We start from the raw sequence: 57,671 nt of genomic DNA on the forward strand, positions 1-57,671 counted from the left end.
AGCAGTCACAGAACTAATTGATGTTACAATAATTGTAGCTAAAGATGTTCCCACTGCTATATGCATGATTACATTCGGGTCATAATGCATTTGAGTAAAGACAATATATAAAATTGGTACAATAATTAATCCACCGCCAACGCCAAACAAACCTGCAGTAAATCCAGCAATTGCGCCAATCAGCAAATATATGATTAACTCCATAAACACATGACCACTCTACTTATAAAACAATGGAAGATTTAGCAACTCGCCAGCTTCAGCAATTACTTAATGCAAAAAATCAATTTCCTGAAATAGTCTTGCTTAAAACGACGACAACATCGACAAATGATGATATGCGTGAAATTGCAGAAAAAGGCATTAGCTCAGGATTGGTTTGCAGTGCACAGCAAACACAAGGTCGAGGTCAGCACCAACGGCAATGGTCTTCTCCTGAAGGTAATATTTATTTAAGCACACTGATTCAAACCACAACAGCTTTAGATGGTCGTCTTGCACTGGAAGTTGCTTTAAATATCCTACAAATGCCAAGCTTACAAGGTCTAAGTTTACAAATTAAATGGCCAAATGATTTATATAGTGCTCAAGGAAAATGGGGAGGTATTCTTGTTGAACCACTTTCCCCTCATCAAGCGATTGTTGGCGTAGGCATTAACTTAAATACGCCCCCTGTAGAAAATGCGGATCAGCCAATTACCTCTCTGGCGATGCTCGGTTTAGCTCATACTGATCGTTTAATGCTGATTGCTGAACTGTACACTGCGATTCAACAGGCTTCTCAATGGTTTGAACATGGCAGTTATAATTTAGTTGAACGCTTTAACCATCATGCAATATGGCTCAATCAACAAGTTGAGTTTGAACATGCACAAGGTAAACTTCAAGGAAGCTTTCAAGGCATCTCCAATGATGGTGCTGTACTAATTAAAACCGATCATGTTCAACCCTTCTATCAAGGCCGTTTACGCCTCGCACCAATTTAAGGAATGATCATTTTATGAAAAGTCTATGGTTGGATATTGGTAATACCCGTTTAAAATATTGGATTACCGAAAATGATCAAGTGCTTGAGCATGCTGCAGAATTACACTTACAATCACCTGCCGATTTACTGTTAGGCTTAATTCAACATTTTAGACATCAAAATTTAAGTCAGGTTGGGATTTCGTCTGTTTTAGATACAGAAAATAATCAACGTATTCAAATGATCCTCGATATTTTGGAAATTCCAATTATCTTCGCTCAGGTACATGCTAATTATGCAGGGCTTCGTTGTGGTTATGATGTCCCAAGTCAACTCGGGATTGATCGTTGGTTACAGGTCTTAGCAATTTCAAAACCTGATCAAAACTTTTGTGTGATTGGCTGTGGTACAGCACTGACCATCGATTTAGTAGAAGGGTTACAACATTTAGGCGGTTATATTCTGCCAAATTTATATTTGCAACGAGATTCACTCATTCAAAATACCAAAGGTATTAAAATTCCTGACTCTGCATTCGATAATCTGAAACCAGGACACAACACCGTTGATGCTGTGCATCACGGTATCTTGCTAGGTCTAATTAGTACCATTGATCAAATTATGCAACAATCACCTAAACACCTGATTTTAACAGGTGGAGATGCCGATATATTCGCCAAATTTCTGCAACATCATCAGCCTTTGATTGAATCTGATCTCTTACTTAAAGGACTAAAAAATTACGTTCAACTTAAGTCAGCATTAACCAATGTTTGAAGTATCTGGAACAACTGAGGAAACATTGAATATCCATCTTCAGTACGGAAATGCCCTGCCTGAACAGCTTCAATCAGTTGGGCATTCAGTAAATTTGAAAATTTAAAAGTCAAAGGCACTGGGACAATAGGATCATTCGTAGAAAAGAAAACAAGGCGTCTTTTAACATTGGCTCGGATTACGCCACTGGTAAAATTTGAATGCTTGATGAATTCATCATATTCAGGAAATTTGGGTATAGGCTCATTAAAAGCAGCAATAAATAGGCATGCTTTCAACTGAGTTTGTTGCAGACGCTTTGCTAGAAAGTGAGCCACGGCAATACAAGACAATCCATGGGCAACAACAATACTCTGTTCATTTAAATCTTGTAGTTGTGTTTCTAAACAAGTTTGCCAAATTTCAGCTTCTGGGTGATTCGAATCCGCAAGGAATATTCGTTCAGCGGCAATTCCTTCAGATTTTAATTGTTGTTCTAACCATAAATACCAATGCTGCTCTGGATTTGCATTTTCACAATGTAATATAAATACCTTACCGTTCGAATTATGTGACATATATAACACTTTATAAATATAAAACAAATACTTAAAATTATTGTGTCCCTTATTCGTTTATTTTCATATTGATTTTCTGTATTAAATTGATACTTAGATGCACAAATAAGATTTAACAAAAAAGGCGCAATTTGCGCCTTTTCTAGATAGCTTTAGGTTATTTTTTTGGTTCATTACTACCAAATAAAGGTCCCATGTTACCGCCACCAAATTGTTTTTGCATATTACCTAATGACTTCAACATTTTGCTCATTCCTGACGGATTCGCAAATTTCTTCATCATTTTCGCCATTTGAGCTTGTTGCTTAATTAATTTATTCACTTCAGCAACATCCATACCACAACCCGCAGCAATACGTTTTTTACGGCTTGGATTCATCAAATCTGGGTTACGGCGTTCTTTAATGGTCATCGATTGAATAATCGCTTCCATTTTTTTCACTTGCTTTTCAGGATTTGCTTGTGCAATCGCATCTTGAATACCAGAGTTACTCATGCCAGGCAACTTATCCAAGAAGCCCATCATACCGCCCATCTTGCTCATTTGCTCAAATTGCATCAGCATATCTTCAAAGTTGAAGGTTCCGCCTTTCTGCAATTTCTTCGCCATTTTTTCGGCTTTTTCTTTGTCGATTTTGCGTTCAACTTCTTCGACTAAAGAAAGTACGTCACCCATACCTAAGATACGTTGTGCAACACGATCTGGATGGAATGGCTCAAGTGCATCTAGTTTTTCACCGATACCCAAGAACTTGATCGGTTTACCTGTAATCGCACGAACAGAAAGTGCAGCACCACCACGTGCATCACCATCAGTTTTAGTGAGAATAACACCAGTCAAAGCCAGAGCATCGTTAAACGCTTTTGCTGTATTAGCAGCATCCTGACCTGTCATCGCATCGACAACAAACAGAGTCTCTGTTGGCTTAACTGCAGCGTGTAATTCTTTAATCTCATCCATCATGTCTTCATCGACATGCAGACGTCCTGCGGTATCAACAATTAAAACATCAGCAAACTGGATTTTAGCTTGTTCAATCGCACGATTAACAATATCAATTGGCTTTTCAGATGCTTCTGATGGAATGAAACCCACGCCAACTTCATTCGATACTGTTTCTAACTGCTTAATTGCGGCTGGACGATAGACGTCAGCAGAAACAGTCATTACTTTTTTCTTTTGGCGCTCTTTCAGAAAACGCGCTAATTTTGCGGCAGTTGTTGTTTTACCCGCACCTTGCAAACCTGCAAGTAAAACCACGACAGGTGGCTTTGCGCTTAAATCTAGAGTCTCATTTGCCTCACCCATCATTTTGGTGAGTTCATCATAGACAATTTTTACAAATGCCTGACCTGGAGAAAGCTGAGTCATGACTTCTTGACCGAGAGCCTCTTCCTTAACCTTCGCGATAAATTCACGAGTTACAGGTAATGCCACATCGGCTTCAAGAAGTGCCATACGTACTTCACGTAAGGTATCTTTAATATTGTCTTCGGTCAGCTGCCCTGAGCCAGTAACATTTCTTAAACTCTGTGTGAGTCGTTCTGTTAAGGTATCAAACATTGCGAAATCCGCTTAAAATGGCTAGTTGCAAAAAAATCTTTCTTAAAATAGAAAATTTATGCGTAAGATGCTATAGGATACTGTAGTTCGAAGCGAATTTACATCTTATATAGTGAATATTATTCAACCCCCTGAAAAAGGTTTGACATGATCAGTCTCCCCTTGGTTTACACAATTTTGGCACTTGTAGCCTATACCAGTTCTTTTTGGTATTTGTTTATACGTTTGATGTCAAAACGTACTCCAAATCTTTGGTGTTATTCGATTATGATTGGTCTAGGGCTACTACTGCATAGTACTGTGCTCTATCAAGATATGATGACACCAATTGGCGTGAATTATGATGTATTTAACCTGATGTCATTCACTTCGGGGCTGATGTTAGCACTCAGTTTAATTTTAAGTTTAATTCGACCAATCTTGCCATTAAATTTAATCGGCACTCCTGTTGCCGCAATTGGTTTAATTTTAGGATATGCTTTTAGTCAACCGAACCAAGTGATTGAACAACATAGCTTAGGTTTAGATCTTCATATCATCCTCTCTTTATCAGCTTATGCTGTTTTACTGATGGCAACTATTCATTCAGTATTACTTTGGTTTCAAGATAGAGAACTTAAGAAGAAACAAAAAAGACGAATTTGGGTTAACTTACTTCCACCATTCCAAGTGATGGAATCAGTACTCTTTGATTTAATTATCACAGGTTTTGGCTTACTCACTGCTGCACTTCTCTTTGGCTTTTTTACAATTGATAATTTCTTTGCTCAGCATCTTGCTCATAAAACCGCTTTTAGTATTATTTCATGGTTTTTATATGGTGCGCTTTTAATTGGGCATTACAAATTTGGTTGGCGCGGACGTAAAGCGATTCGCTTTACCATTACAGGTTTTATCTTACTTGCAATTGGTTTTATCGGCAGTAAGTTTGTTTTAGAAATGATTTTGGGACGTTAATTTCTAGCTTCATAATAAACTAGACAGCCTATCTGAAAATGCGTATAACGCTGTATTCTTTTAATTAGGTAATAATAATCGTGAAACTTGTGCTCGCTCCAATGGAAGGTCTAACTGATCCGATCATGCGTGATGTACTCACTCATGTTGGCAGTTTTGATTGGTGCGTAACCGAGTTTATTCGTATTACCGATAGTATTCTTCCAGATCATATTTATTATAGTTTTTGTCCTGAACTCAAAAACTCAGGTAAAACTGCGGCTGGTACACCAGTTCATGTTCAATTTCTTGGCAATAATCCAGAAATGTTAGCAGCAAACGCAGCGAAAGTTGTTGAACTCGGTGCTCCAGCAATTGATCTTAACTTTGGTTGTCCCGCTAAAACTGTTAATCGTCATCGTGGCGGTTCTGTTCTATTGGATGAACCTGAAACCGTACACCTCTTAGTTAAAGCAGTTCGTGATGCTGTACCTGCACATATACCCGTTTCAGCTAAAATGCGTCTGGGCTATCTAGATGAAAACCACACTTTAGATAATGCACATGCGATAGAAGATGCTGGCGCAAATTGGCTTACCGTACATGCACGTACTAAAGCAGATGGCTATACCCCACCTGCCTATTGGGAAAAAATTCAGCCAATCGTCGAAGCTTTAGACATCAATGTGATTGCGAACGGTGAGATTTGGAATAATACTGATGCCAAAGCTTGTATAGCGCAGTCAGATTGCCATGATATTATGATTGGTCGAGGTGCTGTGACTACACCGGATTTAACCTTATGTATTCGAGAGAATAGTGATCAAGCTATCCTTTCTTGGCCAGAGTTAGTGCAACTCCAACAACGTTTTTTAAGTGGCCAGTACAAAACTGAAATTGGAATGATCGGACGTTATAAGCAATGGTTAGGTATGATGACGAAAGCCTATCCTGAAGCTCAAGAGCTTTGGGCTAAAGTAAAAAAAGAGAAACAACTGGAATTAATTCTTAATCATATAAAATAAAAAAACAGGGAATTTACATCCCTGTTTTTATTTTATAATCAATAAATTACATTCCACTAATTTTCATTTTTAAATTAGTGATTGATGCACCAGTCATTCCAATATTACCAATTGAATTATTTTGCAATCCATTAAATACATTAGGATCAGGGGTTGCGATCGTATTTCCTAATTTGATGTTATTTAAGCTTAAATTAAAGTCATCCGTTTTATTTGGATTACCAAAAACAATGCCACCAACTTCAGTACTTGTAGGCCCTTCAATTCCAGCATAAAAACCATTTAAACGGAAACCAGTAACACTATTCGTTGCTTTAAACTGAAAATCAAAACTAGCACCAATTGGTGTCGTTGTTGGATCACCTGAGGTCGTATAATCAGAAACAAGCATCATATTACAACCTGTGCCTGTACCACAAATTGAATCGATAGCACCACCGAAAAGAATCATTTTACCTTGAGGCGATGCGCCTAACTGAATATTCATTGTTGGTTTATTAGATGCTAGAAATTTAATATCAAAATTATCTTTTACACGTAATAATTCTTTTACACCTGACTGAAGCTTAATAGCTGTAGTTACATCAAAAATTGATTTTCTCGTATACGTACTACCACTAATACTTGATAAATTGTTGGCATCAGCTGTGTAGATAGAAAAAGGTTTTATACGAAACCCTGTGTAGTTTCCACTAAAAGATAAGCCAATATTTGCGAAAGCACCTTTAGTACCAACCCCTTTATCCGTATCCATAACAACATTTATTGTTGGAAGAGCAGTATCAGCATTACTAGCATCAATACCTACGATTGCAACTGGATTAGGTTTAGATGCAGTAAGTGGTGTTTGTCCTGCTACTCCAGCAATCACTAAACCTGCACGATTTACATAATCTGGAGAAGTATAAGAACCATTAGATAAACCATCAGTATCAATAATACCTATTTGATTGAATTCAACTTTAGAATTATTGATTGAAATATTAATACCATCTTGCCCAACCGCAGATGCAAGACTTTGATCATCCATAGGCTGCATAGCCATTGCATAAGGGCTTAATAACAACAAGCATCCTATAAATTTTTTTTTCTTCATTGTCCTAATCCTTAAGACAAGTGGCTAATTTATGCTCACAATTCTAGCACAATATTATTCAAGTACAATATTTTAAGCGATGTAGTTAAATAATATACCCAAATACATTAGTTTCTTGGAATAATACCTAGCTGGCTACTTAAACGCCCGCCCGTTAGTACCATTTCTCCAAGTCGAGCACCAGCACCGCTTGTAGGCGGATACAAGTTGATATCTCTTGCTCTAAATACACCTGCAATTTTATCAGCATCAGTGCCAATCCCATTTGTACCAGACGGGTTAAAAGTTAAACCTGTGTTGAATCCAACCATTCCTTCTCCAGAACTATCTCGACCAACAACAATTGCATTATTAAAAGACATTTTACCTGTCAAATTATCTAATCCTAAAGTTGAACCATCTACCGGATCGCTAATTTGAATTGTGTTATTTGAACCTGTTAATTCAAAATCACCTACGATATTTAAACTATTCCCACTACCATCACTTTTATATTCATTATTAGGAATAAGAGAAAAATCCATATTCCCCCCTACTCTTAATTTTAGCCCTAGCAAGACATCATCTTTTAAAGCAAAGTTATTGGTTGGAGCTGAACTACCACTTGCACAACCAACAGCACCCGCATTTTGAGCACATGTTTTATATGTTGAACCAGGTAAATACCCAGCAGCAAGTTCTGCTGACATAACAATTAACATATCTTTAAGGCTAACGTTAAAACTACCTTTTTCAACACCAATCGTTCCAGCCCCTTTTAGAAGCATATCAACGTTTCTTAATCCCATATAATAGTTAGCTGGCTGAATACCATTACCAGCGTTATTATCATTATCACCACCATCAATAACTAAAATTGATGTTGTTTTATTTCCTTGAGCAACGAAACTACCATTCCGATCAATACCATCTGTACTCATTGCAAGAGAAAAACCTAATCGAGGTGTTTGCCCAGTACCTACAGCAGTTTTAGTACCATTCAAAGCATAGCTATAAACAGTTGAGGCATCTGTTTTAGTACCATACAACGCCATATTTGCATTTAAATTATAAAAAGGTAATGCCAAGCCCCAAGAGTTTAGTTGGTTGGTTGTAGAATTTGAACCATCATGCTCTGTAATAGCTTGATAACCAGATGCGGGATTATAGGTTGCACTATTTGTAAAACGACCACGGCGTGAAATTGCTTGGAATTCTGCGCCACGTATAGCAAGTAATATACTGTATGGGTTAGTATTTCCAGTACCAGTATGAATATTCTGGGTATAATCAGCTGCATTGGTTAAAAAGTTACCGCTTGTACCGCCAAAACGACTGGTTTGGAAGGTATAGTTAGCAGGTAAGACAACTGATTTTGAATCTACAAGATTTATATATATATTACCGCTGTCAAATGATCCGCGAGACCCAGACTGAAGTCCTGTCAAATTACCAAATTCAAAGCCGTATGTATTTAAACCCGCACCACCAATTTCCAAAGTTGTTGCATTTGACTTTTCAGCACTACTCAACGTTCCGTCCATGTTAGTGTCTAACATCATATCGGTATCAGTAGTGAAGTCGGCTTTCATGCGAAATGCTATGCCTGAGTTACCCATAATGTTACCACCTAAGGCACTTGCTCCGGCGCCATTATTAGCTGTACCCAGAATATTTGTATTATTGGGGTTACCATATTGACCAGCTGCGATTGTCGGATTTGAGCGTCCTGCACTTTCAAGACCCCGAACTTGCAATGATCCATTAACCATACGACCACTAGCACCAACTCGAATTAAACCGACTGCACCTGTTGGGCTTTTTGTATCTGACGTTACAGCGTACCGTGTATTATTATCCGTATTTGTTACGTTTTTATTGGTCATAAACTCTAAGTTCAAACCAGCATTTGTCGCCTTATTTGAGCTATTTTTATATGACTGTGCTGTGATTGCAGCACTACCACTATCTTCGACTCTCGTAAAATCAACATAACCTAAAGTTGAACTCGGTTTATCTGTTGTTAAGGCATTAGCTGTACCAACAGAATTGGTTTGGATTCTTAAACCTTCTTTATCGTCAACATACATAACCCCTTTACCTAAAAAGTTAAAATTAAGGTTCTTAAGTATTAGTTGGTTGAGTTGATTATTGACATCTACCTGACCTAAATAAAGGTTAATATTTTTTAAACCTAAAACTAAACTAGATTGACTTGTTTTACTAAATAAACCATCTCTAGTTTTAAAATTAAGACCGATTGCAGAACTTGTTTGAATACCTAGAGTTCCTACTGGTTCACTACAACGAGCAGTAGCTTCAGTATCACAAATCTTAAAAGCATCAACAGTAATTAGAGAAGGGTTACTCGATAAATCTAAATCAAGACCTGACTTTCCAGCATCACTACCAATATTAATTTTATAATTTGTACCAAGAGCTAAGGCAGAAGCGTTACTTTGTCTAATTTTAAAACCTTCGGCTATCGCTCTTAACTTTGTATTGGTCGCACCATTACTGCCTCGACCTGCATCATCTTCCCAGTAAAATTGTTGAACATCGACAGCATCATAAGTCGTTGCTATCTGCACACCATCTTGACCATTTACATTACGTAAATCACTATCATTCAAGCTTTGTAAAGCAAATGCAGAGTGACTAACCAACATTAAACTCATCGCTAATGTTGTCATTGTAAAACAAGTTGTTTTGTGACTTTGGTTATTTTTTTTCATCACTTAAATCCTTGTGAATCAATAGAGTAATGATATTAGCAACGAGGGTGGCTGCCATCACAACCAAACATCATAACTTTACCTTGCAATGCAAGATTTCCATTCATCTGCATACCCATAAAACCAGTTTCTCGACCCGTATCATAGTTGTTTGCAGTCGTAGCACCACTAGCAACCGTACCCGTACTTTGTGCTTTAGCAGCATAAGTAGAGGTTTTTAAATATCCATAATCACTTGCAGTCGTGCTTGTTTCTTCAATTAAGTTACCAGTATTATCGTAATATGAGAGTACTTTATCTTGTTCAATAGATAATGCGTTAAAACCAAAGTTACGAATCTGGATCGGTTTAGAAGCATCAAAACTCAACTGAATAGCAGGTTTAATTTTATCGACACCACTGTCATTTTTATAAACTAGATCGACACCATCCAATCCTAGCTTTTGAATATTTACAGTCCCTTGAATGCCTTTCATGACCAACCACAATTTTCTACCTTTGGCTGTACTATTAGGATCACTTGCTGCTTTTGTCCATAAATCTACAGTATCACCTACATTTTGTTGTACAAAACGCTTATTAAATGAAATCGCCAAACGACAATATTCCAAATTCGTACAGTTAAATGTCGGTGATTTCGTTGAATCCTGTAAATCAGCATTCGACATGACATTTTGATTTAAAGATAACTTTAAAGATAAATCAGCTCCAGCTTGCCCTTCTACTGCTTGTAAAGCTTGATTATCTAAAACTTGTAATTCTGCATGAGATAAACTAGCTGCTGCAAGCAATAAAAATAAACTCATTTTTTTCATGGCGAAGCTCCTGCTTATAGTCCAGCTGTTGTTATTTTCATATGCTGGATCAGTAAACCATCAATTACGGCTGATCCCATATTATTTAAACCGACATTTGGCGTCGAGGGTGCAGGATTAGAAGTCCACTTCGTACCACTATAATTCGCCCCAGTTCCCTGATTAGCATTCCATGTTGGTAAAGCTGCCCAAGCAGGTATGGTAATCTGACGGGCGGTGTTTGTACCTGCTGTGTAGGCTGTGTGTGCGGTAGTTGGATTATATCCAGCAGCAATTTCAGCTACATCAAAACTTTTTACATCAATCCATCCCGCTTCACCACTACCATTCGAAGCACCACCGGTCATTGCGAAATCGAAACAAGTATTCGATGTTCCCGTTCCATTGGTACAACGACCACCGTCTGTAGCCCAATCAAAATACGCTCTGAATGATGTAAAATTTCGCCAACTACTTGAGTTAATATTCACACCATAAGGATTTGCAGCTACACCAGTACTATTCAAGCCCGTTGCATAGGTCCATCGGTTTTGTTGGTTCGCTGTTGTACTCGTCGTATTGTTTGTACAATCAGGAGTTCCTGATCCGCCAGCTACACATCCAATTGGGGTATAATAAGTACGAAGACGTGCCTCAAGTTGATAATATGTATTTGTTTTAGCAGCAATATTTGTCGTTCCTGTTGGTATTAAACCAAATGAGATACCAATTGCATCTTGAGTGGCTGTACCTTTAAAAGCCTGAAGTGTCTTTCCACTATCAGGAGTTTCGACTGTTCCAATACTGATACTACTATGAGTCGCTAATTTTTTATTTGTTAATGCTGTCGCTGAATAATCATCACGAGGAGATCCCCCTTGATAACCTGTTAATTCACTTGTACCACATTGATAAACGTTACATGTTGAGCCTAAATAACTTGCATCTAACCCAGTGTAATCTGTATAAATTTTCTTATAAATTTCTTCTTTATTTGGAATTCTGGTAATTTCCAAACTAAAGTTTTTACCATCAGAGCCTAAAATAACTGGCTGATATAAAGAGCCTAGAACTAAGTTAATATTAGGATTGTACATAAACAATCCTTCATTTGGTGAAAAGTTCGGCGCTGTTGTTGTACCACTTCCGCTAATACCAGGACTAGCCAATAAACCTTGTGCCGTACCCGTCGTGCAGCCATTTAGATTACCAGAACCACATTCTTGTGTACTAAAACGCAGTACACTATTGACTGTTGGCATGGTAAAGCTCCAAGCACCAATCGAATCAGTCGTATCTTTAGTTCTTAATTGATAAATTCGACCATTAAATGTTGCATCAGTAGGTTCAGTACCTGAGTCAACGTAATTCAAATCCTGAGTAGAGTAACGCAATGTTGTCGTCTGTGACCGACTAACGGTAGGTCTTGTAATGCCCGCTCTTAGACCACTTGCATCACCACTATTAAAACGCAAAATACCAGACATACCAAAGGTATTGTTATAAAAATAACTCAAACCACCTGCATCTGTCGCACCTTTCAATGTCTGAAACATTTGCAAATTGCTACCATTGATACTAAAACCATTCCAAACACCTTGAAGTCGAAGTCTATTGGCTCTTTCAGCTTCTTCTGTTCTTGGTGTATGTGTTGTGCTAAATAACTCACCCAGCTTAAATTGATCAGCATTCCCTTCAGCTTTACTCTGATCACGAATAAAAGCATCCGCCCATAATGCCAACTTTAAGTTATAAGCATCTAATCCATTCGCAGCTGTCGTTGGCCGTGTAGTTTCATATAATGGTGCTTCTAAATTAAGATAGGTAATTTGGCAAGATAAGTCGCTTACACCTGAGCAAGTACTTGCACTAAAATTGGGAACATTTTTTGCTGTAGTTGCTTTAAACAACCAAGGGTTAGTCGCTGTGCCCCAACTTCTAATCGCAGCATTTGCAATACCACTGGTTAGTCCTGAATCCAGACGGCTATTTGAATCATTATTTGCATTTCTAGAAATTGCTAAACCATACAAATAAAGATCTGCTTTACCCACCGAGTGATCAGCAGAATTTACATTTCCATCTTTGTTCGTATCTTGAACGGTAGAGGTAAGACCACCTACAGGCAGATAGTGAATATATCCTGTATCATTTATACGTTTTGTAGGATCTAGGATATCAGCCTGAGTTTCATTAGCACCAGCACCACGGAACACAAAATAAGAATCTTGTGGTAGTAATGCAATTCCCTCACCCGTAGTTTGACTTAAACCATCATCTGAAAGTTCTTGTAATGCAAAAGCAGATTGGCTTATGCAAAAACCAATTAGACTCGCTAAAACAGTTTTTTGAAATGATACCGTACGAACTGTAGTCATCTTGACCTTCCTGTTAACGATGCTCCGCACCACATTATTTTTATCCTATACAAGTGATTTAAATCTCTTAAACGAGAGAAGTGCTTCCAAGCATCACTCAAATCATAGGTCGACCTATGTTATTTCACATTCCATTATGCCGATTAATTACACAAATGCAAAACAAACTGGCTAAATGTTACATTTTTCCGATAAATGAAAATAAAAAAAGCAGCCGAAGCTGCTTATTAAATTTTTTGGGCTTAGCAAAATTTCAACGTCCCATAACAGTTCGGGGTGAAATCTTGTTTCGCCAATTGCAAATCAATCAATGTCATACTTGCATGTGCAGCATTTACCAAATCTACTGTTCCCACAGGAATTGCACTACCTAAAAGACATTGTGATGCAATAACTGAACCACACTGAATTGGATTATCCGTCAAATATTGACTTACTTGAGCAAGTGTATCATTTAAAGTAGCTTTAGGAATATCTACTTTCAGAGTTGGATCAATCTTTCCAATATCAATCGGATTTGAGAACTCTAACCACCAGCCTTTTTGCGAAACTGAAACATTATTTGTCCATTGAATATCTTGAGATTGAAGAGACAATGATGCCGCTGTTCCATTTAAACTTGCTTTATGGAAAAAACCCAAACCTTCTTGAATTGCCACATCAACCGTTAAATTTTTAATCATACCTGATGTACTTTTATTATTTAGGTTAATTAAGCCACCTGCGTTTGCACTCAAAGTACCACTAAGGTCAATATCACGAACCAACGCTGTTGCAGTTAAAGGTGCCGTACTAATTCGTTTACCTGTAATTACTTGTTGAGGTAGTACTAAATCACCTTTTAGAATATTACTCCCTGTCGCTTTATCACGAAGATTAAGGTTGTAAGCTGTCGTAGTAAAATCTAAGGGAACAAAAAACACACAACATGCCTTACCGGTAATTGCATTATATCCATCAGATTGATTTAGAGTATTCCTTGCAGCCTCACCACTCACAAGACTCGTACCGAAACCATTAACTAATGCTGTACCTGTAGTTGCAGCAACTTGCATATAACCACTTAAAGAGTTAATACCATTCGGTGCCGCACTATTTTCATTACCAAAAGTAATCAAACCAAATGCTTTCTCTGCACTTAAATTCAGCCCCACAACTTCACGAGTAGCTGCACTATTTGGATTTTTAATAGCGAATTGAATGAAAGGGTTAGTTAGTTGAGCAGAAGAACCTACTCGTGCATTTCGATCTGTTGCACTATCTGTATTGGAAGTTGCCGAATTACCTAAACCAGATAAACTTACGTTATCAATATCAATATCACAAGCACCTGCGCCATTTACGCCACCACAGCCGAGTTGCAATTTTTTGATATTTACGTTCAGTTCTAAGAGTGCCTCAAGCCCTAATTTATAAAACCCAATACCACCATTACTTGGATCCGTAATGCCTGTACGTTGAGATTCTAAATTTGCAGTATCTTTAGGCGAAATATACGTCAGACTCATCAAAGCCTGACCAGTAGCAGCCGACAACTCACTATCACTCAGGGTTTTGAGTGTCGAAGATTCGGCATATGCTGAATTAAAACATAGGCTAGTCAGAGCAAAAAAAATCGCATAATAAAAGAATTTATACTGCCGCATAAACCGAACTCCATGTTAAAATATCCGTACAAATATGATTTTTATCAATTTAAAAAATCATCCCAACTCACTAAACTCTGTTTTCGTGAATACTGTACGAACTCTTGTCTTCTTGACTTTGCTGATAACGATGCTCCGCACCACATTTTTTTTATAGGCGATTTAATCTCTTAAATACCGATGTGCTTCCTAGCATCACTTAAAGCATAGGCTCTACCTATGACATTTAAGATTACATTATGCTGATAAATTACACAAATGCAAAACAAACTGGCTAAATGTTACATTTTTCTGATAAATGAAAAATAAAAAAGCAGCCGAAGCTGCTTATTAGAATTTTTATACAATTAGCAAAATTTTAGCGTGCCATAACAGTTAGGTGTAAATTTTTGAGTTGCCAACTCTAAATTTGTTAATCCCATTTGAGGGCGTGTCGCGTTAATTAAATTGACTGTACCAACAGGAATATCACCACCAAATAGACAATTACTGGCTAAGTTGTTTCCGCAAAAAATTCGACCTTCATCTGATTTCAAATAATTACTCACTTGTCTAAACGCTTCATTAAGTGTGGCTTTAGGAATATCAACATTGAGTGCTGGTTCAATAAATCCAATATCAATTGGATTTGAAAATTCTAACCACCAACCTTTTTGCGAAACTGAAACATTATTAGTCCATTGGATATCTTGAGATTGCAACGATAACGAAGCTGCTGTGCCATTGAGGCTAGCCTTATGGAAATAACCTAAATCCTCATTAATCGCTACATCAACCATTAAATTTTGGATCGTACCAGTCACATTTTTACCTGTTAATGGAACATTAATAAAACCTAAAGCTCTTGCCGTTGCATCAATTGTTCCAGTTAAAGATATATCACGAACTTTTGCTGTGGCTGTTAATGGCGCATTAGTAATACGTTTTCCAGTAATTGCTTGCTGTTCTAAAACTAAATCACCTTTCAAGACATTACTTCCACTAACCCTATCTCGTAGATTTAAGTCATAGGCTGTCGTTGTAAAAGGAATATTACCCGTACCAAACAATGTACAACAGACTTCACCTGAAATTGGGTCATACCCATCAGATTGTTTTAATGAACCTTTAGCATTTTCACCTGACACTAGACTTGAGCCAAAACCATTAACATTGGCAATACCTGTAGTCGCGGCAATTTGCATATAACCACTTAATGAATTAATTCCACTTTTAGCTGGACCATTTTCTAAACCAAAAGTTATTAATCCCAGAGCTTTTTCAGCACTTAAATTAAGTCCCACAACCTGACGAGTTGCAGCACTATTTGGATTTTTTATAGCAAACTGAATGAATGGATTTGTTAATAATGCAGATGAACCTGCACGTGCATTTCGATCTGAAGCACTATCAGTATTTGATGTAGCAGAATTTCCTAATCCACTCAAACTTAGATAATCAATATCAATATCACATCCAGTATTGGTACTACTTGCAGAACCATTGATCCCACCACAACCTAATTGAAGTTTTTTAATATTAAGATTCAACTCCAACGTACCCTCCAATCCCAACTTATAGAAACCAATTCCTCCATTACTAGGATCGGTTATCCCTGTACGTTGAGACTCCAAATTAAGAGCATCTTTAGGAGAAATATAGGTCAAACTCATCAATGCCTGACCTGTAGTCTCAGACATTTCCGTATCAGTCAAACTATATAATTTAGAAGAATTAGCATATGCATCACTTAAAAAAAATCCCCCAAAAGCCATTACCATAAACTGAATAGATTTAAGTTGCTTCATATAAATATCCCTACCTTTATTTTTATTACCTGTTTTTTTCAAATTAAATATAGTTATAACAATCCATATTTAATTATCATTAAAAAACATTGTTTACTGAATGTTTAAAATTAGACCAAAGATTATAAATATACAGAATAGTATAGTATTTTAATTTTATTATCAGTACCGTTCATCTGAAGTTGTTATTCAATATTTTTAGTCAAAAAAAAAACACCGTGTTTTCAACACAGTGTCTTAATAAAAAATTGAAACAGATTAGGTTTTCGGTAAAGTTACACCTGTTTGACCTTGGTATTTACCGCCACGGTCTTTATAAGATGTTTCACAAACTTCATCACTTTCAAAGAATAGCATTTGTGCAACACCTTCGCCCGCATAAATACGTGCTGGGAGATTCGTTGTATTTGAAAACTCAAGCGTAACGTGACCTTCCCACTCAGGCTCTAGCGGCGTAACATTCACGATAATACCGCAACGGGCATAAGTCGATTTACCTAAACATACCGTCAGGACATTTCGTGGAATACGGAAATATTCAATCGTACGTGCGAGAGCAAATGAGTTCGGTGGAATAATACAAACATCTGATTCGATATCGATAAAACTTCTGTCATCAAAATTTTTCGGATCAACAATTGCAGAGTGAACATTGGTAAAAACTTTAAATTCACGTGCGCAACGGACGTCATAGCCATAGCTAGACACCCCATAAGAAATCAATTTTTCTCCGTTTTCATCGAAACGGACTTGATTCTCTGCATAAGGTTCAATCATGCCGTGTTTTTCGCTCATTTCACGAATCCAACGATCAGATTTTATTGCCATGACTTTTATCCAAAATCTAAGTTAATGATTGGCGAGTACTTTAACGTAAAACGACATTAATGAAAACAACAGAACCCTGCTACCTAGATGGTTCAAGGCAGCAGAAAAATAGAATTAGAGATTAATTAGAGCTGAATAGCTAATAGGAATGGCAAAGCTGATCAGTACAACTGATGCTGTACGCTGTAACTTAGATTGAGACAACCATTTTACTTTATTGGTTGCCAACACAGCGCCAACTGAAATCCAAAATAGTGCAATTGGAAGAATGAGTGCAACAAAGCTACTCATATGCGCAACATAGATTTCTTGCGTTTGCCATGCTGTTGTTGGGAAAATTGCAGAAGCAAATAATAAAGCTTTAGGGTTTAATAATGTCGCACATAACAATTCTCTAGGTCGAATTGTAGGTTGATTTAAAATCACTTCTTGATTTGCTGTACGCCATAATTTAATCGCAAGAAAAATAATATACCCTGCACTTAATAGTTTTAAAAATGTTGGTAATAAAGGTAATGTCGCTGAGACTTTACCAATCAGCATTCCCCATGCACTGATCGCAATAATATAACCAATTGCTTCCGCAGGAATCAGCAATAGAGATTTACGCAATCCGACCTGAATACCAGAGGATGCAAGTAAAGTATTGGTTGGACCAGGAGTGAGCAAAATGGTTATCACTAAACCAATAAAAAACCATGAAATCATTGAATGACCTCACTAAAAGATAAATTCAGATTAATATAATTGCCAAATGATAGCAAAATTTTAACTGTAAGCACTTATGACGAGAGCCTATTTAAATAAATGTTTTATCTATATTTTATTAATTACAAGTACACTCTACTCAAGAGTCACATGAGTAAAAACACAGGCTAAAATACAACACATATAACGTATTCTAAGTATTCTTATTTTTTAACAAGATAAACTTTGGTGCTATTTTAAGTTTTCAATAAGTAAATAATGTTATTTTATATACATTCGTTCACTTTTCTCTTTAAATGTGTTCCCTCGCTTATGCCTAAGAAGTTTTTTAATAAGTGGCTGCCTTCATCAGAGAAAGTTGCTAGTCTAAAATTTATGAGAATTTTTGGTGAACGCACCTTAAATCCTCTACTTTGGTATGTGAACCGTCGTTCTATTGCGAAAGCCATGTTTATTGGAACATTTTGGGGAATATTACCTGTCCCTTTTCATAGCCTATTCATTATTTTGACTGTGTTATGGTTTGAAGTGAACTTGCCTATTGGCCTATGTATGGCTTGGTTAACTAATCCGCTCACTGTCGTTCCAATTCTGTATTTAGGTTTTTGGTTTGGAACTAAAATTTATCATGTGCACATGATCAATAGCGATATGCTTTTAGGGGTTTTACACCAAATTATCAATTGGCTTAAGAATTTTGGTCATGGTCATATTGATTTCAGCCTTGCGAAGATTCTCGTATCAGGGCTTGTGATTGAAGCAATTTTATTTGCGATTAGTTTTTATTTAATTACACATTTACTTTGGCGTTGGAGCGTAGTGAATGCTTGGAAAAAAAGAAAACAAGCACTGCAATCAAATAATGAAATTAAAAAAAGCCTCTAAATTAGAGGCTTTTCAAATTTAGAAAATACGATTTTCATCACGCTGACGTTTTGGCAATTTATCCATTTGTTTTAATACAGCTTGTGCGATATTGAGGTAGCTCTCTGCCGCTGCATCCTGAGCAATCACACTTGGTTTACCATTATCTGCATGTTCACGAATTTTTGCGTCTAAAGGTAAACGTCCTAATAAAGGAATATCATATTGCTCAGACAATTGATCTCCTCCGCCTATCCCAAAGATCTGTTCTTCATGTCCGCAATTAGAGCAAATATGTGTCGACATATTTTCAATAACACCGAGTACAGGGATATTTACTCTGTTAAAGAGTTCGATTCCTTTTACCGCATCCATAAGTGCAACATTTTGAGGAGTCGTGACAATCACCGCGCCTGTTACTGGAATGCGTTGTGCTAAAGTCAATTGAATATCACCTGTACCAGGTGGCATATCAATCACTAACACATCTAAATCTGGCCAAAGTGTTTGGTTAAAAAGTTGCATCAATGCACCAGTCGCTTTAGGACCACGCCAAGCCACAGGTGTATTGTGTGCACCAATCAAATGTCCGATTGAAAGCACAGCCATACCGTACGCATCTAAAGGCACAAAATTTTCATTTTCAATTTGTGGAGTACGTCCCGCATTCCCCAACATGGTTGGAATACTTGGACCATAGATATCTGCATCCAAAACACCGACTTTTAGACCGAGTTGTTGCAATGCAAGCGCCAGATTCACTGTCGTGGTTGATTTACCGACCCCACCTTTTCCCGACGATACCAATATTACATTTTGAATACGTGGATGTGCAGCCACATCGCGTTGTTGCGGTGCAGCTTTTTGAATCGGTGGATTATTGGGATCGACTTCCGCTTTAGGAGAAGCATCCATTACAGGTGGTAAATTGCTATTTTCTGCTTTTGGCTTCGATGAGCAGCTATGACCTGCTTCACCATGCGCTGCATGTTTTTGCTGAATAATATGTAAATTTAACTCTTGGATACCGCATTTTTCCAGAGCTTCAGCGAGTTCATCGTGAATCTGTCGTAAGTGATCTTTTTCTTGAGGAAAAGTATTAATCGTGAGTTGTAAAATTCGACCTTGTACATTCACTTGGCTGATACGATCTTTTAATGCATTTTCAGAATGTGGCAGCACATAATTTTGTAAAACAGTTTGAATTTCATCTTCCTTCACTTCTTGTGCTGGTGAAAAAACAGATTTTAAGGAAGAAAGCCACGACATTTTGTTTACTCCAAAAACAGACGATCAATATATCACTGAGTTTGGCTAGTTTAGCAGTATTGAACATTGGACGCTCATCCCAGAGAAGATAATTGCTCATTTTTTATGAACGTGTTTTCTTCTCTGAATATAAGCGTGAATCTTAAATAGTCATCAAAAGATTAACCTTTGAATTTATTTAATGTATCTGTTGCAGCTTTCTTTAAATCATCCAGTTTATGGCTCGCTTGAGCTTTTAGATCTTCAAGCTTAGCAGCTGCTTCATCTTTTAATTCAGCAGCTTTTGCTTTGGCATCTTCTAACTTATGGCTTGCTTCTTCTTTTAAATGATCTAATTTCTCTTTGGCTGCATGCTGAGTATCTGCCAATTTTTCTTTCAGCTCATCTGCTTTAGCAGATAAAGCAGCTTTACCCTCACCATACTGATCCGTTGCATTTGTTTTTAAATCATCTAAAGCTTGCTCACCCTTTTGCTTCAACTCATTCGCTTTATCTTTTGCTTGTTGCAGATCAGCTTTCGTTTGATCAAGATCTTTAGCTGCAAAGTTTTTAACGTCTTCGACAGTTTCCTGACCTTTCTGCTTGATGTCATTTCCAAGTTCGCTGACTTTATCTTTGGCTTGCTGTAAATCTGTTTTAGTTTGCTCCAAGTCTTTTGATGCGAACTCTTTTAACTGATCAATTTTGTCATTACTCATGTCTTGTTCCTCTTGTTATATCGTCATAAATTACTGTTGCTTTCGGTTATAGTTATACAAGATTCTACGGATATTTAGAGGAATTGCTGCAAATTGAAACAATTGGGATACAGGATGATTCAAATCATTTCTATTCGATAACCTTTTGAATTTTTAGATATAAAATTCATATAAAAGAATAACAGCAGTTTTACCCTTTATACTTCTGTTTAGATATTTCATACAGTACGTGCCAGCTTAATGGATGATTCAGATCTAAAGCAGGATGTTGAAATTCTGTGATCTTTCTCATTTTTATCTTCTCCATCACCTTTTGAGATTTTTTATTATCTAGTGTGGTAAAAGATACAACTTTTTCTAATTTCAACTGATCAAAAGCAAAAGCTAAGGCAGCATTTGCCGCCTCTGGTGCATAACCTTTCCCCCAAAAAGCTTGATCTAAGCGCCAACCAATTTCAACGCAAGGTGAAAAGGAAAACTGTGTGGGTTGATCATGTAAACCCACAAAACCAATAAATTGTTGGGTTTCTTTTAATTCCACTGCCCAAAAACCCCAACCTTGTTTTTGAATGATTGCTTTTAATTTATCTATATATACATCGCTTTCAGCGCGAGTTAGAACTTTTGGAAAATACCGCATAACCTCTGGATTAGCGCTCATCTCTGCAAAACTTGAATAATCTGTTTCTAACCATTGACGCAAAATCAGTCTTGGTGTTTCGATCATTTTTACAACCATCAAATTTCAATTAAAAACTATTCACAATATAAACAATAAGATCAGATATACTTTTGCATTATCGTAATCCTAACTTTATTGATAAAGCTTTATCTATGAATGAAAATGAACTTTTAGAAATTCAACATGAACTGCAAGCTCAAGAAAAGCGACTGAACTATATCCTGTCGAGTAAAAAAAGAATTCAAAATATGATTGATTCTTTTGAAGGTGATTTGGCAGAACAATTACTTCCTGTCATTCATAATGAAAGCAACGATTATGCTGGAATCGCAACAAGTTTGGCACTTTCAATTTGTTGGAAATTTTCAAAAGTTGAATTTCCAAAGACCGTTCATTGGTGCAGCGAAATGAGCATTAGCGACTTACAAGTTAAAGATGAATTTACCGCTGTAATTAAAGCTCAAGCTTGGTTGGGAACTTTAGGAAGTGATGAACTTTGGCAAACACCGCTATTTGCCGAAATTACAGTTGATCCAAAAACCAATAGTTTAAAAAGCTATCACATCCATTTCTTATCTAAAGGGAAAATCATCTCTTTAAGAAAGAATTCTAAGCAAAGTGTGACCGTTAAGCAGATGCAAAGTATGTAATCCTTCGGGATGCATACTTTTTTAATTAAAATAGAATCGCATTCTTCTTTTGATTTATTTTATTCATCACAAAATAACAACTGTTCGCCCCCATACAACTCAAAGCTAAAATCGGCAGCATCATGAAATACATCACAACACCAATTTTTAAAGTTGAAAAATCAATGTGGTTCACTTGATCTTCGAACAGAATCGTTAAGACAAGTAAAGCCCAAGCAACTAAGATCACAAAACTTATTTTTAAAAACTGGTATGAATCAAAAATCTGAGTGGGCAGTTTCAATACTGCAAAAACAATCAGATAAAAGATAAAAGCCAAAACGATGAGGATTGGGGTCAAATACATCATAACTTCCATGCCATCACTGACTACATGAAGCAGATGATTCTGTCGATAATTTAAGAACAAACAAAATGGAATCACAAAACTAAAAACAGAAACTAAACTGGCTGAGACTGATGAAAAAACTAATGACCAAGACCTCATTTTTATTTTCCTCTCTTTGATATTGTGATTATTCTCGATCAAACAGATGTACTTTGATTGAAGCCAAAGTGAAGCTTGTATGAAGTTTCAAAATAAGATTCCCTTCAGGCTAAAAAGATTTCACCGATTCCCTTGTGCAAGTCGCTCTTAAGTCATGTAAAATCATCCACCTTGTAAATACGAATGAGAGAACAATATCCGTGCGTAAAATTTTAGTCACCAATGCCCTTCCTTATGCCAATGGTCCTATCCATATGGGTCACTTACTCGGTTATATCCAAGCAGATATTTGGGTTCGTGCGATGCGTGCAATGGGTCATGACGTGACTTACGTATGTGCGGATGATGCTCATGGTACAGCGATCATGTTACGTGCTGAAGCGAATGGCATCAGCCCTGAAGCGCAAATTGCCAATGTTCAGAAAGAACACATTCGTGATTTTGATGGTTTTGGTGTGCATTTCGATCATTATGATTCAACTCATAGCGATGCAAACAAAGCACGTGCATCTGAGATTTACATCAAAAACCGTGAAGCAGGCAATATCGCTGTTCGTCCTGTCACACAATTATTTGATCCTGAAAAAGGCATGTTCTTGTCTGATCGTTTCATTAAAGGCACGTGCCCGAAATGTAAAGCGGAAGATCAATACGGCGACTCATGTGAAGTCTGCGGTACAACTTATAACGCGACTGAGTTATTAAACCCTCGCTCAACATTGAGTGGTGCAACGCCAGTTGAGAAATCATCAGATCACTATTTCTTTAAACTACCGAATTTCTCAGAATACTTACAGAAATGGACACGTGATCAAGGTCGTTTACCATTGTCTATTGCCAACAAGCTAGATGAATGGTTTGAATCAGGTTTATCAGATTGGGATATTTCGCGTGATGCGCCTTATTTCGGTTTTGAAATTCCAGATGCTCCAAACAAATATTTCTATGTTTGGGTAGATGCTCCAATTGGTTATATGTCGAGTTTTGAAAACTACATCAAAACTAAACGTCCTGATCTAAGCTTTGATGATTTCTGGAAAAAAGACAGCGATAAAGAAGTTTATCACTTCATTGGTAAAGACATCGTTTATTTCCACGCACTGTTCTGGCCTGCAATGCTTGAAGGTGCAAACTACCGTACCCCATCAGGTTTATTTGTGAATGGTTTCTTGACAGTGAATGGTCAGAAGATGTCGAAGTCTCGTGGAACATTCATCAAAGCTGAAACTTATTTACAGCACTTGAATCCTGAATATTTACGTTATTACTTTGCGTCTAAGCTTTCTGACAAAGTTGAAGATTCAGATTTGAATTTGGATGACTTCGTTCAAAAGGTAAACTCTGACCTTGTTGGTAAAGTGGTGAATATTGCCAGCCGTTGTGCAAAATTCATTAATACCAATTTCAATAATACGCTTTCAAATACTTGTGCTGAGCCTGAATTGGTTCAAAGCTTTATTGATGCGGGCGATTCAATTGCTCAAGCCTATGAAGCACGCGAATTTTCTGCGGCTATTCGTGAAATCATGGCACTTGCAGACAAAGCGAATCAATATATTGACGAGAAAAAACCGTGGGCACTTGCAAAGCAAGAAGGTCAAGAACAACAAGTTCATGATGTTTGCTCAGTTGGTATCAACTTATTCCGTCAGCTTGCGATTTACTTAGCTCCAGTGCTTCCAACACTTGCGGCTCAAGTTCAGTCTTTCTTACAACTTGAAAGCTTTGACTTTACATCTCGTCAGCAAGTCCTCGTTGCGCATGAAATTGCTCAATTCCAACCGCTTATGCAGCGTGTTGATCCTAAAGCAGTTGCTGCAATGGTTGATGCATCTAAAGACTCTTTAGCTGCTGCGGCAGAAGCGCCAAAAGTGGAAAAGAAAAAAGAGAAGAAAGCCGAGAAGAAGCCTGAACCTAAAGTGGGTGAAGCTGAAATTATTGGTATTGAAGACTTTATGAAAGTTGACCTACGTGTAGCTGAAGTTTTAGAAGCTTCAACTGTCGAAGGTTCTGATAAATTACTTCAACTCACTTTAAATGTAGGTGAAGCTGAACCACGCAATGTGTTTAGTGGCATTCGTGAGTTTTATCAGCCAGAAGATTTAAAAGGCAAATTAGTGGTGATGGTCGCGAACCTTGCACCTCGTAAAATGCGTTTTGGTATTTCTAACGGTATGGTACTTGCCGCAGGTAATGGCGAAGGTGTTTGGGTGATTTCACCTGAATCTGGCGCTAAAGCTGGTGATAAAGTTTCTTAAGATTTAAACCTTAAAAGAAAAGCCTCTACTGATGTAGAGGCTTTTTCTCGAAAAATTTAATTAATTTTTACCAGCTAACACTACTTTTAAAAATTCTTGGTCATCCATAGCTCGACTGTAGGTTCTATCATAAAAACTATTGAATTGCTCTAATTGACCTTTAAATACCATAGTTTTTTCTTGTAAATCAATAAAGTCCCAAAAAAGACAAGGGCTATTTTCCCGCTCTATACTTTGCAACATTATTTTAGAATATTCTGAATAATCATGTAAAAAAAGTTCTTTGATAATAATCATAGATTTTATCTTTTTTTTATCTATATTTAAGAAATTGTAATTTTCATCTGCAATTTTAAATGATAATTCTTTCTTTTTATTAATATACCTTACAGCTCCTCTATATTGATCTACAGCTTTTTTTAAAGTGTTTTAAAGCTTTACTTTTCTTTCTTTCTAATGAAGCGGATAGTATTTCTTCGGTATTAGGAGTATCTTTTGCCTGAATCAAAAAGATTTCCTGTTCTGTTATCACAATAATATCTGCTATTTCTTTTCCATCTTCTAGCTTTAGAGGGTTAACAAAAATTTCTTCGGGCAGAAAAATACGTGAAAGCATTTTTGCAATCTCTTGTTCTTGTAGTGCCCCAGGATTATCTTCTCTAATTAGCTGAGTAATAAATGCTTCCTGATCAGTTGCATAATTTAGAACATTGGGTCTTAAATCACATATTACAAAATCATCTGGAAAAAGTGACTCGGATAATGAAATTAATATTTTTGAATCATAATTAATTTTATCCACAATTTCCCAATCACAGTAAGCAACCATAAAGTCATATTGACTAATACTTGTTGAACTTACACACTCCATAGCTTTCAAATTCTCAATAAATAATCCTATATTTTCAATTTTTGCCTCGTAATACATTAATTCATAATTATTTTCATTAAAAAAACTAATTTTAATTTGATCTACTAAAAAGAATTCTTGATATATTTTTAAGTCTTCATCAAATAATGGATTCTTTAGAATAAGAGGTTCAACTTCATCATCATGAAATATGGCTAAGAGTACAGGTATAATTTTCTCATCAAGACTAATTGTATCTAGCAATATCTCCATTTTTTTATTTTTCTGAACAGTCAAAATACATTCTTTGGGTATTTTAAAAACTAAATATTTGTCGTTTCCTTTCGCAAAAGGAAGCATACCACCATGAAAATCTTCTAAGATTTCCAAAACCTCAGGATTAGTAATTGAAAGCATAGTTACCCCTTAAATTCCTTTAAGTAAGAATACTTAAAGTTATGATCATTGAATTATGATTTTTAAAATTGTATTTTCTTGCCACAATATCATTTATTTATACATTTAAGAATCCTATGAAAAAAACCACCCTACTCTTTTCCGTCTCATTCTTGAGCAGCTTCTCTTTACTGAGTCATGCAGAAACAAGCAAAACTCTGCCAATCATTGAACAACAAAAGCAAGTCTCAGGCTATTATCAATACCACGCAGGTGACGTACAAATCACTGCCCTGCTCGATGGTACCAACTTTATGTCGCCAAACTTATTTAAAGATATTTCTCAACAACAAGTGCAAGAAATCTTAAAGAAATACTATGCAGATCAAGATAAAGGCGTACAAACCTCTATCAATGCGTTCCTCGCCAATACAGGAAAATCTCTGATATTAGTGGATAGCGGTGCAGCGAGTTGTTTTGGTGCTCATTTAGGTTCAGTATTAACCAACCTAAAAGCATCGGGCTATCAACCTGAACAAGTTGATACGATTCTACTCACACATTTACACCCCGATCATGTCTGCGGCATCAGTAAAGATGGGAAAGCCAACTTTCCAAATGCAACCGTATATGTTTCTAGTGACGAAGCCGATTATTGGTTAGATACCAAACAGGCAGCAAAACTACCGAAAGAAAAACAAGCCAATTACTCAGGTACGGTTGAGAAAATTAAACAAGCGATTGCGCCTTACCAAGCCAAACAACGCTTTAAAACCTATAAACTCGGTGATGAAATTCAGGGCTTTAAAGTCATTAACACGGCGGGACATACACCAGGACATTTTAGTTATGAACTAAAAACCAAAGGTGAATCTGTAGTCTTTATCGGTGATATTGTCCATTCACATACCGTGCAATTTGATAAACCTGAAACGGCGATCGAATATGATATTGATCCGAAAAAAGCAGTACAAACCCGTTTAAAACAATTTGCGAATTTTGCCAAGAATGGACAAACGATTGCTGCACCACATTTACCATTTCCGGGGATTGGGCATATTTATTCAGCAGATGGAAAAAGCTATCAATGGATTCCGACTCATTTCAAATGATTAAATTTTTTTATTTAGAATTAGCCCATAAAAAAAGCGACCTTCTTGGTCGCTTCTTTTATCACTTCATTCCAAAGATCAACTTCAATCCAAGCAAGGTCATGACACCACCTGCGATACGATCAAAAACAGCTTTAGACTTTAAATAAACTTTACGTGGTCCTTCTGCTGACAATGCAACAGCCACAAGCGAATACCAACCTGCATCAATAAAGAAGCATAACATCGGCAACACCACATAGAAATAAGTTGGGATTTCTTTCGGCAATAACGCGGTAAAAATACTGGCAAGGATAATCGCAATTTTAGGGTTACTTAATTGGGTAATCAGTCCTAAACGAAATGTTTGCGTATAACTCATGGTCTTGACTGCACCATTTACAGCTTCCATGGGTTCTTTGGCATGTTTAATAATTTTATACGCCAGCCAAAGTAAGTACAGACCACCAAAAACTTTCAAAGCGATATAGGCAGAAGGCACAGCCAACAAAATTGCTTGTAGCCCCATCACTGCAAGCAAACCAAATAATGCTGCACCCGTGCCCGTACCAAGCGCAGTAAATAAGCCATGTTTACGTGAAATCGCAATTGAGTTTTTGGCAACATAAATAAATGTAGGACCGGGACTAATTGCCCCCAACATTAATGCCAAAGCAATAGAGCCCAAAATCAATAATGATTCCAAGATAGACCTCAAGATTAGAATAATTTTCAACTATTTATTTTACTTAAAAAACCATAATAGTAGATATAATTTTTTTGATTTCTGTTTATAAATTTAAGGATTTTTCAAGTAACTTGATATTTAGTAAAAAACTAAAAATAGAGTAAAAACTCAATTTAATTTCAATATCAAACAGTTAAAACATAGCATATGAATACTAAAATTTTATTGTGCATCCATTTTTTCTATTAAACTTTTTTCTGATAATAATTTATCATCGTTTTTTAGCAGAACTTTCATATATTTTTAAAACATAAAATCCCATAATAAAATTATGGCTTTAATTTTCTTTAGAACTACAAACGAGGCACATCAGATGCAAAATAAAAGACTGAAAACATTAGACCGCTCTAAATCACATCTTTGGATTGTAGGTGGAGGCATAGCTGGTATGGCTGCTGCTGCTTTTGCGATTCGTGATGCTAAAGTGCCAGCCGAACATATCCATATTTTAGAAGAGTTGAATGTTTCTGGTGGTTCGATGGATGGTGGACATAATCCGCTTAATCCTAACCAAGCATGGGTCACACGTGGTGGACGTATGCTAACTGATGAGACTTATTTGTGTACTTGGGATTTATTTTCAAGCATTCCATCTTTAGAAAATCCAGACATTTCTGTTCGTGAAGAATGCCGTGAATTTAACGAACAAGTTAAAACCAACGCTCAAGCACGTTTGATCGACTCAAATCATATTATTGCAGAAGCTCAAAAATTGGGATTATCAACGCTCAACCGTGCTCAAATGTTACGGCTGTTAGCATTAAAAGAAGATCGTATTGGTAGTCGCCGTATCGATGAATTTTTTGATGATGCATTTTTCCAAAGTAATTTTTGGCGGATGTGGCGAACCACTTTTGCGTTTCAAAAATGGCATAGCGCAGCAGAATTACGCCGTTATTTTTTACGTTTCATTCAAGAATTACCACGCATCCATACCTTAGCAGGCGTAAAACGAACCAAATACAATCAATATGATTCAATGATTCATCCGCTACAACGTTGGTTGGTGGAACAAGGCGTTGATGTTCGTTTCGGTAGTTATGTCACAGATGCGGACTTTGTCGAAGATGCTCAAACTAAAGAACGTAAGGCAGCCCAACTTTATGTCACCATTCCAGAAGGCACCGAACAAATTCAACTGGGTGAGCATGATCTTGCGCTCTTTACTTTAGGTTCGATTACGGCTGACTCACGTTATGGCGATAAATTCGATGTTCCTGAGCTGATTCGTGACCGACAAGATCATGGCTGGCGTTTGTGGGAAACATTGGCTCAAAAAGCCCCTGATTTTGGTCGCCCAATGACCTTTTATGGCAACATTGATGAGCATAAATGGAAATCCTTTACGCTCACCATGCATGATGATGTGCTGCTAAAACGGATTATTGATTACACAGGAAATGAACCCGGCACAGGTGCATTGATGACTTGGTTTGAATCTGGTTGGCATCTGTCTGTGGTCGTTCCAGCTCAACCGCATTTTGCTGACTTACCAGAAGGTAAATTCACCTTATGGGGTTATGGTTTTGAAATTGACCATATCGGTGATTACATTAAAAAACCAATGAGTGAAGCCACAGGTCAAGAGATTTTAATTGAGTTGATTCATCAGCTTGGTTTCGATGACATCTTGGATCATGTACTCGCACATACTGATATTACCACGGTGATGATGCCTTATGCCTCTGCCCTATTTGCATGTCGTAAAGCAGGTGATCGCCCATTGGTCATTCCAGAAAATGCGGTCAACTTTGCTTTCTTAGGTCAATTCGTAGAGCTTGAAGATGATGTGGTTTTCACTGTGGAATATTCCGTACGTTGTGCCATGATTGCCATTTATCAACTCTTAGGTGTCGAACGTGAAATTCCAGAGATTTATAATGGTTTACTCGATCCTAAAGTTGGCTTAAATGCTTTGGAAGCAGTCTTTCATTAAATTTTAAAAAGCCATAGGGCGGATTGCTGCCCTATGGTTGTTCAACTTATTTTGATAAAACGATATAAGCAACGTCACTGCTAAATGAACCATCGGCTTTGATTTGATAATATCGTTGCACCTGCTCTGATGCTTTGCTTTGTAAATCACGTATGGTGGTAATGGCATATTCAGGCGTTTGCATACGTTCAGTCCAACTTTGGAAATCTAAATCCAAACGTTGCTTTGCAACGGTTTCAATTTTAAAGCCCGTAGATTCCGCGAAATACATCCATTCCTGCAAACTATAATTTTTCACATGACTCGGATCTCGAATCATTTCAATGGTCTGAAAAAAGCTATCAATCGCTGGATTTGAATTTCCTAAAATATCAACAATAATAACTTTGCCGTCTTGAGTTAATACACGATAAATTTCATGCATTGCCTGAGCAACACTCTGCCAATGATGCGCTGAATAACGCGTGATGACACAGTCAAAACGTTGATCTATAAAAGGTAATTTTTCCGCTGCACCTTGTTGGGCAATCACGTTTTCAAAACCTCTTTGTTTTGCTTGAGTCGATACAAGCTTAACCATTGACGGCGTTAAATCATAGGCAACTACTTCATCAACCAATGCTGCCACCTGATAAGTCACATGCCCACCACCACAGCCTAAATCCAAGACTTTTTGAAATTGATGAGATTGGATGAGTTGTTGCATCTTCTGAAATTCGACGCCTTGTGCATGCACTTGACTGTTTAAATAAGCTTGCGATTTATCTTGGTATTGCTGTTGATTGACTTGATGCTGAGTGGTCATGTTTTTATCCTTGCGATGTCATCTAGCTTTTAAAATAGACGACACTAATCAAAAATAAAAATGATGTATTTTAATTAAATTGATAAAAATAAGTTATCAATTATAATCCAATAAAACTGGCTGCTACATTAATAGCGATGGCTAAAATCATGGTATTAAAAATAAAAGCCAAGACACAATGAAAAATATTCAGATGCCTCAATTCAGAACTGGTAATGGAAACATCTGCCGTTTGTGCAGAAGTGCCGATAATATAACTAAAATAAATAAAATCGAGATAATCAGGTTGATCAGTTTTTGGAAAATCTAAACCCGGATCCTTTTGCTGACTTTTGGCAAGATAATAATCATGCGCGTAGTGAATCGCAAATAAAGTATGCAGCAACAGCCATGTTGAAAAAATAGTCCCGATAGTCAATAAAATTAGAAATCCTTTTAAAAAAGTTTGGTCTTTGGGGACATGACTCAATTGCACCACAATCGAAATAAAACAAATTACTATCGCAATCAACACAACATTTAGAATGGCCCATTTGCCTGCATCTTGTTGTTTGGCTCGTTGTAAAATATGCACTGCATCTAAGTGCCACATCATTTTTAGGGTCAGGAATAAATATAACCAAATGGCAATATTCCAGCCTATTTGTAAACAAGTTGCCCATTGCCAATGGGTGAAGAAATGCAAAACTGCATAAATCACGAGACCTAAACTAAAGGTTGCGGATAGGTATGGTCGATGTCTAATCCCTCTCGCAAAACGCTGTATAAAGCCCTGCATTCTTCACCTTTTGTTTTATGTCTAGTTTCAATTGATGCTTATTTTGACGTTATAAAGTCTTATCGGAACACCATATCACATGTATTTTACTTAAATTAAACAAAATATAAGCGGCTTAAGATTTACTTCGGACAAAAATGTCCGTTTAATTCACATTCGATCTTTCAAGAATTTGAGTCATGGCAAAACGTCAACAATTGGCAGCGCATAATCGTGACGAACTCCTCAACGCAGCAGAGGAAGTCTTTAGAACACATGGTGTTCACGTCCCATTACAAACCATTATTGATCATGCAGGCGTTGGTCGTGCGACCTTTTATCGTAACTTTGCAGATCGAAAGGCATTGATGCTGGCTTTACTTGAACAAGCAATGACTCGTTTAGAGCAACGCGCTCAAGCCTTGCAAGGACTCAATGATGGTTTTATTCGTCTAATCGAAGGCCACGTTGAACAACTGCCACATTTGGTTGTATTGATTGATTACTGGCGCATTATTGATCGACAAGACCCAATCATGCTAAACATTTATGAAAGACGTGATAAAGCTTTGCAACCATTGATTGATCAAGCAATTGAACATCGACTCTGTCGTCCTGATCTGACCCCGCAAGATTTTGGCATGATTACGGCGATTTTAGGATCTTCATTTCAGGGACATCATCGTTCTGATCAAATTCGCTTAGCACAACGTGCAATAGAATTATTATTAAACGGCATTAAAGTTTAGTTCGAGGAATAACATGGATAAAAGCCCTCGCTATCTTGAAACTCCTCCTGATTGGTCTGTCGATGAGCGTCCAACCTTACCAGGCTCGCCCGCAGCAATCGCACACGCTAAACCAAAACGCTTCGCCTATTTTTTCATTGGGCTGTTTATTTGTATTGCTGCCAGTTTAAGTAATGGCTTTATCGTTGCGAATTTGCCCATTTTCCAAGGTGAATATGGTCTAACCCCTTCTCAAGCTGCTTGGTTACCTGCGGCTTACGTGATGGCGAATGTCAGTTCTAACCTGATTTTATTTAAAGCCCGTCAACAATATGGTTTGCGCTTATTCTCAGAAATTGGTCTATTGGTTTTTATTGGCGTATTGATCTTACACATTTTTGTCAAAACCTATGAAATGGCATTGTTTGTTCGTTTCATCGCTGGCTTAGCAGCTGCACCCCTTAGCTCATTAGGTATGTATTACACCATGCAAGCTTTTGGTAAAGCCGATATGGCCAAAGGAATTTATTTAGCATTCGGATTTCAACAGCTTGGTCTACCCTTAGCGTGGATCATTTCCCCTTTCTTGCTGAGTGCCAATCAGTGGGATGTGATTTATACCTTTGAACTAGGCTTAGCGATCTGTTGTTTAGCGATGGTGGTTGCCTTGAAGCTTCCTAGAAGCTTACGTTTACAGGTTTTTGAAAAGCAGGACTTCTTCACTTTTGCTTTGCTCGCTCCCGGTTTTGCATGTTTGTGTATTGTATTAACCCAAGGGCCAATTCATTGGTGGTTTGATAGTCCTTGGTTGGCCTATACCTTAATTGTGGGTTTTTGTTTGATTGTTTTTGGTCTTACTTACGAACATTATCGTGCTAATCCATTGATCATGACGCGTTGGTTAGCAGCGGGCGATTTACTCAGTTTTGTGGTTAGCGCCTTTGCCTTACGTTTGTTAATGTCAGAACAAAGTTATGCTGCTGTCAATTTTCTAAAAACCATAGGTATGGGACCCGATCAGTTTGTCCCACTCTATGTCGTGATTTTCTGTGGCACCATCGCAGGCTCAGTTTTTAGTGCACTCACCTTTCACCGTGAACGCCTCATTCTGAATTTATTTCTCGCTGAAATCTTAATTTTAATTGCCTGCGCCTTAGATTATCACCTCACCAGTGACGTTCGCCCTGCCAATTTCTATCGCAGTCAATTTTTAGTCAGCTTTGCAGGCGGCGTATTTATCGGTCCACTGTTACTTATGGGCTTTATGCGAACTTTACAACGTGGTCCTCAATATGTAGTGACCTTTATTGTATTGTTTTCAGCAACGCAAAACTTTGGTGGTTTAGTCGGTTCATCTTTCTTTAACACCTATCAGCAACGCCATACCTATGACTATAAAGTAGAAATCAACAGCAGTCTCGACCCTACCGACCCCATCGTCGCGCAACGCTTACAAAGCTATCAACATAGTGCCATGCTCAACAGCAATGATCCTGTTTTGCAAAACAACCAAGCCTTGCAGAATCTGAATAAAGTAGTAACCCGTGAAGCCCAAGTCCGAGCCTATAACGATGTAATTGCATTAAATGGCATTTTTGCAGTGGTTTTACTACTTTGGGGCTTATTCAAGTATGCACGGAATAAATACAAAACCCGAAAAAGTTTGCAAACAGCTAGTTAGTACCACCGTATTAGATTGAGAAAAGATTATGTCCGAACAAGATAAACCTGACAGCGATAACGCTTCAGATGTGAAACAAAATGAGAGTAATCAAGTGGTAAAAGCGCCTACCGCACAATTGCCACCACCTCCACCACCGACGAGTAAACTGATTAAAACCAAACGCTCGACCCTCTGGTGGATGTTATTGGTGCTAATAGTTGGCATTACCATTATCTTATGGGCGTGGCGCATTGGTCCCTTTCACACAGCCGTTGAACAAACCGACAATAGCTATGTAAAAGGTAAAACCACGATTCTGTCCTCACAAATCAATGGCTATGTTAAAGACGTGTTGGTCAAAGACTTTGATCAAGTCAAACAAGGTCAAGTGTTGATGCATATTGATGCCACCACCTATGACCAGAAAGTGACACAGGCAGCATCAGGGGTTGAGCAAGCTGAAAATAGTCTTGCTAATCAAACCCAAGCGATTGCTCAACGTCAGGCTGATGTTGTGGCAGCACAGGCCAAGCTAGATCAGGTGAAAGCACAATATGACTTATCCGTAGCACAGTTAAAACGCTATCAACAACTTGGAGATAGTGGCGCAGCATCAAAATCTGAACAGGACAAAGCTGCTGCGGATGCACAAAATAATCTAGCTTTGCTCAAACAAGCGCAGGCGAATATCCTCGTTGCTCAAGAAGCGTTAAAAACGGCACAAGTCGCACAATCTGGCTTAAAAGCACAAGTCAATAGCGCGCAAGCACAACTTGACCAAGCCAATACAACCAAAGACTACAGTACTATTGTCGCGCCATTTGATGGGCAATTGGGTGAGGTCAATCCTCGTGTAGGTCAATATGCAGCGGCAGGAACACAATTACTTTATTTGATTCCAAAACAAACATGGGTGATTGCCAACTTTAAAGAAACCCAAATCGCCAACATGAAAATTGGTCAAAAAGCGTACTTCACTGTTGATGCTATGAATCACCAAAAATTTACGGGGCATGTTGAGCAGATTTCTCCTGCCGCAGGTTCTGAATTTAGTGTACTCAAACCTGACAATGCGACAGGTAATTTCACTAAAGTGGTACAACGGATTTCTGTCCGTATTGCGATTGATCCAAATCAAAAAGGCATTGAAAAATTACGACCAGGTATGTCTGTGATTAGCTCTGTAGATACTGACTCCTAATCAAAGACTGACATTCTCAATCAAATCCATTTACAATGTGATCAAATTCATTTCCCTTGTTCGAAAATGTTTGATCACATTGCTTTTCCCATACACTATCAAACATTAGCGCTTAGCAGTTCGGTTCAATTAACCATTAAGCGTTTGGATCTGATTCATCCTCAAATTTCAGGCAATAAATTTTTTAAGCTGAAATACAACTTACTCACTGCACAACAACAAGGTTTGTCCCAAGTACTCACTTTTGGTGGTGCATTCTCCAATCATATTGCAGCAACGGCTTATGCAGCTCAACGCTTTGGCTTCCAAAGTATTGGCATCATTCGTGGTGAAGAACTTGCGACCCAAGACTTAAATCCTACCCTACAAACAGCACAAGATTTTGGCATGCAACTGCATTTTGTCAGCCGAGCCGAATATCGGCTACGCCATGATGTTGAGTATTTACAACTACTCCAACAACAATACCCTCAAGCCTTTATTATTCCAGAAGGTGGAACGAATGCATTTGCTCTGCAAGGAACACAGGAAATTCTGAGCGAAGATGACCGAAAGAATTATGATGTCATTTGCTGTGCCGTTGGAACTGGTGGAACAATTGCAGGACTGATTGAAAGTAGTTCAAATCAACAACAGATAGTGGGTTTTTCTGCATTAAAAGGGAATTTTTTACAACACGATATCCAACAATGGACCATTAAATCCAATTGGAGATTAACCGATGCCTATTGTTGTGGGGGGTATGCGAAAACCACCCATGAACTACTACAATTTATGCAGCAATTTGAACAGCAATATGCAATTCCTTTAGAACAGGTTTATACCGCTAAGATGATGATGGGATTGTTCGATTTAATTCAACAGAACCACTTTCCAGCAAATACAAGGATTTTGGCAATTCATACAGGTGGGCTACAAGGCCGTTTAAAAACATAAATCACCAAAATCATTTTTATCATTTAACCTAGATTGATGTTATTGATTTACACAAAACCTCACTGTTCCTGTCGCTGCGGGATTTAATACGCCAGTTAAATTCCACTCCAATGCATCTCCGACATAATTGATATTACAAGTATTACCATTCGGTGTTGAATTGCAACTCATACTACCGAAACTGGTGGCTATAGGTAAACTATCCTTAATTTTCACATTATTCAGCAGCTTGGTACTATTATTTTTATAGGTGATTTCATACTCTAAATGGTCGACCTTATTTGCTTGATTCATTACAGCAAATTGATTTTGATCAGCCGACGTTGAAGGACAACTGGCAACTACGCGTACCTTTTTAGTTAAGCTAAGACCCGCTTTACCAATCAATGTGACATCTTGTCGTTTAATTGATTGACCCGTAATTGTCTGTGTTGGATTTGCCAAGATCACACTATAACTTGCCTCTAAGGTCGAAACATGCTGTGCACCTGCCATGACATTTGTAGGTGAATGAACACGTTGAACCAAACAAAGATCTGCATTGGGTTGTAATGTATATGGATTCGCTACGGTTGGATTAAATATGGTTTCACCGCTATCCACATTCCCATTACAATTCGTATCTTTATAAACCAAAGCTTGCCAAACTTGGTCATTACCACTGTTGGGTTGTTGGGTAGACAACTGATTGAACTGCGTGATTTGTACTGGAGCTTGTGAATTAAGACGATGCGGATAATCTGTGACGTCTCCAGAAGCTATGGTGTGTTGCCCATCTTCAGTCAGTACGATATTCAGATTTGCATCACCAAAATTATTATTTGGATAACTGGTTGCTGTTGTTTTAGGGAGTGAAATCGTATCTTTACTTCGGTTATAGCTTCCGGTTGGACTCGCTCCGCTGACAGAATTATATTCGGACAAATTTGTTTGTACGATACAAAATGGATTGGTTAGAACGCTGTCCTCAACTTTAAAACTATATTCTCCATTACTATTACTGATCGTCACAAAATTAAGCTCAAGACCAGCACAATTGGCAAGTTTGAGACGACTCCCTGCAATGCCGATTTCATTTGCATCTTGTACGGCATTATAAGCATTACTCAAGATATTATTGGTCGTTCCGCCATTATCGTTAAAAATACGCCCTGTAATCAGGACTAGTTTTTTTCGACTATTGGTTAAAGTACAAATAATTGCAGCATCATCATTGTGAATTGTTAGCTTAAAGCCATTCAGTGCGATGTTGTTGCCTGTGCAAAGTAAACTACTATTATAATCTGCAGCATCACCTTTACTAAATGACTCAAGAATCGTTGCAGTTTTACCAATCATATTCGGCATAAGCATAACAGGTGTTCCAGTGGTGCTATTTGCCCCTGTCTGATCAGCAACCGAAACTGCGGTGGTTGCATTGGTATCCAAGCCAATACTATTCACGATTACACTATCACCAGCGACTGCGTTATCCCATTTTTTTATCAATGTTAAAGTCGTTAGCGTATTGGTTAAGGTACATACAATTTCAGCGCCAGAAACGATACCACTTTTATTTAATGTAACTGTTGCATTGGTATAATTCGTAGTAACTGAACTGGCTGGCAATCCTGTGCAAACTGCATTGGTTAGACGGAAACCTGTTGGAATATTTGTTTCATTAATAACAGCATCTGTTGATGGATTTGGGGTAGTAAAATACTGTGTTTCCCCCACAGTTTCAGTATCTTGAACTGTAGTCGTAATTGAATGATTTGCGATACCATTATTGCCAGTAAAATCAAACTTACCTAACCCACCACGACTAATTTTTTTAATAACTAAACTAGGCTTACTATTAATAAAAGTACACGTAATGTCAGCACCACCAGTAATTAAATAGGTGTACGGAATCGTGATTCTATCGGTACTGAAATTACCAAATGTACCAATATTGCCTGTAATCAAACTATTTGAATCAATACAACTCGCAAATTTTAGCGCATAACCCGTCGCAATCGATGACTCTCTAATAACGACATCTGTTGCATTACTCACTACCGTTAAAACAGGCGATATCCCTGTTCCAATATTGGGTGATCCTTGTAAACTTGTCGCAACATTACTGGAATTACTGGATAAATTAGTATTAGCAAAGCCGAATGTTCCCGTTCCTCCCTGAGAAATTTTCTGAATCTTTACCGTTGGAATTTTGGTATTCACAAAGTTACAGTTTAAATTTGGGTTATTGCTAATATCGGCTGCTGTTAGAGTATAAACCGATCCTGATTGGCTACCAACAGAGTTGCCCGCTGTGTTACGACAACTGGCACCTGTTAAACTCCATCCCCCGCCAGTAGGTAGACTACTTTCATTAATCGTTATGCTACCAGTTCCTGTGACGACAAAAGGTTGTACACCTGTCAGCGTGGTATCACCATCAACCTGATATTCTTCACCTTGAGTCAATGTTGTAATCGAACCCGAAGTTTGGCTTGTACCAGTTAGTGTAAAACCGAAAGTACCTAAGCCACCTATTGTTGATTTTGTAAGGGTAATTAAGGCTTTTGCAATAGCAACTTGCACACTACTACTATTATCAGATGGGAAAATTTCAGTGTTGGCAGCAGGTACATTGACTGTTGCAGTATTGGTTACAATCCCTGCTGAATTCGCTTTGGCTTGAACAAGCAGCGTACAAGTTGCACCTTTAGGCCCACTAAATTGACCAGTTAGCGTATTTCCTGTAAAACTTGCATTACATGTGATTGCACCATTTGATTTGGTAGCACTCAACAAAGAGAGTGTATTGAAATTACTTGGTATTGCATCAGTAAAGTTTGCTCGACTTGTATCACTGACTGCATTTTCACCTTTATTACTAATGACCAATTGATACTGAATGGTATCTCCTAAACTCATCGTCAATGAATCAGCTACAAAGCTTCCAGAAGTACCTATTCTTTGTTTCTTCTCTACTTTCAAATCCATATCTGTCGGCAGATCATCATCTTTAATTACATAGTTTGCAACACCGTTACCAGATGCTCCGCAATCATTTGATGACATAATATGAAAATCGTTACTTTGATTGATGGTTACATTAAATGTATCGTCAACTTCATTCACTAAATCATTAATAATTTCGACCGGAACCTCAAGAACATAAGGAGTGCCAGCACCGTAATTACCTTGTGGTATCGTCTTGGTAAAAGTGTTTGCAACTCCACCATTAATTTTATAATCGACACCTAATTGAGCTGTGCCATCATTCACATTAAAGACCAATGAAATACCCCCACTCGGTACATCACCGACCACAATAACCTTAAGTGGCTGCACTGTGCCGCCATTTTCAGGTACAACATAATTGGCTGAACTAAACTCAATAATGGGTTTTACAATAATTTGTATCCCATCTAAAAAATTTCCGCTGGTGCTTGTTCCCGAAGTCGACTGGAATCCCATTGGTACTTGCCCGGTTGCACCTGTATAAGTAAATGTTCCACTGTAGTCTGCCCAGCGTTTAATTGTAGAACCCGTTGTCGCCCCTACACCTGATCCAGAACCACTGGAGACAGAACATGTACCCGACACGCAACTCGTGACCTGCCCATCCCCAGTTTTACTTGTAGAGACCGTTGTAATTGTTTGAGTTCCAGCACGCAACAACATCGTATCGTCAGCAGTATTACGCCCATTATGACTAAATTTCCAAGATACAGACTCACCATTCACTAAACAGATATTCTGAGAAACAGTAGAAACAGCATCTGCATTTAATTCGACAAATTGATTGCCTTCCCGTGCTTTGATCGTGTTGGTGGGGGTTGTATTGGTACCATCAATATTTCTTGAGCCAGCCCACATTTCCATCAGTTGCCCTGAACCATTGGTTGAGATTGAGCATGTACCACTGAAGCCCTCATTTCCATATGGGTGTGTGGTTAACCAACCAGGTACACGTGTGCTACTAATATAAACACGACAAACATTAGTTCCAGTGGAAATAACGGGAGTTTCAAAACCTAAATTTAAATAACCACGCTGATAAGCAGCATTTGCAATAGAAATATTGAATATGCACAATAAAATGGCGATCGTGATTTTTGTAGAATAAGTACACTGTAATTTCAACAAATCAAATATTTGCAAAACCTTCATACCCACCATAACGCACCCCGACATTAAATGTGTAGTTTGAATTTGCAAGAAACGTGCTATTTAAAAAAATAATAGAGAATACCGAGGTATACCCCATAATAAAATCAATGACACCGCCGCAAAAACAGAACTAAAAACAATTTAATTTTCTGAAAAACATCAAAGTTTAAACTTAAAAAGAGACTTTGCTCTCATTTGTATTCTACATCAGACTTTGTATGTTTTTTGTTAAGACAATCATGATTTGCTAAAAAACTGGATCTATTTTGTATCTAATAATGTGCAAATTTTAGTAATGAATTTGCTTCATAAATCCGTATAACTTCGTAAATTGTGCGTACTAAACTTCGCTTAAATCTTTTATAATCGCTCGCTTTTCGTCTACCGAGTAATCCTCATGGTTCATCAAGTTGATGTTGTTGTTTTAGGTGCAGGTGCATCAGGCTTGATGTTGGCTGCAGAGGCTGGCAAACGTGGACGCTCCGTTGTCGTATTAGAAAAAGCCAATAAAGTAGGTAAAAAGATTTTAATGTCTGGTGGTGGCAAGTGTAACTTCACTAACTTAGATGTTGAACCATCAAATTATATTTCTGAGAATCCACACTTTGTTATTTCAGCGCTCACTCGTTACACCAACTGGGATTTTATTGGTTTGGTCTGCGAATATGGTATTGAATATGAAGAACGTAAACACGGTCAGCTCTTTACAATCAAAGGCGCAAAAGAAATCCTTGAACTTTTACTTGCAGAGTGCAATAAAGCGAAACGGGTTCAGATTCAGACCCATTGCGAAGTACAAAGCGTAACAGCACAAACAGATTCAGGTTTTATCATTGAAACCAATCAAGGCACTTATCACTGTGAATCTCTCGTTGTCGCGACTGGTGGCTTATCTATTCCAACACTAGGAGGCTCTGGTTTTGGATATGAACTTGCACAGCAGTTTGGACACCATATTTTTCCTACCCGTGCAGGTCTAGTCCCCTTCACCTTTTCAGACCATTTTAAAGAAGTCACAACACGCTTAAGTGGTAATGCTTTAGATGCAACACTGGTGAATGATCGCCATCAATTTACTGAAGCTTTGTTGTTTACTCATCGAGGCCTAAGTGGACCAAGTTCATTACAACTCTCAAATTATTGGCACGTGGGTGAAAGCTTTAAAATTGATTTTTTCCCGAGCCAAGATTTAGTTCAATTCTTCAAGGAAAAGAAAAAGTCGCAACCCAAAGTTCTGCTCAGAACTTTGCTCAGTGAATTCACAGCGAAGAGTATCGTGCTTGAGCTACAACAACTAATTTGGGCGGAACATAGTGAAACTGCGATTGGCAATTTTAGCGATTTACAACTAGAGCAAATTGCTGATCAATTGCACGCCTTTTCTGTTAAGCCATCTGGAACTGAAGGATATCGTACTGCTGAAGTCACGTTAGGTGGTGTAGATACTAGCGAAGTTTCTTCAAAAACCATGGAAAGTAAAAAGCAGAAAGGCTTGTATTTTATCGGTGAAGTACTCGATGTAACAGGTCATTTGGGAGGGTACAACTTCCAATGGGCATGGTCTTCGGCTCAAGCAGCGGCTCAATTTGTTTAGTTTACTTAACAAATTAAGCCGATTGCTAAATAACACTAAGCATGATGATCTGAAGAGTTAGCAGCTTCTGTAGAAGATACTTTTTGAGTATTTTCAATTGGTTTTTCTTTGGCTGTATTTGATTTCGCAACAACAAATTTGTACGCACTCGCCAAAAAACCTACAGTAATACCTGCAATAATAATCGGTGCAAATACGCGATTTGGCCTCTTCATTTCACTCTCCTCTATAGAATTTTTATTTAGAGACTATTGATACTTTATCTATAAATGAATTGCTTTTCAGGTCAAATTTTTGATTAATCCTATTAAACTACAGTCATATGTACCCTAAAACTCAGTTTTAGGTCTCGTTTTTCTAAAATATGCCCTAATCACGATATAGATAAAAACTCAATAATGCTTATACAAACAAAACGACCACCCTGCTTAGAGTGGTCGAATTGGTTCAAAAAATCAAAGATTTTTTTTACTATTCATCTGAATAAGGTCGAGTCGGTGGTGTTATTGGTGGTACCGAATGACTTGGTGTGATTTCTTTATGTAACGGATTTGGCTGTTTCGCTTCATTCTTTGCCTTATCTAATAAATCTGTCAATAAGCGTTCTGCTGGTTGACGACCACCTAAACCAAATGCCAAGGCAAAAGCAACTGCAACTGAACCAAGCGTCAAACCAAAAGCCAAATTCACAATGGAATCCGCAATACCCATGGCTTTTAGACCCATCGCAATCACTAAGCCCATAATTAAAATACGAACTAGGTTTGCTAACCAACGTGAACTATTGTATTCACCGCGTTGCACCACATTAGCCACAACATTCGCGAGCCAAAATCCAATAACTAAAATGACAGCACCAAGTAAAATACTTGCACCAAACTGAATAAACAACGCAATCAGAACACTTACTTGTTCTAAGCCAAGGCGGTTCGCAGCTTCAGAGATTGCAAACAACATGGTAAAAAATACAATCAAATAACCGATCACATCAGAAACACGTGTTTGCCCAAGGAATCGTTGCAAATCAAGCTTCATCGGAATTTCATCAATTCCCGCCCCTGAAATCAGTTCAGCGACTAAACGTCCAACAAAACGAGAAACAATATAGGCAACGATTAGAATTAAACCAGCTGCAATAATTTGTGGGATTGCATACATAATTTCATTCAACATCGCTGTTGCGGGTTGAGAAATCGCTTGGATTCCTAAAGCTTCAAATGCCACGATCAACGCTGTGATGACAATAATTGCAAACACAAATGAGCCTAAAAATTTCGATACATTTGAGTTTTTAAATAATCCTACTTTTTCAGCTTGAGTTTGTAGTCCCAAGCTATTACTTAATCCCTCGACAATACCGCGCACAATTTTGGCGAGAATATAACCTACAAAAATGATCACACCCGCAATAAACAAATTAGGCAGATAAGCAATCGCTTCGTTTACCATGTTTTGTACAGGAATCAGCAGTCCTGTTAAACCTAAAATAGACAGCACAATTGGTAGAAATAGTAATAAAATCAACCAGTAAAAAATTTCTGCGATATTAGTACTTAAAGCGTTAACACCAACTTCACTGCTTAGCTTCTCATCTAATTCTGTTCTAGATAATACATTGGTCAATCCAGCACGTACCAAACGGGCCACAATCCAACCAATAAATCCTACTGCAACGGCTGCAAATAAGTTTGGTATATAAGCAAGTACTCGTCCTACCATATTGCTAAACGGGTCACTTACACCACTAATATTTAAAACATTGAGTGAACCGACCACAGCAAGAATCATGACAAACCAAAACACCAATTTAGAAACCAAGTTTTCAATATTGGGTGTACGACCAGTTGCCGAAGATAACTTGTGATTGGTATCAAGCTTTTGCAATAGCCGCTTTACACCTGCGGCAATGACTAAGGCAATAATCCAACCCACCAGTAAGATCAAAATTGCTGCAAAAATTGGATGAAATTGATCCCAGTAATACATGGCATCGAATCCCCCTCGATGCGAGGGATCATTAAAAAATTCATTCATGCGAGTTATCCTTATATTGTATTTTTAAATCTTGATATAAATCACCCATCACTGTTCTATGTTGAAACACACAAACTATGAATGTTTATCACCTTAGTTTTTGTCGATTTTTCAATCAATCGACAGCATCACTAATACAACAAAAAGCACTCATAATTTTGCAAAAAAGCCCATTAGTTCACACTAATGGGCTTTTAGATAAATTGTTTTGGTCAAAGCCATTAAGCATTCAGAAGTACAGACTGCAGATTTGACATCATCACTTGAGCAGTTGGATTTGCTGAATGATCGGCGATCATAAATACAAGCAACGCTATCAGAAAAATTCCAACTATTAATAACATATAGACTGGTAATTTCCTTTTACGTGCAATTTCTTCCTTACTTGCCACATGAGGTTGTGGCTTACTAAAATCATGCATCATAGCAGCCCTCATCCTTTTATTTGTTAGGCTTTTATCTTAGCAATACTCAATGTTGCATTGTGTGAAAAAGCTTCGGACTATCGTTGCAGTGTTTGCAGAACTCTACTTTTTTTATTTATTTTTTTGTTTAAAATATAGTCGGTTTTAGAATACGCTAAAAATAAGCTATACTAGTCGGCTTCGTTTCTCACATGTTTTGCTTTATGTCCTATAGTCAACAAAGTGTTTCTCTTGATTTAGACACGGATGTTACTCATCAATGTTTTTTACATCACACACGTGATGAACATTTAATAGGAATTATTGAGTTTAATAAGCCAAGCTATATCTTAAAGTGGGGAGATTTAGAATACTTCCGTCGTCGTACTGAAGAATTCTCTGTCATGCCTTTACCTGATTGTGTAAATGCAATGATTATCGACATTCGAAATGTACAACCTTTTTTAGACAATGAAGTGCCTATTTTACCTTGGCGCCTACTCGAAGAAGATTGCCCTGTTCGCCTTGTTGTTCCTCAGGACCGTTTAGAACATTATATTGGTATTTTTGAACCGACATGGCTAACCACGGATGTCGATACTGCAATTCAAGAAATCCGTGAATTTATGGATATGTTTGTACATTAAGACATATCCATATAATACGACTACCAATAATTCTCTACTGCAATATTACCTTCACCACGACGATTCATCGTTAAACCTCGTTGTTTAAGTGCCTCTTTTGTATCCTCAACCATCTGAGGATTACCACACAACATCACATGACTACTGGCAGGGTTCAAAGCTAATCCTGCTGCTTTTTCTAATTCACCATTGCCAATTAAAATTGGGAGTCGATCATGTAATGCGGCTTTGGGATCACGGGTAATAATCGGAATGAATTTAAATCCAGAATGCCCTTCACCAAATGATGCTGCGATTTCTTCAATACGTTCCACATAAGCCAACTCGGACTCTGTGCGAACGCTATAAACCAGATGAATATGTTTATATTTATTCCAAGTTTCAAAGTCTTGTAACATGCATAGAAATGGTGCAAGTCCAGTACCAGTCCCCAATAGCCAAAGATCTTGCGGTAAAGGTTGTTGATACCTTGCCAAAGTCAAATAACCATAAGATATTTTATCTAAATAAAGTTCATCACCAACTTTAAGATGTTGCAAATTTGACGTAAATGCACCTTCGGGAACAACAATCGAAAAGAATTCTAAAGTTTCATCAAAGGGCGAAGAAACAACAGAATAAGCTCTTACAACTAACTCACCATCAACCATTAAACCAATTCGCGCAAACTGCCCTGCTGTAAATTTAAAATGAGCAGGTCGAGTCATGGTGAAACTAAAAAGATTGTGAGCCCAACGATGAACAGATAGAACTTTTTCTACGCTAAATTTTTCAATTGACATGATTTGAACGTGGCACGAAACAGTAGGCTCATGTTAGCATGATCGAATAATTGATGGATACTCAAAACATTAAGGCTATTTAACATGCGCATGACCTTACGCCAATTGGCTGTTTTCGTGGCGGTTGCACAAGAAGGAACGGTAACCAAAGCGAGTGATGCTGTCAGACTGACACAAAGTGCAGCAAGTATGGCTTTAGCTGATTTAGAAGATGGCTTAGGTGCGCCTTTATTTGACCGTTTAGGCAAGCGTTTACAACTGAATGATTTGGGGCGTTTTTTATTGCCTCAAGCTTTAGAAATTTTAGGTCGCTGCGAATCCTTTGAACAAGCTGCTAAAGGTGAACTGCAAAGCATTGATTTACGTTTAGGTGCAACCTTAACGATCAGTGATTATTTAATGCCTGATCTGATGGCTGAATTTTTACAGCATCATCCTCAGGCCCATCTTCAATTACAAGTTGGCAATACTCGTCAAATGATTGAAGCAGTGAATCAATTTCAGCTTGATTTAGCCTTGATCGAAGGTTCTTGTCATTTGCCTCAATTACAATGTATTCATTGGCGAGATGATGAGCTTGCAGTTTGCTGTGCCCCTGACCATCCTCTAGCAAAGTTAGATCGCCCAATTACACCAGCAGATTTCCATGAGGTTGAATGGATTTTACGTGAAGAAGGCTCAGGCACACGTGAAGTTTTTGACAATGCGATTTTACAAGATCTACCAGATGCCAATATCCGTTTAACCCTTGGTCATAACGAAGCAATCTTAAAAATTGTTGCTGGTGGTTTGGGAATGTCTTGTGTTTCAAGACTCGCGATTGAACCTCTGGAGGAGAAAGGTCAATTGGTTATTCTTAATACACCTTATTGGCAATTAACTCGCCCATTGTACATGTTAGTGCATCGTCAAAAATACCAAGGTCCTGGACTCAAAGCCTTTTTACATTTTTGTGAAGATCAGGTTTAAGCCTGATCTTTTTTTATCATCAGAATTGTTGTTCACATGGCTCGCCATCATGATCTCCATCCATTTCTGTATCTGGACAATTTCTTACAAACCAACGTGCCTCTTCAAGTGATCGCATTTGAGAACAATGTTTTCGACCATCACATTGAAAATGATCGGGGTTGCTATTTACTGCTTGAGTATTTGCTATTTTTAAGGTTTCCTGTATTACAGGTTGATTTGTCAATTCATTACGATGCAAAGAGTCTTGAATAAAACCATACACAAAATAGCCGATTATGCCAAAAATAATGACTGTAATGATTGTCCCAAAAAAACCACCTGATTCACTCTTTCGTTTAGTTTTTCTTCTTGAATGAGATACGATACGTTTGGGTGTTGTGTTATATGAATTTCGTGATGAGGAATTTACACGTTCCGACGTTGTATGCTGCGAGTTTTGTGATGAAAAACTCCAATGTACGGTATTGATTTCTTTGGTTTTACCAACAATTCTCAAAGTATTTTGGGTGTTTTGTAAACCCTCTAAAGCACGCTGACAACTTCTTAAAAAGTCATTTTGATTGGTCAATTGGAAATTTTCATGTACCACTTTATTACGCATAGTAGCTATCCAACGTATATTCTTCACTAGCCCAACTTCAAGCTGATATTCAATGCTAGTTAATTTTTCATGCAAACCACGCCCAGTAGCTCCAAATTTTTGCTCTAGTAATGCTTCCAAAGCCTTACTTTGAGTAACTACAATATCAATATCACTTTGCATAACGGAAACCCCATTCTTTATTATATTTTTTAATTGTTCTATTGTTTAGCATCACATTACCCTAAAAAATTCACCACGTAATATATCAAATTTGACATCATCACAAAAAATAATGCTGCCCTGTTGGACAGCGATAAAGTAAAAGCAAGTATTTTTATTTGCTGATGAGTGATCCATTATGCATTATCCTAACGTCGAAAGTTTGATAACAATTCTGATGTAATCGATTCATTATGAGCCAATATTTTATTTTTTTTAGTTTTTGCAGGATTTGGATCTACTCGTTCAATTTGTACTGCTTTAAATTTTCCATTATTTTCTAGGGCTACAAATTTTACTTTTTCATTTCGTTTCGGCTCACCTTCCGATGCAGGAAAATCTGAAATATGAAAAAAGATCTCGCCTTCAGCAGTTGCAATAAAACCAAACCCTTTGTCTGGATTATATTGTTTAACTTTTCCCTGATAAAACTCTTTTTTCATGACATCCACCTAATTTTGCAAGTACTGTATTTCAGTATATAAAAAAAGAGACTTTAAATCCTCCCCTGAAAACAGTACGGTTGGATTAAGTCTCTTTTTTAAGCATATTTTCAAAAATTAATCTTTTTGAACGCTACCAAAAATCTTATCACCTGCATCACCAAGACCTGGAACGATATAGCCTTCTTCATTCAGACCTTGGTCAATTGATGCAGTATAGATACGTACATCAGGATGCGCAGCTTCTACTTTTGCAACACCTTCAGGTGCAGCAACCAAAACCATAACACGTATATCTTTACAACCACTTGCTTTAAGCACATCAATTGCCGCAATAAGTGAATTACCCGTTGCCAGCATTGGATCAATAATCATCGCTAAGCGATTCGCAACATCAGGTACTAATTTTTTATAGTAAGTACGGACCTCTAAAGTCGCCTCATCACGCTCTAAACCCAAGACACTCACTTTGGCACTTGGGATCAAGCTCAGTACGCCTTCAAGCATACCAATTCCAGCACGTAGAATCGGTACAATGGTAATCTTCTTACCTGCAATACGTTGAGTCGAAACTTTACCTGCCCAACCATCAATTTCATGATCGACAACAGGCAGATCCTTAGTTGCTTCATAAGTGAGTAACATCGTGACTTCTTGCGCCAATTCACGGAAGTTCTTTGTGCTAATGTCTGAACGGCGTAATAAACCAAGTTTATGACGAATAAGCGGATGGCGAATTTCTTGAATCGACACGAGTGAGTACCTAACTAATATTAATCTTTGAGTATTATAGAGTGTTTTTTTACTCTTCATTAAAAAAAGCCCCCAAATTTTGGAGGCTTTTTTGTACAAATCAAATCATTATTGTTGTTGAGACAACATGAAATGCAATGGAGAAAGAATTTCTGACTTTAATGCCAAATTGATCATTGGATCTGGGTAGATACCAAGTAATAATACAAGCAATGCTGCACCGAGTACCATGATACCACCAACTTTAGTTCCCCAATGTGCATCAGCATCAATACGAGGTGTTTCTGGTGGTGTCATATACATTACGATCATCACACGTAAGTAGTAATACAAGCCTATACCACTTCCGACAACGACCATTGCAGCCAAGAACCAATGTTGAGTTGTTACAGCAGCCATTACCACAAGGAATTTACCAATAAAACCTGCAGTTAATGGAATCCCTGCTAATGACAACATCATCACTGTTAATGTTGCAGTCAAGATCGGACGACGCCAGAACAAACCACGGTAGTCTGCAAGACTTTGTGCTTCATCAACGTTGTTATATGGACTAGACATTAACGCAACTGCACCAAATGCACCGATTGTTGTAAATACATAAGTAATCACATAAACCGTTACACTACCTAAACTTGCATAAGTCATACTAATCAAAGCAATCAACAAGTAACCAAAGTGTGCAATTGATGAATAACCAAGGATGCGTTTTAAGTTAACTTGACGTACTGCAAGTAAGTTACCGACCAAAATTGATAACACAGCAATGACTGTCAAAACAGTCACTATTGATTCAACTAAGATTGCACCAGAACTTAATAAGTAACGTACAAATAAACCAATCGTTGCAACTTTGGCAGCCGTTGCCAAGAATGTCGCCATAGGTGCTGGTGCACCTGCATACACATCAGGCGTCCATTTATGGAATGGTGCAAGTGAGAGCTTAAATGCAACAGCAAAGATAATGAGACCTAAACCTAATAGCACCATTGGTTGCTTGATCGCAGTCATCAAAGCTTGAACAGAATCATAGAATGACAATGAGCCTGTATATGCATAGATATATGCCATACCCATCAACAACATCGCAGATGCAGTTGCTGAAAGTACAAGATACTTAATTCCCGCTTCTAAAGATTGGCTACGTTGATGCGTGTAAGCCAACATACCGTACACAGGAATTGACATTAACTCTAAGCTAATGAAGAAAGAAGCATAATGAGAACTTGCAACCAATAACATTGCACCTGCTACAGAACAAAGTAACAAGATATAAAGTTCTTCACGATTATCTTTATACGTTTCAATGTAGGCATGTGAAAGCGTGCTACAAGCCAAAGCAGCAATCAAAATCAGGAATTGGTAGAGCATGGTAAATGGATCAACCATAAACATGCCCATCACGTTCGCAGGGACAAAGTGCCCGCTAAACATGGTATATGCAATTAGAATTGCAGAAAGGTTTAGACCTACAACTGTCGTTGTTGCAATCAGATTATGATTACGTTTAATCGCAATCAATAACATCACAACAACTGCAGTCAATGCCACAATCATCGCTGGGGCAAGTGGCATAAGCTCAGAAAAAGAAAGTGTGAAGTTCATGGTTTATCGCATCTCCACTTGTTCAAGTTGAGTCGCAGTCTGTTGAACAGTTTCGACAACTTCTTGTACTGGCATATAACTATTGACTAACCACTGCATACTTGAATGTGACATATCCAAGAATGTCTGTGGGTAAAGTCCTAACCAAAGTAAACCAATCACACAGATCATCAAAATACTAACTTCACGTACTGATAAATCTTTCAGTGGACTCGTGTAGTGTTGCTTTTGTTCAGCATTTGGTTCGCCAAAAAGTGCTTTGTGAATCAGAATCAGACCGTAAAGACCTGCAAATACTAAACTTACTGCAGCAATGATGGTGAAGGCTGGATAAGCTTTAAATGAACCCATAAGAATCAAGAATTCACCAATAAAGTTACCTAGACCTGGTACACCGACAAGCGCTGCAACAAAGAACATCAGGAAAAATGGCAAGTATTGCAGTTGGCCACGAAGACCACCCATTAAACGTAAATCACGGGTATGTAAACGTTCATACACTTGACCAGACATAATGAACAATGCAGCAGATGACAAGCCATGTGCCAACATCATGATCATCAGACCTTGGAAAGTTAGAATATTACCTGCATAGATTGCAAGTAAAATGAAACCCATGTGTGAAATAGACGTATACGCAAGCAGACGTTTCATGTCTGTTTGTTGGTAGGCTAAGAATGCACCGTAGAAAATACCAATTAAACCCAAAATGATTGCAATATCAGCAAACTGAGCTGACGCTGCTGGGAAGAATGGAATTACGAAACGAAGTAGACCGTACGCTGCTGTCTTAATCAAAATACCAGCCAAGTCCACAGAACCCGCTGTTGGTGCTTGTGCATGCGCATCAGGTAACCAACCGTGTAATGGGAATACAGGTAATTTAACTGCAAAACCAACAAAGAAACACAACATAAATGCATATGCAACTTCTGGTGGTAAGTGGTTTGCAACAGCCAATAAGTAGCTGTAATCAAAACCAATCATACCTGTCATCATATATCCATAGACCACTAAGCCTAAGATACCGATTAACATGATCAAACCAGCAATTTGTGTATATAAAAAGAATTTAGTTGCAGCATAAACACGTGAACGACCATTTGATCCTGAGTGTCCCCATAACGCAATCAAGAAATAGATTGGTACAAGCATCATCTCCCAGAAGAAGAAGAACAAGAATAAGTCAATTGCAAGGAATACACCGATAACCCCACCTAAACTCCAAAGGAGGTTTAAGTGGAAGAAACCAACATTCTTTTGAATTTCACCCCATGAACAACCAACAGCAAGCACACCAAGTAACGCTGTAAGTAAAACCATGAGTAGAGATAAACCATCCACAGCCAAGTGAATACTGATCCCTAAAGTCTGAATCCATGGGAGATGAAATTCAGCAGCCCAAGTTGGGACTTTACCGCCCAACTCGTAGCTATATGTACCAGTTTGCCATAGTGCAATACCCAAACCAAAGGTAATGAGCATACCAATCAAGGCAATCCAGCGTGGCAAATGTTGGTCAAATTTATCAACCAACCAACAAATAAAACCAGCAATGAAAGGAACTAAAATCAGTGCGGGTAAAATTAAATTGTTTTCCATTTTATTTCCCCACAACCTGAATCACGATCAAGATCATCAATAACACCACTACACCGAGTGACATGCTTGATGCGTATTCACGCAATGAACCTGTTTGACGCGAACTTGTAAAGCTATTACCACCTTTCACAAGTGCAGGTAGCACTAACCATAAACCATCAATTGGATCACGGCCTAAGATTTTCGCAATCAATAAATATGGTTTTACAAAAACGATGTCATACAAAGCATCAAAACCAAATGCGGTACGGCAAATATGTGCTAAACCAGAACCCAAAGACGTTTGAGCAAATGATTTAACCGCACCATACGCAAAGGCAAATAAGAAAATACCAACAACTAAACCAACAAGGGCAACACCACTTGCTAAATGTTCAGCATGTGCAACAGCTTCTTCTAAAGCTTCAGGAACAACAAAGCTTGGAATACTTGCAGCAGTCAATAATTTTGCAACAGGTGCTTGTAAGAAATAACCAATACCTGTTGATAAGGTCGCAAGAATTGCAAGCGGTGCCCAGTAAGTTACGCCATGAATGGCATGTGCATGGGTTTTTTCTTCGCCAAAGAATACGACCCAGATTAGACGGAAGGTATAGATAGACGTTAAGAATGCACCCGCAACACCAACCCAATATAACGTATTATAAAGTGGAAGGTTTGCAATCGTAGACTGTGCATATACTGCACCTAAAATCGCATCTTTAGAGAAGAAGCCAACTGTTACAATTGGAAGTGCAGCTAATGCACCACCACCGATTACGAAACACCAGAATACAAATGGAATCTTTTTACGTAATCCACCCATTTTGAAAATGTTTTGTTCGTGATGACATGCAAGAATCACTGCACCTGAAGAAAGGAACAATAACGCTTTGAAGAATGCGTGAGCAAGCATATGGAATAAACCAGCTTGATACGCCTCAGCACCCACCGCCATAAACATATAACCGAGCTGACTCATGGTTGAGTAAGCCAAGATACGTTTGATATCGGTTTGAACCAATGCTGCAAAACCAGCTACAAGTAAGGTTACTGCACCTGTAATCGAGATGAACTGCATTACTTCTGGTGCCATTTCCATCACAGAGAACATACGGCAGCATAAGTACACACCTGCTGTAACCATCGTTGCAGCGTGGATCAATGCAGATACTGGTGTAGGACCAGCCATCGCATCAGCTAACCAAGTTTGTAATGGAATTTGCGCTGATTTACCTGCCGCACCTAAGAACAACATCAATGCTGTCCAAATCGACAATGATGAGCTTTGCGTCATCACAGTCGCTGCATGTTCAACAATGTACTGTGTATTTAACGTACCAAACTGTTGATAGAGCAAGAACAATGCGATGAGTAAGAAAACGTCACCCACACGTGTTACGGTGAATGCTTTGATTGCTGCCCAACCATTTGCAGGGTTTGAGTAGTAGAAACCAATCAATAGGTATGAACACAGACCTACTCCTTCCCAACCTAAGAACAATAACGCCAAGTTATCGCCGAGTACCAACAACAACATGCTGGCAACGAACAGGTTGAAATAAGAGAAGAAACGTGCGTAATCTTCTTCACCACGCATATACCATGATGCAAAGATGTGAATCAGGAAACCAACACCTGTGATCATACCTGTCATCAATAATGACAAACCATCAAGGTGCAAGCTAATGCCTGGCTCAAAACCGCCAACACTGAACCACGTCCATAAGTGTTGAACAAAAACGGTTTGGCCACTGCTAGTAAATGCAAGGCCAGCGATTAAAGCAAATAACGCAGATAAACCAACTGAACCGACACCAATAATGGCAGCCACATTTTCAGATAGTTTGTTACGCCCTGCCGCTAACAGGATAAAACCAATGAGCGGGAATAAAACGGTTAAATATAATGTACTCATCCGCGCATCTCACTAGCAGCATCAACATCCAAGTGATGGAAGCGATGATAAAACTGAAGGACGATCGCAAGACCAATACACGCCTCTGCTGCAGCAAGCGTTAGGATCAAAATGAACATCACTTGTCCATCTGGTTGAGCCCAAACACTACCTGCCAAAACAAATGCCAATGCAGCAGCATTCATCATCACTTCAAGGCTCATTAGCATAAATAATAGGTTGCGTCGCACCATTACACCGTAAAAACCGAGTGCAAAAAGGATGGTTGCAACAATCAAACCATGTTCTAAAGGGATGTGTCCCATTATTCTTTATCCTCTTCTGCACTTGGTTCACGTTTGCCAAGATGATATGCAGCAACTAAGGCTGCAAGCAATAACATCGCGGCAACTTCTACCAATAATAGATAGTGAGTAAATAATGCTTGACCGACTGCTTTAGGACCTACAATTTCTGTACCTAATGGTGCAGAAATCGTGGTGTATTCTCCACCCAACATCCAAACCAAAACCAAGCCCAATAAGAAACTCATTAATGCAGGATATGCCCATGCATCAGAGGTTAACCATTTACGTTCTTGTTCAATCGTATCTTGTCCAAGGTTCAACATCATGACCACGAAGACGAACAACACCATGATTGCACCAGCATAAACAATAATCTCAAGTGCACCCGCAAAAGGCGCACCCACGATCATGAAAATACCAGCAACAGCAAGTAAAGAAACGATTAAACTTAAAAGAGCATGTACGGGATTCGTATTTGTCACAACACGAATTGTCGATACGATGGCCACAAGTGCCATCAAATAAAATGGCCACATCATGGTAATAAGCTCCGTACATCAACTGGTGCACTTTCTTTTTGTGCTTGACCTTTTTCCTTACCATTTACTGCCATACCAGTGACACGGTAGAAGTTATAGTCAGGATATTTGCCTGGGCCAGAAATCAATAAGTTTTCTTTTTCATAAACCAAGTCTTGGCGTACATATTCAGCAAGTTCAAAATCTGGAGTCATCTGAATTGCAGTTGTAGGACAAGCTTCTTCACACATACCGCAGAAAATGCAGCGTGAAAAGTTAATACGGAAAAATTCTGGATACCAACGTCCATCTTCTTTTTCCGCTTTTTGTAATGAAATACAGCCAACAGGACATGCAACCGCACAAAGGTTACATGCCACACAACGCTCTTCACCATCTGGATCACGCGTCAAGATGATACGACCACGAAAGCGTGGAGGCACAATTTGTTCAGCTGGTACTTCTGGATATAAAATCGTGTCACGTTTACGTGTTACATGGCTAAACACCATCCACAACGAACGGACAATCGATCCAAATCCAGCTAGAATTTTATACATTTTGTACTCCCTGCTGTCCTAGGCCTGATTCATCAGAATCACAGCACCAGTCACTAACAAGTTGACCAACGCCAATGGCAAACAAACTTTCCAACCAAAGTTCATCACTTGGTCATAACGTGGACGCATTAAAGAACCACGCGCCAACACAAACATCATTACAAAGAATGCTGTTTTAATCACGAACCAAAAAACTGGTGGAACAAATGGAATTTCTAAGTTAAATGGTGCAAGCCATCCGCCGAAGAATAACGTTACGATCAGTGCAGAGATTAAAACCACGTTCACATATTCCGCAACGAAGAACATCCCCCACTTCATCCCACCATATTCAACGTGATAACCTTCCGCCAATTCTTGCTCAGCTTCTGGTTGGTCAAATGGATGACGATGCGTAACTGCAACACCAGCAATAACAAAGATAATGAAACCAATGAATTGTGGAATAACAAACCAAACATCACGTTGAGCTTCAACGATTTCACGTAGGTTGAATGAGCCCGCAATCGCAACCACACCCATCAATGAGATACCCAAGAACACTTCATAAGAAATAGTTTGAGCAGCAGAACGAAGACCACCGAGTAACGAGTATTTGTTGTTAGACGCCCAACCACCAAATAGCACTGCATAAACTGCAATACCAGCCATTGCCATAAAGAACAATAGACCGATACTCATATCCGCAACGCCCAGTGTAGGACTTACTGGGATGACCATAAACGAAAGTACCGCAGTTGCCATCGCAACTGCTGGTGCTAAACGAAAAGTCAGCTTGTCGGCAAACTTTGGCGTCCAGTCTTCTTTGAACATGATCTTGAGCATGTCGGCAACGATCTGGAACATACCACCCGGACCAACACGGTTTGGACCATAACGGTCTTGCCATAATGCCAAAAGACGACGCTCAATAAATGACATTAACGCAGCAACCAAAACCACTACCAACAGGATCACAACTGCTTGAATCACTGAATAAGCGATTGGCCAGTTCTCAGCCCAAAGTGGCGTTTGACGTATAATTTCTTGATTCATGAATTACACTCCTACTGCCACAGACACAGGCTCTGCCAATGAAACGGTTGGTGCTAGACCAATTGGATAACCAATATAGCCTGTTGGTAAATATTCGATCACTTGTACAGGTAAGCTGATGCTGGTTTCGCCTGCTTTCACGGTAATACGTTGACCATCTTGAACATTTAAGCGCGTCGCATCTTGTTCACCCACGGCAAACATCGCTTCAGGAATCCGTGATTCCATTGCTGGTGTTTTAATGGTGAATTCACCAGAACCAAAGATATGGTGCATTGGCACAAGACGGAAGCTTTCAGGATTCACAACCACGGCAGTCGGTGCAACATAGCTACGTGCAGGACGTTTTGCTAAGCGATCGAATAAACGCACACCCGAATCACCACCTTTTAAGTGACCACCAACTTCATCTTGGTACTTGTTCCACGCTTGTGGCGAGTTCCAACCCGCAGCCCATGCGAAAGGTACTAAAGACGATGCTGTCTGATTACCCACATAACCTTCCATAGAGAATGTTAATGCTGAATCTGGATCGGTTGGTTGTTTTGGCTCGTGAATCGATAACGGCGCACGCATTGCGGTACGACCTGAGTAACGACGTGGCTCACGTGCAATTTTCAAACCATGAACACGATAGCCTGCATCTGGTGCAACATCTTGAATCGCTTCAAGTACTGGTACATTCTTCACGATGTCATCAATTACATCATCAAGCAATGTCCAATCGACTGCTTTACCTTTAAGACCTGTCTCAACAGCATGTAACCAACGCCATGATTCTTTGATCGCATATTCAGGCTTGTAATAGCTTGGGTCATACACTTGATAGAAACGTTGTGCACGGCCTTCTTGACTCACTACAGTGCCATCACCTTCAGCAAAACTTGCTGCTGAAAGAACAATGTCTGCAAGCTTCACAGTCTCAGTTTCGCTGTGATCCAATACGATCACAGTTTGAGCTTTATCAAGCGTAGCTTTTACTTGAGCGACTGGCAAACGACGAGTTAGGTCATTTTCAACCACAACAACGGCATCATAATCTTGGGCAAAAGCTTGTTCTAAACTTAAACCACCGAATAATGCTAAGCCCATTGAGTTCACTTCAGGAACAGTCAATGATAAACCAGCATTTTCACCTAAGTTTTGTGCAACCTGTGCAGCCGCTTCGATAATCGCAGGATCTTGTAAACTCGTACCAGAAATAATCAAAGGCTTTTTCGCTGCTTTCAAGGTATCTGCAATGGTTTGCGCAAATGCTTTTGCATCTTCAGCCAAACCAGTCAGTGCCTCACCTTTAAGCGCAGCAGCAACCGCGAAACCTAAACGTGCGATGTCATTTGGCGATGCAACTACTTCACCTGTTGCCACATCCGCTAAACGTGTTTGCGTTGCAGCAAGAATGTAGATTGGAGATTTAGCATCTTGACCAATACGTTGTACAGGCTCCGCCAACCAATCTGGTGTACGTGTTTTAGCTGCCATTTCTTTTGCTTTATTTTTCGCTACTTGGCGAACCGATAAAGCCATACGTGGCGCAGTTTGAGTTAAGTCTTCACCCAAGATCAACACCGCATCGTAACTTTCAATTTCACGCATGTTCGGGTTGTAAATACCCTGTGTTTGCATGATTGAAGCAGCTAATTCAACCAGATTTTGCTCTTTTTGAGACAATCCAGTTGAATAGTTGTCTTGTCCAACCAATTGACGTAGCGCATAGTTTGATTCCAAGCTTGCTCGTGGCGAACCAATACCTAATACTTTTTTGCCTTTTAGTTGAGCAATGACTTGATCAAGTGC

Annotated in this window: 52 protein-coding genes (2 of these 52 cut by a window edge); 16 read left to right on the top strand and 36 right to left on the bottom strand. The window is 38.4% G+C overall.

What is annotated here, in order from left to right; all coding sequences use genetic code 11:
* Positions 1–204, bottom strand: partial view of a sulfite exporter TauE/SafE family protein gene (locus AC0JIQ_RS12620; RefSeq protein ID WP_004663659.1) — the start only. The gene continues 597 nt to the left of window position 1, outside the view; only the first 204 of its 801 coding nucleotides appear in the window; it begins with the start codon at positions 202–204; its stop codon lies beyond the left edge, outside the window.
* A 29-nt stretch (positions 205–233) separates the two neighbouring features.
* Between AC0JIQ_RS12620 and AC0JIQ_RS12625 the strand changes: the two genes are divergently transcribed.
* Together AC0JIQ_RS12625 and AC0JIQ_RS12630 are read left to right on the top strand one after the other, a co-directional pair.
* A complete protein-coding gene (locus AC0JIQ_RS12625; protein ID WP_346511575.1) occupies positions 234–986 on the top strand; it encodes a biotin--[acetyl-CoA-carboxylase] ligase in 753 nt (250 codons plus the stop codon).
* A gap of 14 nt (positions 987–1,000) precedes the next feature.
* A complete protein-coding gene (locus tag AC0JIQ_RS12630; protein ID WP_178882727.1) occupies positions 1,001–1,744 on the top strand; it encodes a pantothenate kinase in 744 nt (247 codons plus the stop codon).
* On the opposite strand, the gene AC0JIQ_RS12635 is transcribed toward AC0JIQ_RS12630, so the two are convergent.
* Positions 1,714–2,301 (bottom strand): RBBP9/YdeN family alpha/beta hydrolase, encoded by a 588-nt coding sequence (locus AC0JIQ_RS12635; protein ID WP_178882726.1) that lies wholly within the window; start codon positions 2,299–2,301, stop codon positions 1,714–1,716. The two genes, AC0JIQ_RS12630 and AC0JIQ_RS12635, sit on opposite strands and share 31 nt — an antisense overlap.
* 157 nt (positions 2,302–2,458) lie before the next feature.
* Positions 2,459–3,865 carry a signal recognition particle protein gene (ffh, locus tag AC0JIQ_RS12640; RefSeq protein ID WP_004663664.1) on the bottom strand — a complete coding sequence of 469 codons (1,407 nt, stop codon included), beginning with the start codon at positions 3,863–3,865 and terminating at the stop codon, positions 2,459–2,461.
* 147 nt (positions 3,866–4,012) lie between these two features.
* Between ffh and AC0JIQ_RS12645 the strand changes: the two genes are divergently transcribed.
* Together AC0JIQ_RS12645 and AC0JIQ_RS12650 are read left to right on the top strand one after the other, a co-directional pair.
* Positions 4,013–4,822 (top strand): cytochrome C assembly family protein, encoded by an 810-nt coding sequence (locus AC0JIQ_RS12645; protein ID WP_046740082.1) that lies wholly within the window; start codon positions 4,013–4,015, stop codon positions 4,820–4,822.
* 80 nt (positions 4,823–4,902) lie between these two features.
* Entirely contained in the window at positions 4,903–5,826 is a 924-nt protein-coding gene (locus AC0JIQ_RS12650) for a tRNA-dihydrouridine synthase (protein WP_474201862.1), read from the top strand.
* 46 nt (positions 5,827–5,872) lie between these two features.
* Here AC0JIQ_RS12650 and AC0JIQ_RS12655 read toward each other — a convergent pair whose 3' ends face one another.
* The 8 genes from AC0JIQ_RS12655 to AC0JIQ_RS12690 form a co-directional block, all read right to left on the bottom strand.
* Complete coding sequence (locus AC0JIQ_RS12655; RefSeq protein WP_474201863.1) at positions 5,873–6,922, bottom strand: DUF6160 family protein; 1,050 nt, start codon at positions 6,920–6,922, stop codon at positions 5,873–5,875.
* 107 nt (positions 6,923–7,029) lie between these two features.
* On the bottom strand, positions 7,030–9,636 hold the full coding sequence (locus AC0JIQ_RS12660) for a DUF6160 family protein (protein ID WP_474201864.1): 2,607 nt from the start codon (positions 9,634–9,636) through the stop codon (positions 7,030–7,032).
* A gap of 35 nt (positions 9,637–9,671) precedes the next feature.
* Entirely contained in the window at positions 9,672–10,451 is a 780-nt protein-coding gene (locus AC0JIQ_RS12665; protein ID WP_241281873.1) for a DUF6160 family protein, read from the bottom strand.
* A 14-nt stretch (positions 10,452–10,465) separates the two neighbouring features.
* Positions 10,466–12,808 (bottom strand): hypothetical protein, encoded by a 2,343-nt coding sequence (locus AC0JIQ_RS12670; RefSeq protein WP_474201865.1) that lies wholly within the window; start codon positions 12,806–12,808, stop codon positions 10,466–10,468.
* A 242-nt stretch (positions 12,809–13,050) separates the two neighbouring features.
* Positions 13,051–14,454: a hypothetical protein gene (locus tag AC0JIQ_RS12675; RefSeq protein ID WP_474201866.1), complete on the bottom strand. Its 1,404-nt coding sequence runs from the start codon at positions 14,452–14,454 to the stop codon at positions 13,051–13,053.
* A 347-nt stretch (positions 14,455–14,801) separates the two neighbouring features.
* Complete coding sequence (locus tag AC0JIQ_RS12680) at positions 14,802–16,241, bottom strand: hypothetical protein (RefSeq protein ID WP_474201867.1); 1,440 nt, start codon at positions 16,239–16,241, stop codon at positions 14,802–14,804.
* 258 nt (positions 16,242–16,499) lie between these two features.
* On the bottom strand, positions 16,500–17,069 hold the full coding sequence (dcd, locus tag AC0JIQ_RS12685; protein ID WP_004663684.1) for a dCTP deaminase: 570 nt from the start codon (positions 17,067–17,069) through the stop codon (positions 16,500–16,502).
* 114 nt (positions 17,070–17,183) lie between these two features.
* Positions 17,184–17,777, bottom strand: a complete 594-nt coding sequence (locus AC0JIQ_RS12690; protein ID WP_004663686.1) for a LysE family translocator — start codon at positions 17,775–17,777, stop codon at positions 17,184–17,186.
* A 312-nt stretch (positions 17,778–18,089) separates the two neighbouring features.
* Here AC0JIQ_RS12690 and AC0JIQ_RS12695 point away from each other — a divergent pair, with 312 nt between their 5' ends.
* Positions 18,090–18,662, top strand: a complete 573-nt coding sequence (locus AC0JIQ_RS12695) for a DUF2062 domain-containing protein (protein ID WP_004663687.1) — start codon at positions 18,090–18,092, stop codon at positions 18,660–18,662.
* A gap of 18 nt (positions 18,663–18,680) precedes the next feature.
* Here AC0JIQ_RS12695 and apbC read toward each other — a convergent pair whose 3' ends face one another.
* The 3 genes from apbC to AC0JIQ_RS12710 form a co-directional block, all read right to left on the bottom strand.
* Positions 18,681–19,910, bottom strand: coding sequence for an iron-sulfur cluster carrier protein ApbC (gene apbC, locus AC0JIQ_RS12700; RefSeq protein WP_474201868.1), 1,230 nt, complete (start codon positions 19,908–19,910; stop codon positions 18,681–18,683).
* Between the two features lie 161 nt (positions 19,911–20,071).
* A complete protein-coding gene (locus AC0JIQ_RS12705) occupies positions 20,072–20,608 on the bottom strand; it encodes a hypothetical protein (RefSeq protein WP_004663689.1) in 537 nt (178 codons plus the stop codon).
* Positions 20,609–20,798: 190 nt separating this feature from the next.
* Positions 20,799–21,335, bottom strand: a complete 537-nt coding sequence (locus AC0JIQ_RS12710; protein WP_474201869.1) for a GNAT family N-acetyltransferase — start codon at positions 21,333–21,335, stop codon at positions 20,799–20,801.
* Between the two features lie 107 nt (positions 21,336–21,442).
* Between AC0JIQ_RS12710 and AC0JIQ_RS12715 the strand changes: the two genes are divergently transcribed.
* The gene (locus tag AC0JIQ_RS12715) at positions 21,443–21,940 is read left to right on the top strand and encodes a hypothetical protein (protein ID WP_346511565.1); all 498 of its coding nucleotides are present in this window, start codon (positions 21,443–21,445) and stop codon (positions 21,938–21,940) included.
* A gap of 25 nt (positions 21,941–21,965) precedes the next feature.
* Here AC0JIQ_RS12715 and AC0JIQ_RS12720 read toward each other — a convergent pair whose 3' ends face one another.
* The gene (locus AC0JIQ_RS12720; protein WP_474201870.1) at positions 21,966–22,427 is read right to left on the bottom strand and encodes a hypothetical protein; all 462 of its coding nucleotides are present in this window, start codon (positions 22,425–22,427) and stop codon (positions 21,966–21,968) included.
* Between the two features lie 200 nt (positions 22,428–22,627).
* Here AC0JIQ_RS12720 and metG point away from each other — a divergent pair, with 200 nt between their 5' ends.
* A complete protein-coding gene (gene metG, locus AC0JIQ_RS12725; protein ID WP_474201871.1) occupies positions 22,628–24,685 on the top strand; it encodes a methionine--tRNA ligase in 2,058 nt (685 codons plus the stop codon).
* A gap of 60 nt (positions 24,686–24,745) precedes the next feature.
* Here the strand turns inward: metG and AC0JIQ_RS12730 are convergent, their stop codons facing one another.
* Together AC0JIQ_RS12730 and AC0JIQ_RS12735 are read right to left on the bottom strand one after the other, a co-directional pair.
* Complete coding sequence (locus tag AC0JIQ_RS12730; RefSeq protein ID WP_474201872.1) at positions 24,746–24,982, bottom strand: hypothetical protein; 237 nt, start codon at positions 24,980–24,982, stop codon at positions 24,746–24,748.
* A gap of 100 nt (positions 24,983–25,082) precedes the next feature.
* A complete protein-coding gene (locus AC0JIQ_RS12735; RefSeq protein ID WP_474201873.1) occupies positions 25,083–25,952 on the bottom strand; it encodes a hypothetical protein in 870 nt (289 codons plus the stop codon).
* Between the two features lie 116 nt (positions 25,953–26,068).
* On the opposite strand from AC0JIQ_RS12735, the gene AC0JIQ_RS12740 reads away from it, so the two are divergent.
* On the top strand, positions 26,069–27,043 hold the full coding sequence (locus tag AC0JIQ_RS12740; RefSeq protein ID WP_474201874.1) for an MBL fold metallo-hydrolase: 975 nt from the start codon (positions 26,069–26,071) through the stop codon (positions 27,041–27,043).
* A gap of 61 nt (positions 27,044–27,104) precedes the next feature.
* Here the strand turns inward: AC0JIQ_RS12740 and AC0JIQ_RS12745 are convergent, their stop codons facing one another.
* Positions 27,105–27,728, bottom strand: coding sequence for a LysE family translocator (locus tag AC0JIQ_RS12745; protein WP_474201875.1), 624 nt, complete (start codon positions 27,726–27,728; stop codon positions 27,105–27,107).
* A 355-nt stretch (positions 27,729–28,083) separates the two neighbouring features.
* On the opposite strand from AC0JIQ_RS12745, the gene AC0JIQ_RS12750 reads away from it, so the two are divergent.
* Positions 28,084–29,706 (top strand): oleate hydratase, encoded by a 1,623-nt coding sequence (locus AC0JIQ_RS12750; RefSeq protein WP_474201876.1) that lies wholly within the window; start codon positions 28,084–28,086, stop codon positions 29,704–29,706.
* A 46-nt stretch (positions 29,707–29,752) separates the two neighbouring features.
* Here AC0JIQ_RS12750 and AC0JIQ_RS12755 read toward each other — a convergent pair whose 3' ends face one another.
* Complete coding sequence (locus tag AC0JIQ_RS12755) at positions 29,753–30,511, bottom strand: class I SAM-dependent methyltransferase (protein WP_474201877.1); 759 nt, start codon at positions 30,509–30,511, stop codon at positions 29,753–29,755.
* A 100-nt stretch (positions 30,512–30,611) separates the two neighbouring features.
* Positions 30,612–31,289 carry a DUF1345 domain-containing protein gene (locus AC0JIQ_RS12760; protein WP_474201878.1) on the bottom strand — a complete coding sequence of 226 codons (678 nt, stop codon included), beginning with the start codon at positions 31,287–31,289 and terminating at the stop codon, positions 30,612–30,614.
* 179 nt (positions 31,290–31,468) lie between these two features.
* On the opposite strand from AC0JIQ_RS12760, the gene AC0JIQ_RS12765 reads away from it, so the two are divergent.
* From AC0JIQ_RS12765 to AC0JIQ_RS12780, 4 genes are all read left to right on the top strand, one after another.
* Positions 31,469–32,017, top strand: a complete 549-nt coding sequence (locus AC0JIQ_RS12765; RefSeq protein ID WP_050041292.1) for a TetR/AcrR family transcriptional regulator — start codon at positions 31,469–31,471, stop codon at positions 32,015–32,017.
* Between the two features lie 13 nt (positions 32,018–32,030).
* Positions 32,031–33,677 carry an MFS transporter gene (locus AC0JIQ_RS12770; RefSeq protein WP_474201879.1) on the top strand — a complete coding sequence of 549 codons (1,647 nt, stop codon included), beginning with the start codon at positions 32,031–32,033 and terminating at the stop codon, positions 33,675–33,677.
* A gap of 25 nt (positions 33,678–33,702) precedes the next feature.
* Positions 33,703–34,860 carry an HlyD family secretion protein gene (locus tag AC0JIQ_RS12775; RefSeq protein WP_474203267.1) on the top strand — a complete coding sequence of 386 codons (1,158 nt, stop codon included), beginning with the start codon at positions 33,703–33,705 and terminating at the stop codon, positions 34,858–34,860.
* A gap of 66 nt (positions 34,861–34,926) precedes the next feature.
* The gene (locus AC0JIQ_RS12780; protein WP_474201880.1) at positions 34,927–35,796 is read left to right on the top strand and encodes a 1-aminocyclopropane-1-carboxylate deaminase/D-cysteine desulfhydrase; all 870 of its coding nucleotides are present in this window, start codon (positions 34,927–34,929) and stop codon (positions 35,794–35,796) included.
* A 39-nt stretch (positions 35,797–35,835) separates the two neighbouring features.
* Here AC0JIQ_RS12780 and AC0JIQ_RS12785 read toward each other — a convergent pair whose 3' ends face one another.
* The gene (locus tag AC0JIQ_RS12785) at positions 35,836–39,948 is read right to left on the bottom strand and encodes a prealbumin-like fold domain-containing protein (protein ID WP_474201881.1); all 4,113 of its coding nucleotides are present in this window, start codon (positions 39,946–39,948) and stop codon (positions 35,836–35,838) included.
* A 388-nt stretch (positions 39,949–40,336) separates the two neighbouring features.
* Between AC0JIQ_RS12785 and AC0JIQ_RS12790 the strand changes: the two genes are divergently transcribed.
* Positions 40,337–41,533 carry a BaiN/RdsA family NAD(P)/FAD-dependent oxidoreductase gene (locus AC0JIQ_RS12790; protein WP_474201882.1) on the top strand — a complete coding sequence of 399 codons (1,197 nt, stop codon included), beginning with the start codon at positions 40,337–40,339 and terminating at the stop codon, positions 41,531–41,533.
* A gap of 35 nt (positions 41,534–41,568) precedes the next feature.
* On the opposite strand, the gene AC0JIQ_RS12795 is transcribed toward AC0JIQ_RS12790, so the two are convergent.
* The 3 genes from AC0JIQ_RS12795 to AC0JIQ_RS12805 all read right to left on the bottom strand — a co-directional run bounded on the left by AC0JIQ_RS12795 (position 41,569) and on the right by AC0JIQ_RS12805 (position 43,989).
* Positions 41,569–41,748: a hypothetical protein gene (locus AC0JIQ_RS12795; RefSeq protein WP_004663725.1), complete on the bottom strand. Its 180-nt coding sequence runs from the start codon at positions 41,746–41,748 to the stop codon at positions 41,569–41,571.
* A 256-nt stretch (positions 41,749–42,004) separates the two neighbouring features.
* On the bottom strand, positions 42,005–43,567 hold the full coding sequence (locus AC0JIQ_RS12800; RefSeq protein WP_474201883.1) for a mechanosensitive ion channel: 1,563 nt from the start codon (positions 43,565–43,567) through the stop codon (positions 42,005–42,007).
* Positions 43,568–43,788: 221 nt separating this feature from the next.
* Complete coding sequence (locus tag AC0JIQ_RS12805) at positions 43,789–43,989, bottom strand: hypothetical protein (RefSeq protein ID WP_034601857.1); 201 nt, start codon at positions 43,987–43,989, stop codon at positions 43,789–43,791.
* Between the two features lie 206 nt (positions 43,990–44,195).
* Between AC0JIQ_RS12805 and AC0JIQ_RS12810 the strand changes: the two genes are divergently transcribed.
* Positions 44,196–44,618, top strand: a complete 423-nt coding sequence (locus AC0JIQ_RS12810; protein ID WP_005218098.1) for a hypothetical protein — start codon at positions 44,196–44,198, stop codon at positions 44,616–44,618.
* Positions 44,619–44,638: 20 nt separating this feature from the next.
* Here the strand turns inward: AC0JIQ_RS12810 and AC0JIQ_RS12815 are convergent, their stop codons facing one another.
* The gene (locus tag AC0JIQ_RS12815; protein ID WP_474201884.1) at positions 44,639–45,400 is read right to left on the bottom strand and encodes a ferredoxin--NADP reductase; all 762 of its coding nucleotides are present in this window, start codon (positions 45,398–45,400) and stop codon (positions 44,639–44,641) included.
* A gap of 84 nt (positions 45,401–45,484) precedes the next feature.
* Here AC0JIQ_RS12815 and gigC point away from each other — a divergent pair, with 84 nt between their 5' ends.
* Positions 45,485–46,369, top strand: coding sequence for a LysR family transcriptional regulator GigC (gigC, locus tag AC0JIQ_RS12820; protein ID WP_004663735.1), 885 nt, complete (start codon positions 45,485–45,487; stop codon positions 46,367–46,369).
* 19 nt (positions 46,370–46,388) lie between these two features.
* On the opposite strand, the gene AC0JIQ_RS12825 is transcribed toward gigC, so the two are convergent.
* The 11 genes from AC0JIQ_RS12825 to nuoG form a co-directional block, all read right to left on the bottom strand.
* Entirely contained in the window at positions 46,389–47,135 is a 747-nt protein-coding gene (locus AC0JIQ_RS12825; RefSeq protein WP_474201885.1) for an excalibur calcium-binding domain-containing protein, read from the bottom strand.
* 188 nt (positions 47,136–47,323) lie between these two features.
* Positions 47,324–47,617, bottom strand: a complete 294-nt coding sequence (locus tag AC0JIQ_RS12830) for a cold shock domain-containing protein (protein WP_004663739.1) — start codon at positions 47,615–47,617, stop codon at positions 47,324–47,326.
* Between the two features lie 117 nt (positions 47,618–47,734).
* The gene (gene upp / locus AC0JIQ_RS12835) at positions 47,735–48,370 is read right to left on the bottom strand and encodes a uracil phosphoribosyltransferase (protein WP_241306361.1); all 636 of its coding nucleotides are present in this window, start codon (positions 48,368–48,370) and stop codon (positions 47,735–47,737) included.
* A gap of 108 nt (positions 48,371–48,478) precedes the next feature.
* Positions 48,479–49,975: an NADH-quinone oxidoreductase subunit NuoN gene (nuoN, locus tag AC0JIQ_RS12840; RefSeq protein ID WP_046740053.1), complete on the bottom strand. Its 1,497-nt coding sequence runs from the start codon at positions 49,973–49,975 to the stop codon at positions 48,479–48,481.
* Positions 49,976–49,978: 3 nt separating this feature from the next.
* Positions 49,979–51,577: an NADH-quinone oxidoreductase subunit M gene (gene nuoM / locus AC0JIQ_RS12845; RefSeq protein ID WP_004663744.1), complete on the bottom strand. Its 1,599-nt coding sequence runs from the start codon at positions 51,575–51,577 to the stop codon at positions 49,979–49,981.
* 1 nt (position 51,578) lies between these two features.
* Positions 51,579–53,474, bottom strand: a complete 1,896-nt coding sequence (nuoL, locus tag AC0JIQ_RS12850; protein ID WP_005218109.1) for an NADH-quinone oxidoreductase subunit L — start codon at positions 53,472–53,474, stop codon at positions 51,579–51,581.
* Positions 53,471–53,779, bottom strand: a complete 309-nt coding sequence (nuoK, locus tag AC0JIQ_RS12855; protein WP_004638057.1) for an NADH-quinone oxidoreductase subunit NuoK — start codon at positions 53,777–53,779, stop codon at positions 53,471–53,473. The genes nuoL and nuoK overlap by 4 nt, the downstream gene beginning before the upstream one ends.
* Positions 53,779–54,297, bottom strand: coding sequence for an NADH-quinone oxidoreductase subunit J (gene nuoJ, locus AC0JIQ_RS12860; protein WP_171062459.1), 519 nt, complete (start codon positions 54,295–54,297; stop codon positions 53,779–53,781). The genes nuoK and nuoJ overlap by 1 nt, the downstream gene beginning before the upstream one ends.
* Positions 54,297–54,839, bottom strand: coding sequence for an NADH-quinone oxidoreductase subunit NuoI (gene nuoI, locus AC0JIQ_RS12865; RefSeq protein WP_004663751.1), 543 nt, complete (start codon positions 54,837–54,839; stop codon positions 54,297–54,299). The genes nuoJ and nuoI overlap by 1 nt, the downstream gene beginning before the upstream one ends.
* 18 nt (positions 54,840–54,857) lie before the next feature.
* Positions 54,858–55,874 carry an NADH-quinone oxidoreductase subunit NuoH gene (gene nuoH / locus AC0JIQ_RS12870; RefSeq protein ID WP_004663752.1) on the bottom strand — a complete coding sequence of 339 codons (1,017 nt, stop codon included), beginning with the start codon at positions 55,872–55,874 and terminating at the stop codon, positions 54,858–54,860.
* 3 nt (positions 55,875–55,877) lie between these two features.
* A protein-coding gene (gene nuoG / locus AC0JIQ_RS12875; protein ID WP_474201886.1) for an NADH-quinone oxidoreductase subunit NuoG crosses the window boundary here: on the bottom strand, positions 55,878–57,671 show its 3' portion. 891 nt of this gene lie beyond the right edge of the window; only the last 1,794 of its 2,685 coding nucleotides appear in the window; its start codon lies off the right edge, out of view; it ends in the stop codon at positions 55,878–55,880.

The organism is Acinetobacter sp. FB, assembly GCF_056033405.1.

Coding starts and splice junctions, on each gene's coding strand:
- AC0JIQ_RS12715 (WP_346511565.1), top strand. CDS start 21,443: ATGAATGAAAATGAACTTTTAGAAATTCAACATGAACTGCAAGCTCAA.
- nuoI (WP_004663751.1), bottom strand. CDS start 54,839: ATGTATAAAATTCTAGCTGGATTTGGATCGATTGTCCGTTCGTTGTGG.
- AC0JIQ_RS12810 (WP_005218098.1), top strand. CDS start 44,196: ATGTCCTATAGTCAACAAAGTGTTTCTCTTGATTTAGACACGGATGTT.
- AC0JIQ_RS12825 (WP_474201885.1), bottom strand. CDS start 47,135: ATGCAAAGTGATATTGATATTGTAGTTACTCAAAGTAAGGCTTTGGAA.
- AC0JIQ_RS12655 (WP_474201863.1), bottom strand. CDS start 6,922: ATGAAGAAAAAAAAATTTATAGGATGCTTGTTGTTATTAAGCCCTTAT.
- AC0JIQ_RS12800 (WP_474201883.1), bottom strand. CDS start 43,567: ATGAATGAATTTTTTAATGATCCCTCGCATCGAGGGGGATTCGATGCC.
- AC0JIQ_RS12815 (WP_474201884.1), bottom strand. CDS start 45,400: ATGTCAATTGAAAAATTTAGCGTAGAAAAAGTTCTATCTGTTCATCGT.
- AC0JIQ_RS12730 (WP_474201872.1), bottom strand. CDS start 24,982: ATGATTATTATCAAAGAACTTTTTTTACATGATTATTCAGAATATTCT.
- AC0JIQ_RS12720 (WP_474201870.1), bottom strand. CDS start 22,427: ATGAGGTCTTGGTCATTAGTTTTTTCATCAGTCTCAGCCAGTTTAGTT.
- apbC (WP_474201868.1), bottom strand. CDS start 19,910: ATGTCGTGGCTTTCTTCCTTAAAATCTGTTTTTTCACCAGCACAAGAA.
- ffh (WP_004663664.1), bottom strand. CDS start 3,865: ATGTTTGATACCTTAACAGAACGACTCACACAGAGTTTAAGAAATGTT.
- gigC (WP_004663735.1), top strand. CDS start 45,485: ATGCGCATGACCTTACGCCAATTGGCTGTTTTCGTGGCGGTTGCACAA.
- AC0JIQ_RS12750 (WP_474201876.1), top strand. CDS start 28,084: ATGCAAAATAAAAGACTGAAAACATTAGACCGCTCTAAATCACATCTT.
- AC0JIQ_RS12690 (WP_004663686.1), bottom strand. CDS start 17,777: ATGATTTCATGGTTTTTTATTGGTTTAGTGATAACCATTTTGCTCACT.
- nuoN (WP_046740053.1), bottom strand. CDS start 49,975: ATGAACTTCACACTTTCTTTTTCTGAGCTTATGCCACTTGCCCCAGCG.
- nuoK (WP_004638057.1), bottom strand. CDS start 53,779: ATGGGACACATCCCTTTAGAACATGGTTTGATTGTTGCAACCATCCTT.
- AC0JIQ_RS12705 (WP_004663689.1), bottom strand. CDS start 20,608: ATGAGTAATGACAAAATTGATCAGTTAAAAGAGTTCGCATCAAAAGAC.
- AC0JIQ_RS12735 (WP_474201873.1), bottom strand. CDS start 25,952: ATGCTTTCAATTACTAATCCTGAGGTTTTGGAAATCTTAGAAGATTTT.
- AC0JIQ_RS12660 (WP_474201864.1), bottom strand. CDS start 9,636: ATGAAAAAAAATAACCAAAGTCACAAAACAACTTGTTTTACAATGACA.
- AC0JIQ_RS12760 (WP_474201878.1), bottom strand. CDS start 31,289: ATGCAGGGCTTTATACAGCGTTTTGCGAGAGGGATTAGACATCGACCA.
- AC0JIQ_RS12785 (WP_474201881.1), bottom strand. CDS start 39,948: ATGGTGGGTATGAAGGTTTTGCAAATATTTGATTTGTTGAAATTACAG.
- AC0JIQ_RS12780 (WP_474201880.1), top strand. CDS start 34,927: ATGTTTGATCACATTGCTTTTCCCATACACTATCAAACATTAGCGCTT.
- AC0JIQ_RS12805 (WP_034601857.1), bottom strand. CDS start 43,989: ATGCATGATTTTAGTAAGCCACAACCTCATGTGGCAAGTAAGGAAGAA.
- AC0JIQ_RS12770 (WP_474201879.1), top strand. CDS start 32,031: ATGGATAAAAGCCCTCGCTATCTTGAAACTCCTCCTGATTGGTCTGTC.
- AC0JIQ_RS12670 (WP_474201865.1), bottom strand. CDS start 12,808: ATGACTACAGTTCGTACGGTATCATTTCAAAAAACTGTTTTAGCGAGT.
- AC0JIQ_RS12680 (WP_474201867.1), bottom strand. CDS start 16,241: ATGAAGCAACTTAAATCTATTCAGTTTATGGTAATGGCTTTTGGGGGA.
- AC0JIQ_RS12795 (WP_004663725.1), bottom strand. CDS start 41,748: ATGAAGAGGCCAAATCGCGTATTTGCACCGATTATTATTGCAGGTATT.
- AC0JIQ_RS12710 (WP_474201869.1), bottom strand. CDS start 21,335: ATGATCGAAACACCAAGACTGATTTTGCGTCAATGGTTAGAAACAGAT.
- AC0JIQ_RS12625 (WP_346511575.1), top strand. CDS start 234: ATGGAAGATTTAGCAACTCGCCAGCTTCAGCAATTACTTAATGCAAAA.
- AC0JIQ_RS12645 (WP_046740082.1), top strand. CDS start 4,013: ATGATCAGTCTCCCCTTGGTTTACACAATTTTGGCACTTGTAGCCTAT.
- AC0JIQ_RS12755 (WP_474201877.1), bottom strand. CDS start 30,511: ATGACCACTCAGCATCAAGTCAATCAACAGCAATACCAAGATAAATCG.
- AC0JIQ_RS12695 (WP_004663687.1), top strand. CDS start 18,090: ATGCCTAAGAAGTTTTTTAATAAGTGGCTGCCTTCATCAGAGAAAGTT.
- AC0JIQ_RS12740 (WP_474201874.1), top strand. CDS start 26,069: ATGAAAAAAACCACCCTACTCTTTTCCGTCTCATTCTTGAGCAGCTTC.
- AC0JIQ_RS12675 (WP_474201866.1), bottom strand. CDS start 14,454: ATGCGGCAGTATAAATTCTTTTATTATGCGATTTTTTTTGCTCTGACT.
- AC0JIQ_RS12830 (WP_004663739.1), bottom strand. CDS start 47,617: ATGAAAAAAGAGTTTTATCAGGGAAAAGTTAAACAATATAATCCAGAC.
- AC0JIQ_RS12790 (WP_474201882.1), top strand. CDS start 40,337: ATGGTTCATCAAGTTGATGTTGTTGTTTTAGGTGCAGGTGCATCAGGC.
- nuoJ (WP_171062459.1), bottom strand. CDS start 54,297: ATGTGGCCATTTTATTTGATGGCACTTGTGGCCATCGTATCGACAATT.
- AC0JIQ_RS12630 (WP_178882727.1), top strand. CDS start 1,001: ATGAAAAGTCTATGGTTGGATATTGGTAATACCCGTTTAAAATATTGG.
- AC0JIQ_RS12765 (WP_050041292.1), top strand. CDS start 31,469: ATGGCAAAACGTCAACAATTGGCAGCGCATAATCGTGACGAACTCCTC.
- AC0JIQ_RS12635 (WP_178882726.1), bottom strand. CDS start 2,301: ATGTCACATAATTCGAACGGTAAGGTATTTATATTACATTGTGAAAAT.
- nuoM (WP_004663744.1), bottom strand. CDS start 51,577: ATGGAAAACAATTTAATTTTACCCGCACTGATTTTAGTTCCTTTCATT.
- nuoL (WP_005218109.1), bottom strand. CDS start 53,474: ATGAGTACATTATATTTAACCGTTTTATTCCCGCTCATTGGTTTTATC.
- AC0JIQ_RS12665 (WP_241281873.1), bottom strand. CDS start 10,451: ATGAAAAAAATGAGTTTATTTTTATTGCTTGCAGCAGCTAGTTTATCT.
- dcd (WP_004663684.1), bottom strand. CDS start 17,069: ATGGCAATAAAATCTGATCGTTGGATTCGTGAAATGAGCGAAAAACAC.
- nuoH (WP_004663752.1), bottom strand. CDS start 55,874: ATGAATCAAGAAATTATACGTCAAACGCCACTTTGGGCTGAGAACTGG.